The sequence below is a fragment of the Pseudomonas sp. XWY-1 genome (assembly GCF_002953115.1).
Classification (GTDB): domain Bacteria; phylum Pseudomonadota; class Gammaproteobacteria; order Pseudomonadales; family Pseudomonadaceae; genus Aquipseudomonas; species Aquipseudomonas alloputida.
In genome coordinates this window covers 1-56,342 of record NZ_CP026332.1, presented here as the reverse complement: position 1 = coordinate 56,342, position 56,342 = coordinate 1, and the positions used below count along the sequence as shown (strand labels likewise).

General features: G+C 61.8%; 55 protein-coding genes (1 of these 55 running past the window's edge). 25 read left to right on the top strand and 30 right to left on the bottom strand.

Annotation, left to right across the window (positions count from 1 at the left end):
* The 6 genes from PRJ_RS00285 to prlC form a co-directional block, all read right to left on the bottom strand.
* Window positions 1–1,183, bottom strand: partial view of a SulP family inorganic anion transporter gene (locus PRJ_RS00285; protein WP_104960541.1) — the 5' portion only. The gene continues 350 nt to the left of window position 1, outside the view; 1,183 of the gene's 1,533 nt are visible here — the first part of the coding sequence; it begins with the start codon at window positions 1,181–1,183; the stop codon falls past the left edge of the window.
* 192 nt (window positions 1,184–1,375) lie between these two features.
* Complete coding sequence (locus PRJ_RS00280) at window positions 1,376–2,095, bottom strand: carbonic anhydrase (RefSeq protein WP_003253046.1); 720 nt, start codon at window positions 2,093–2,095, stop codon at window positions 1,376–1,378.
* Between the two features lie 305 nt (window positions 2,096–2,400).
* Window positions 2,401–3,459 (bottom strand): PA0069 family radical SAM protein, encoded by a 1,059-nt coding sequence (locus PRJ_RS00275; protein WP_064492522.1) that lies wholly within the window; start codon window positions 3,457–3,459, stop codon window positions 2,401–2,403.
* Window positions 3,460–3,529: 70 nt separating this feature from the next.
* Entirely contained in the window at window positions 3,530–5,524 is a 1,995-nt protein-coding gene (locus PRJ_RS00270) for a M3 family metallopeptidase (RefSeq protein WP_104960540.1), read from the bottom strand.
* Between the two features lie 124 nt (window positions 5,525–5,648).
* Complete coding sequence (locus PRJ_RS00265) at window positions 5,649–5,930, bottom strand: YheV family putative zinc ribbon protein (RefSeq protein ID WP_104960539.1); 282 nt, start codon at window positions 5,928–5,930, stop codon at window positions 5,649–5,651.
* A complete protein-coding gene (gene prlC, locus PRJ_RS00260; RefSeq protein ID WP_104960538.1) occupies window positions 5,927–8,014 on the bottom strand; it encodes an oligopeptidase A in 2,088 nt (695 codons plus the stop codon). The genes PRJ_RS00265 and prlC overlap by 4 nt, the downstream gene beginning before the upstream one ends.
* Before the next feature lie 66 nt (window positions 8,015–8,080).
* Between prlC and PRJ_RS00255 the strand changes: the two genes are divergently transcribed.
* Window positions 8,081–8,629, top strand: coding sequence for a gamma carbonic anhydrase family protein (locus PRJ_RS00255; protein WP_004575263.1), 549 nt, complete (start codon window positions 8,081–8,083; stop codon window positions 8,627–8,629).
* A gap of 121 nt (window positions 8,630–8,750) precedes the next feature.
* Window positions 8,751–9,401, top strand: a complete 651-nt coding sequence (locus tag PRJ_RS00250) for an HAD family hydrolase (protein WP_104960537.1) — start codon at window positions 8,751–8,753, stop codon at window positions 9,399–9,401.
* Window positions 9,402–9,507: 106 nt separating this feature from the next.
* Here the strand turns inward: PRJ_RS00250 and PRJ_RS00245 are convergent, their stop codons facing one another.
* Window positions 9,508–10,584, bottom strand: coding sequence for an aminopeptidase (locus tag PRJ_RS00245; protein WP_104960536.1), 1,077 nt, complete (start codon window positions 10,582–10,584; stop codon window positions 9,508–9,510).
* A gap of 85 nt (window positions 10,585–10,669) precedes the next feature.
* Between PRJ_RS00245 and PRJ_RS00240 the strand changes: the two genes are divergently transcribed.
* Window positions 10,670–11,083 (top strand): hypothetical protein, encoded by a 414-nt coding sequence (locus PRJ_RS00240; RefSeq protein WP_003253063.1) that lies wholly within the window; start codon window positions 10,670–10,672, stop codon window positions 11,081–11,083.
* A 55-nt stretch (window positions 11,084–11,138) separates the two neighbouring features.
* Complete coding sequence (locus PRJ_RS00235; RefSeq protein ID WP_104960535.1) at window positions 11,139–11,552, top strand: hypothetical protein; 414 nt, start codon at window positions 11,139–11,141, stop codon at window positions 11,550–11,552.
* A gap of 35 nt (window positions 11,553–11,587) precedes the next feature.
* Here the strand turns inward: PRJ_RS00235 and PRJ_RS00230 are convergent, their stop codons facing one another.
* Both PRJ_RS00230 and PRJ_RS00225 read right to left on the bottom strand, forming a co-directional pair.
* Window positions 11,588–11,821 carry a DUF1161 domain-containing protein gene (locus PRJ_RS00230; RefSeq protein WP_104960534.1) on the bottom strand — a complete coding sequence of 78 codons (234 nt, stop codon included), beginning with the start codon at window positions 11,819–11,821 and terminating at the stop codon, window positions 11,588–11,590.
* 75 nt (window positions 11,822–11,896) lie between these two features.
* Window positions 11,897–12,322, bottom strand: a complete 426-nt coding sequence (locus PRJ_RS00225; RefSeq protein WP_003253070.1) for an OsmC family protein — start codon at window positions 12,320–12,322, stop codon at window positions 11,897–11,899.
* A 152-nt stretch (window positions 12,323–12,474) separates the two neighbouring features.
* On the opposite strand from PRJ_RS00225, the gene PRJ_RS00220 reads away from it, so the two are divergent.
* The gene (locus tag PRJ_RS00220; protein ID WP_104960533.1) at window positions 12,475–13,479 is read left to right on the top strand and encodes an LLM class flavin-dependent oxidoreductase; all 1,005 of its coding nucleotides are present in this window, start codon (window positions 12,475–12,477) and stop codon (window positions 13,477–13,479) included.
* A gap of 71 nt (window positions 13,480–13,550) precedes the next feature.
* Here the strand turns inward: PRJ_RS00220 and PRJ_RS00215 are convergent, their stop codons facing one another.
* Complete coding sequence (locus PRJ_RS00215; RefSeq protein ID WP_020191565.1) at window positions 13,551–13,772, bottom strand: DUF1161 domain-containing protein; 222 nt, start codon at window positions 13,770–13,772, stop codon at window positions 13,551–13,553.
* Between the two features lie 100 nt (window positions 13,773–13,872).
* The gene (locus PRJ_RS00210) at window positions 13,873–14,088 is read right to left on the bottom strand and encodes a dodecin (RefSeq protein WP_104960532.1); all 216 of its coding nucleotides are present in this window, start codon (window positions 14,086–14,088) and stop codon (window positions 13,873–13,875) included.
* 149 nt (window positions 14,089–14,237) lie between these two features.
* Between PRJ_RS00210 and PRJ_RS00205 the strand changes: the two genes are divergently transcribed.
* Window positions 14,238–14,561 (top strand): YqjD family protein, encoded by a 324-nt coding sequence (locus PRJ_RS00205; RefSeq protein ID WP_014589231.1) that lies wholly within the window; start codon window positions 14,238–14,240, stop codon window positions 14,559–14,561.
* Here the strand turns inward: PRJ_RS00205 and PRJ_RS00200 are convergent.
* Window positions 14,558–15,454, bottom strand: coding sequence for a LysR family transcriptional regulator (locus PRJ_RS00200; RefSeq protein WP_014589230.1), 897 nt, complete (start codon window positions 15,452–15,454; stop codon window positions 14,558–14,560). The two genes, PRJ_RS00205 and PRJ_RS00200, sit on opposite strands and share 4 nt — an antisense overlap.
* Before the next feature lie 110 nt (window positions 15,455–15,564).
* On the opposite strand from PRJ_RS00200, the gene trpB reads away from it, so the two are divergent.
* The gene (gene trpB, locus PRJ_RS00195) at window positions 15,565–16,782 is read left to right on the top strand and encodes a tryptophan synthase subunit beta (RefSeq protein ID WP_004575268.1); all 1,218 of its coding nucleotides are present in this window, start codon (window positions 15,565–15,567) and stop codon (window positions 16,780–16,782) included.
* Window positions 16,779–17,588, top strand: a complete 810-nt coding sequence (trpA, locus tag PRJ_RS00190; RefSeq protein WP_104960531.1) for a tryptophan synthase subunit alpha — start codon at window positions 16,779–16,781, stop codon at window positions 17,586–17,588. Before trpB ends, trpA begins: the two co-directional genes overlap by 4 nt.
* Window positions 17,589–17,708: 120 nt before the next feature.
* Here trpA and PRJ_RS00185 read toward each other — a convergent pair whose 3' ends face one another.
* The gene (locus PRJ_RS00185; RefSeq protein ID WP_020189868.1) at window positions 17,709–18,041 is read right to left on the bottom strand and encodes a DOPA 4,5-dioxygenase family protein; all 333 of its coding nucleotides are present in this window, start codon (window positions 18,039–18,041) and stop codon (window positions 17,709–17,711) included.
* A 52-nt stretch (window positions 18,042–18,093) separates the two neighbouring features.
* Here PRJ_RS00185 and PRJ_RS00180 point away from each other — a divergent pair, with 52 nt between their 5' ends.
* Entirely contained in the window at window positions 18,094–18,711 is a 618-nt protein-coding gene (locus PRJ_RS00180; RefSeq protein WP_104960530.1) for an NAD(P)H-binding protein, read from the top strand.
* Between the two features lie 111 nt (window positions 18,712–18,822).
* Here PRJ_RS00180 and PRJ_RS00175 read toward each other — a convergent pair whose 3' ends face one another.
* On the bottom strand, window positions 18,823–19,722 hold the full coding sequence (locus PRJ_RS00175; protein WP_104960529.1) for a LysR family transcriptional regulator: 900 nt from the start codon (window positions 19,720–19,722) through the stop codon (window positions 18,823–18,825).
* A gap of 108 nt (window positions 19,723–19,830) precedes the next feature.
* Between PRJ_RS00175 and betC the strand changes: the two genes are divergently transcribed.
* From betC to PRJ_RS00155, 3 genes are all read left to right on the top strand, one after another.
* The gene (gene betC, locus PRJ_RS00170) at window positions 19,831–21,348 is read left to right on the top strand and encodes a choline-sulfatase (RefSeq protein WP_104886841.1); all 1,518 of its coding nucleotides are present in this window, start codon (window positions 19,831–19,833) and stop codon (window positions 21,346–21,348) included.
* Between the two features lie 14 nt (window positions 21,349–21,362).
* Complete coding sequence (choX, locus tag PRJ_RS00165; protein ID WP_104960528.1) at window positions 21,363–22,286, top strand: choline ABC transporter substrate-binding protein; 924 nt, start codon at window positions 21,363–21,365, stop codon at window positions 22,284–22,286.
* Between the two features lie 144 nt (window positions 22,287–22,430).
* Window positions 22,431–23,996, top strand: coding sequence for a SulP family inorganic anion transporter (locus PRJ_RS00155; protein WP_064492534.1), 1,566 nt, complete (start codon window positions 22,431–22,433; stop codon window positions 23,994–23,996).
* A gap of 128 nt (window positions 23,997–24,124) precedes the next feature.
* Here PRJ_RS00155 and aroE read toward each other — a convergent pair whose 3' ends face one another.
* Both aroE and hemF read right to left on the bottom strand, forming a co-directional pair.
* Window positions 24,125–24,949, bottom strand: a complete 825-nt coding sequence (gene aroE, locus PRJ_RS00150) for a shikimate dehydrogenase (RefSeq protein ID WP_010951480.1) — start codon at window positions 24,947–24,949, stop codon at window positions 24,125–24,127.
* A 25-nt stretch (window positions 24,950–24,974) separates the two neighbouring features.
* Window positions 24,975–25,886 (bottom strand): oxygen-dependent coproporphyrinogen oxidase, encoded by a 912-nt coding sequence (gene hemF / locus PRJ_RS00145; protein ID WP_104960527.1) that lies wholly within the window; start codon window positions 25,884–25,886, stop codon window positions 24,975–24,977.
* 134 nt (window positions 25,887–26,020) lie between these two features.
* Between hemF and PRJ_RS00140 the strand changes: the two genes are divergently transcribed.
* Window positions 26,021–26,998 (top strand): NADPH:quinone reductase, encoded by a 978-nt coding sequence (locus PRJ_RS00140; protein WP_104960526.1) that lies wholly within the window; start codon window positions 26,021–26,023, stop codon window positions 26,996–26,998.
* Window positions 26,999–27,125: 127 nt separating this feature from the next.
* Here the strand turns inward: PRJ_RS00140 and PRJ_RS00135 are convergent, their stop codons facing one another.
* The 3 genes from PRJ_RS00135 to dprA all read right to left on the bottom strand — a co-directional run bounded on the left by PRJ_RS00135 (window position 27,126) and on the right by dprA (window position 29,588).
* On the bottom strand, window positions 27,126–27,443 hold the full coding sequence (locus PRJ_RS00135) for a hypothetical protein (RefSeq protein ID WP_104886844.1): 318 nt from the start codon (window positions 27,441–27,443) through the stop codon (window positions 27,126–27,128).
* A gap of 447 nt (window positions 27,444–27,890) precedes the next feature.
* On the bottom strand, window positions 27,891–28,448 hold the full coding sequence (locus PRJ_RS00125) for an L-threonylcarbamoyladenylate synthase (protein WP_014859478.1): 558 nt from the start codon (window positions 28,446–28,448) through the stop codon (window positions 27,891–27,893).
* Window positions 28,449–28,490: 42 nt separating this feature from the next.
* The gene (gene dprA / locus PRJ_RS00120; RefSeq protein WP_104960525.1) at window positions 28,491–29,588 is read right to left on the bottom strand and encodes a DNA-processing protein DprA; all 1,098 of its coding nucleotides are present in this window, start codon (window positions 29,586–29,588) and stop codon (window positions 28,491–28,493) included.
* A 206-nt stretch (window positions 29,589–29,794) separates the two neighbouring features.
* Here dprA and def point away from each other — a divergent pair, with 206 nt between their 5' ends.
* Genes def through PRJ_RS00095 form a run of 5 tightly spaced genes read left to right on the top strand, consistent with a single transcriptional unit; the run spans window position 29,795 to window position 34,324 of the window.
* Window positions 29,795–30,301 (top strand): peptide deformylase, encoded by a 507-nt coding sequence (gene def, locus PRJ_RS00115; protein WP_003253111.1) that lies wholly within the window; start codon window positions 29,795–29,797, stop codon window positions 30,299–30,301.
* A gap of 60 nt (window positions 30,302–30,361) precedes the next feature.
* Complete coding sequence (fmt, locus tag PRJ_RS00110; RefSeq protein WP_064492538.1) at window positions 30,362–31,294, top strand: methionyl-tRNA formyltransferase; 933 nt, start codon at window positions 30,362–30,364, stop codon at window positions 31,292–31,294.
* Entirely contained in the window at window positions 31,291–32,601 is a 1,311-nt protein-coding gene (gene rsmB / locus PRJ_RS00105; RefSeq protein WP_104960524.1) for a 16S rRNA (cytosine(967)-C(5))-methyltransferase RsmB, read from the top strand. Before fmt ends, rsmB begins: the two co-directional genes overlap by 4 nt.
* A 23-nt stretch (window positions 32,602–32,624) precedes the next feature.
* Entirely contained in the window at window positions 32,625–33,998 is a 1,374-nt protein-coding gene (gene trkA, locus PRJ_RS00100) for a Trk system potassium transporter TrkA (protein ID WP_010951472.1), read from the top strand.
* An 11-nt stretch (window positions 33,999–34,009) separates the two neighbouring features.
* Entirely contained in the window at window positions 34,010–34,324 is a 315-nt protein-coding gene (locus PRJ_RS00095; protein ID WP_047603763.1) for a tetratricopeptide repeat protein, read from the top strand.
* A gap of 96 nt (window positions 34,325–34,420) precedes the next feature.
* Here PRJ_RS00095 and PRJ_RS00090 read toward each other — a convergent pair whose 3' ends face one another.
* Window positions 34,421–35,308 carry a lysophospholipid acyltransferase gene (locus PRJ_RS00090; protein WP_003253121.1) on the bottom strand — a complete coding sequence of 296 codons (888 nt, stop codon included), beginning with the start codon at window positions 35,306–35,308 and terminating at the stop codon, window positions 34,421–34,423.
* A gap of 41 nt (window positions 35,309–35,349) precedes the next feature.
* On the bottom strand, window positions 35,350–35,901 hold the full coding sequence (locus PRJ_RS00085) for a DNA-3-methyladenine glycosylase I (RefSeq protein ID WP_104960523.1): 552 nt from the start codon (window positions 35,899–35,901) through the stop codon (window positions 35,350–35,352).
* A gap of 83 nt (window positions 35,902–35,984) precedes the next feature.
* Here PRJ_RS00085 and glyQ point away from each other — a divergent pair, with 83 nt between their 5' ends.
* From glyQ to PRJ_RS00065, 4 genes are read left to right on the top strand one after another with little or no spacing between them, the layout of a single operon-like run.
* Window positions 35,985–36,932 carry a glycine--tRNA ligase subunit alpha gene (gene glyQ, locus PRJ_RS00080; RefSeq protein WP_003253126.1) on the top strand — a complete coding sequence of 316 codons (948 nt, stop codon included), beginning with the start codon at window positions 35,985–35,987 and terminating at the stop codon, window positions 36,930–36,932.
* The gene (gene glyS / locus PRJ_RS00075; RefSeq protein ID WP_104960522.1) at window positions 36,929–38,983 is read left to right on the top strand and encodes a glycine--tRNA ligase subunit beta; all 2,055 of its coding nucleotides are present in this window, start codon (window positions 36,929–36,931) and stop codon (window positions 38,981–38,983) included. Before glyQ ends, glyS begins: the two co-directional genes overlap by 4 nt.
* A gap of 3 nt (window positions 38,984–38,986) precedes the next feature.
* On the top strand, window positions 38,987–39,514 hold the full coding sequence (gene gmhB, locus PRJ_RS00070; protein WP_003253129.1) for a D-glycero-beta-D-manno-heptose 1,7-bisphosphate 7-phosphatase: 528 nt from the start codon (window positions 38,987–38,989) through the stop codon (window positions 39,512–39,514).
* Window positions 39,515–39,560: 46 nt separating this feature from the next.
* Window positions 39,561–40,346, top strand: coding sequence for a 1-acyl-sn-glycerol-3-phosphate acyltransferase (locus PRJ_RS00065; RefSeq protein ID WP_010951467.1), 786 nt, complete (start codon window positions 39,561–39,563; stop codon window positions 40,344–40,346).
* 174 nt (window positions 40,347–40,520) lie between these two features.
* Here the strand turns inward: PRJ_RS00065 and PRJ_RS00060 are convergent, their stop codons facing one another.
* Window positions 40,521–42,140, bottom strand: coding sequence for an MFS transporter (locus tag PRJ_RS00060; protein WP_104960521.1), 1,620 nt, complete (start codon window positions 42,138–42,140; stop codon window positions 40,521–40,523).
* Window positions 42,141–42,237: 97 nt separating this feature from the next.
* Window positions 42,238–43,884, bottom strand: a complete 1,647-nt coding sequence (locus tag PRJ_RS00055) for a GMC family oxidoreductase (protein ID WP_104960520.1) — start codon at window positions 43,882–43,884, stop codon at window positions 42,238–42,240.
* 234 nt (window positions 43,885–44,118) lie between these two features.
* Here PRJ_RS00055 and PRJ_RS00050 point away from each other — a divergent pair, with 234 nt between their 5' ends.
* Entirely contained in the window at window positions 44,119–45,006 is an 888-nt protein-coding gene (locus PRJ_RS00050; RefSeq protein WP_014589207.1) for a LysR family transcriptional regulator, read from the top strand.
* Here the strand turns inward: PRJ_RS00050 and PRJ_RS00045 are convergent.
* From PRJ_RS00045 to PRJ_RS00035, 3 genes are read right to left on the bottom strand one after another with little or no spacing between them, the layout of a single operon-like run.
* Entirely contained in the window at window positions 44,995–45,813 is an 819-nt protein-coding gene (locus tag PRJ_RS00045) for a sulfite exporter TauE/SafE family protein (protein WP_104960519.1), read from the bottom strand. The genes PRJ_RS00050 and PRJ_RS00045 overlap by 12 nt on opposite strands.
* A complete protein-coding gene (locus PRJ_RS00040; RefSeq protein WP_010951462.1) occupies window positions 45,810–47,078 on the bottom strand; it encodes an FAD/NAD(P)-binding oxidoreductase in 1,269 nt (422 codons plus the stop codon). The genes PRJ_RS00045 and PRJ_RS00040 overlap by 4 nt, the downstream gene beginning before the upstream one ends.
* 40 nt (window positions 47,079–47,118) lie before the next feature.
* Window positions 47,119–48,003 carry an MBL fold metallo-hydrolase gene (locus tag PRJ_RS00035; RefSeq protein ID WP_010951461.1) on the bottom strand — a complete coding sequence of 295 codons (885 nt, stop codon included), beginning with the start codon at window positions 48,001–48,003 and terminating at the stop codon, window positions 47,119–47,121.
* A 222-nt stretch (window positions 48,004–48,225) separates the two neighbouring features.
* Between PRJ_RS00035 and PRJ_RS00030 the strand changes: the two genes are divergently transcribed.
* Together PRJ_RS00030 and PRJ_RS00025 are read left to right on the top strand one after the other, a co-directional pair.
* The gene (locus PRJ_RS00030) at window positions 48,226–49,518 is read left to right on the top strand and encodes a sigma-54-dependent Fis family transcriptional regulator (protein WP_003253147.1); all 1,293 of its coding nucleotides are present in this window, start codon (window positions 48,226–48,228) and stop codon (window positions 49,516–49,518) included.
* A 130-nt stretch (window positions 49,519–49,648) separates the two neighbouring features.
* On the top strand, window positions 49,649–50,056 hold the full coding sequence (locus tag PRJ_RS00025; protein WP_010951459.1) for an RcnB family protein: 408 nt from the start codon (window positions 49,649–49,651) through the stop codon (window positions 50,054–50,056).
* Between the two features lie 64 nt (window positions 50,057–50,120).
* On the opposite strand, the gene gyrB is transcribed toward PRJ_RS00025, so the two are convergent.
* Genes gyrB through dnaA form a run of 4 tightly spaced genes read right to left on the bottom strand, consistent with a single transcriptional unit; the run spans window position 50,121 to window position 56,329 of the window.
* A complete protein-coding gene (gyrB, locus tag PRJ_RS00020) occupies window positions 50,121–52,541 on the bottom strand; it encodes a DNA topoisomerase (ATP-hydrolyzing) subunit B (protein WP_003253152.1) in 2,421 nt (806 codons plus the stop codon).
* 4 nt (window positions 52,542–52,545) lie between these two features.
* Window positions 52,546–53,649 (bottom strand): DNA replication/repair protein RecF, encoded by a 1,104-nt coding sequence (recF, locus tag PRJ_RS00015; RefSeq protein ID WP_011953076.1) that lies wholly within the window; start codon window positions 53,647–53,649, stop codon window positions 52,546–52,548.
* 15 nt (window positions 53,650–53,664) lie between these two features.
* Window positions 53,665–54,768 carry a DNA polymerase III subunit beta gene (dnaN, locus tag PRJ_RS00010; RefSeq protein WP_020192712.1) on the bottom strand — a complete coding sequence of 368 codons (1,104 nt, stop codon included), beginning with the start codon at window positions 54,766–54,768 and terminating at the stop codon, window positions 53,665–53,667.
* A gap of 40 nt (window positions 54,769–54,808) precedes the next feature.
* Complete coding sequence (gene dnaA / locus PRJ_RS00005) at window positions 54,809–56,329, bottom strand: chromosomal replication initiator protein DnaA (RefSeq protein WP_010951427.1); 1,521 nt, start codon at window positions 56,327–56,329, stop codon at window positions 54,809–54,811.
* Window positions 56,330–56,342 lie beyond the last annotated feature (13 nt).

Here is a 56,342-nt window from a genome sequence, read left to right as displayed (position 1 = left end):
CACCGGTCAGCAGGTCGGTAAAGATAATCGCCAGCGCAGTCGCCGCGTAGGTGAACATCGGCATGCGCCCATAACGGCCCAGCCCGCGAAACGCCTTGAAGTCGACCAGTTTGACCCCGGTAAACACCAACACCCCCGCCAAACTCGCCACCGGGATCTGCTGCAGCACGCTGCTCAGCGCTACCACGAAGGCCAGCAACCACAAGCCATGGAAGATTGCCGACGCCCGGGTTTGCGCCCCCGCCTGGACGTTGGCCGAGCTGCGCACGATTACCCCGGTCATCGGCAGGGCACCCAGCACCCCGCACAGCATGTTGCCGATGCCCTGCGCCGACAGTTCGCGGTCGAAGTCCGAACGCTGGCCGCTGTGCATGCGGTCCACTGCTGCGGCCGACAGCAAGGTTTCGGCGCTGGCAATGAACGCCAAGGCAAAGGCGGCGACCAGCAGGGTAGGGTCGGCCAGTTGCAACAGGTCCTCCGGACGAAGCCAGTCGATGGCCTCGGACAGGTCGGCCGGTACCTGCACGCGGTTCACCGGCAAGGCCAGCCACATGCTGATAGCGGTCATGCTGGCCACGCCGAGTAATGCACCCGGCACGAAACGCAGCCGCTGCGGCCGCAAGCGCTCCCAGCCCCACATGATGGCGATAGTCCCCAGGCCCAGCGCACCGGCCATCCAGCCGGCGCCGGTGCTCTCCTGAGGCAGGGCTGCCGACAAAGTTGCCGGGAACGCCAGCAGGTTCTGCAGGCCCGACGGTTGCGGCGCGGTGTCGAACATCACATGCACCTGCGAAAGCACGATCAACACGCCAATCCCGGCGAGCATGCCGTAAACCACCGCCGGCGCGGTCACGCGGAACCAGCAGCCCAGGCGCAAGCGACCGGCAAGCAACTGCAACAGGCCGGCCAGCAACAGGATTGGCCCGAGCATGGCCATGCCGTGCTGGCGTACCAGCTCGAACACCAGTACCGCCAGACCGGCAGCAGGGCCGCTGACCTGTAGCGGCGATCCAGCAAGGAAACCGACGACAATGCCGCCGATAATCCCAGTAATCAGGCCTTTTGCCGGCGGCATGCCAGAAGCGATCGCAATGCCCATGCACAACGGCAAGGCCACCAGGAAGACCACCACCGACGCCAGCAACTCACGCGGCAGGGCCGCTTTCAACTGTGTAATGTTCACCGTGTTTCTCCTTTCTCTAGTCGTACGGCCATTCCCCTGGCCGTGGGCACGTTTGCCCCTGACAAGCGCGCAGGCGCGGGCCGCCAGCGAGCACGCCGGCAGGGCAGTCAGGGAATTCAAGGCAGCCGAAGGCCGCGCCACACCCCTGCAGGGTGCAGCCGGCTATCAAGGTTCTAGCGGCGGACGGGTCGCTTAGTAGCGGCCTCTCGGAGTGGCGCAGGGAACGGGTTCACCCGCGGCCAAGGGCAGGAAGCTGTCGCTGGCGGCGTCGTAGGCTTCGATCTTGCTGGTCTCGATGTCGTACACCCAACCATGAATGAACAGCTCACCGGCTGCCAGGCGCGAGGCCACCGAAGGATGGGTGCGCAAGTGATGCAGCTGGGCGATGACGTTCTCTTTGGTCAGCACTTGCATCGTCTCGTGTTCGCTGCCGCAGGAGCAGTTGTTCTCGACCACGGTGCGGGCCACTTCAGCGTGGCGCAACCAGGCGCCAACGGTAGGCATCTTGGTCAGCGACTGCGGGTTGAGTACCGCACGCATGGCGCCACAGTCGGAGTGGCCACAGATGATGATGTGGTGCACTTTAAGCGCCATTACGGCGTACTCGATGGCGCTGGAAACGCCCCCGTTCATCTGGCCATAAGGCGGTACCACGTTACCCACGTTACGGGTCACGAACAGGTCGCCTGGCGAGCTCTGGGTGATCAGCTCGGGAACGATGCGCGAGTCGGCACAGGTGATGAACATGGCGCGTGGTGTTTGCGCGGTGGCGAGCTTCTTGAACAGCTCTTGCTGATCAGGGAAAACATCATGGTGAAAGCGCAGGAAGCCGTCGACGATGTGCTTGAGGGCAGCATCGGCGCTTTCCGCGGGGACCTGCGGTACGACCTTGGATGGGTCCTTGACGGGCATGATTCATCCTCTTGACGGTGTGTAGGTAAATCCATTTTACCGGTGAAAGATTCAGGCTATGCAGGGTTTTAGATGACACGCACGGGCCATAGATCACAGTCGCTGTGAACTTGTTACCTACGCTAGCGGGGAAAACTTAACTGAAACTTAATTCGAAGGCTCTAGAACGGGCGTTCCAGATGAAAAAGGCGGGAACTGGATAATAGCAAAAAAACATCAACTGCCAATATGTATTAGTGCAATTATTGGTTGTTATTAGTTGCGTTGTGAGCAATGCGCAGCCCCCTGTGGGGGGTGGGTTCATGTCAGAACAGCGCCATCTGCCCACCCGGAGGGCAAAACGCCGAGCAATCCAGCGCCTGCGCCTCGCGCCCTTCGAAGTCCAGCCGTTTCATCGCCTTGGCAAAGCGCTGCGCCAGCAACTCGGCAAATACCCCTTCACCACGCATGCGCACGCCGAACCGGCTGTCATACAGCTCGCCACCGCGGCTCTGGCGGATCAGGCTCAACACATGCGCCGCCCGCTGCGGGTAATGGTCCTGTAACCACTGCTCGAACAACGGCGCCACTTCCAGCGGCAGGCGCAGCATCATGTAGGCCGCACTCTGGGCGCCAGCCTCCTTGGCCGCCTCCAGCAGGCGTTCCAGTTCACTGTCGTTGATCATCGGAATCATCGGCGAACACAAAACACCCACCGGTACGCCCGCTTCACGCAATACCCGGATGGCCCTCAACCTCGCACCGGGTGAGGCCGCTCGGGGTTCGAGCACCCGTTTGAGGCCGTCGTCCAGCGTGGTCAGGCTGATCATCACCCGTGCCAGGCGCTGGCGGGCCATCTCGGCCAGCAGGTCGAGGTCGCGCAGCACCAGTGAACCCTTGGTGACAATGGTCACCGGGTGACGAAAACGCAGTAACACTTCGAGCAAGCGCCGGGTCAGCAACTGTTCCCGCTCGATCGGCTGGTACGGGTCGGTGTTGGAGCCCAGATTGATCGGCGCGCACACGTAGCCCGGTTTGCTCAATTGCTGTGCCAGCACCTCGGCGGCGTTGGTCTTGGCAATCAGTTTGGTCTCGAAATCCAGGCCGGGAGAAAGGTCCCAGTAGGCGTGTGAGGGGCGGGCATAGCAGTAGATGCAGCCATGCTCGCAGCCACGGTAAGGGTTGATGGAACGATCGAAAGGGAGGTCGGGTGAAGTGTTGCGGCTGATCACCGACTTGGCTGTCTCGATTCGCACCTCGGTACCCTGGGTTTGCGGCACTTCCTGGTACCAGCCATCATCTTCCGCCACCGAACGACCAGGGGCAAAGCGGTTGTGTGGATTGTGCGCCGTGCCACGGCCCTTTTGCGGTGCTGGAGGAATCATGGCTCACCCGAGTACTGTATTCATATACAGTATCGTGCATGCCGGGATCTTTCCAGCACCTCTGGTCTGACTACTTCAGGCCATGCCAGCCGAGATACGCTGCCTGGCTCGATTGCCGCCCAAGAAACGCCTCGATGCCTTCACGCAATGGGCGCGATGCCCCTGGGGCGAACAGTGCTTCCTGCAGTGCCCGACCCGTAGCTCCGTTCAACAGGCCCTCGGCTTCGAAGCGGGTGAACACATCGAAGGCATGCACATCCGACCACAGGTAGGCGTAGTAACCTGCATCGTAGCCGTTCACAAGGTGGTCGAAGGCATGCGCCGGATGTTCGAAATCAGCGAGTGGCCAGTAACCGCAACGCGCGCGGGCATCACCCAGTCGCTGTTCAAAGGTCCTGCCATCGTTTGGTGTGCCATGCAGGTCCATGTCGAACAGCGCCAGGCATAGATCACCCGCGATCTCCTCCACGCTCTGCTGCCGTAGCTGCCGCAGGCACTCATCGGCTTGCTTGCGGGATAGTTGGTGGCCATCGTGGGTGCGCGCCGAGATCGCCACCAGGTAGTCCGCGTCCCAGACCCAACGTTCGAACAGCTTGCCGAACAACTCCACACCATCGGTGCCCAGCTCGGTCACATTGGACATGACGTGGTTCGTCGTACGTACCAGCAGGTGGTGCAGGGCATGGCCGAATTCATGGAACAGCTTGCGCAGTGACAAATGATCGAGCAACGGCTGTGAGCCTGATAGCGCTTGCGGCACATCACTGAACACCACCACCGAGGCTGCCTGGTAGATACCCTCTGCATCGACCCGGCGATTCCTTGCATAGGTGGTGAACACCGCGTCTGGCTGCTTGCCTGCGTGTTGCACGGCATCCAGATACAGAAAGCCAATGAAAGCGCTGTCCTGCCAAACCTCGAACGGCTGCACGCTGTCATCCCAGACAGGCAGCGCTTTGGGCTGCAGCACTGCACCAAACAACGTCTGCGCCAATTGCTGCAACGCACTGACAACAGTATTCAGCGGGAAGTAATCGCGCAGCGCTTCGGCAGGAAACTCGCTGCGCGAAGCACACCGCAGGTACTCGAAATCCCAGGGTTGGGGTTTGCCCAGGCCCTGCTCGGCAGCCCAACACTCCACCTGCGAACGCCACCGCAACATGGCAGGTCGCACATGATCGGCCAGATCGTGGAGAAAGCTGCACACCTGGGCTACCGAACCCGCACTCTTCACCTGCAGGCTCTGCTCCAGATGGCCGGAATAACCGAGCAGGAGGGCCTTCTCCTCAAGTAATTGCGCCAGTTGCTGCAAATACGTGCGGTTGTCCTGTTGCCGATCATGGCTGACGCCACGGGCGTGAAAAGCCCGGTACACGCGCTCACGGAGCTGGCGGTTGTCAGCATGTTTGAGCACCTCACGCGTAGTCACCGTGTCACACGCAATCAACCACCCCTGCTTACCTGCTTGCTGTGCGCTTGCAGCCAATTCGTCACGTACCCGCTGCGGGATGCCGCTCAGCTCCGCTTCATCGGTGATATTCAACCCAGGCCGGTCGATGTTGCTGCGGAACGCCTCGCGTGCAGTGCCAATCTGCGCTTGAAGGTCTGCCAGATGCGCTTTGCCTGCGGTGTCGAGTAAAGCCCCGCTAGCGGCGAACTTGCCCAGGTGCCAACGCAAAGTGGCACGCTTCCCGACATCCAGTTGCTTGCCGATGTCACTACCGGCCAAGCGTGCATACAGGTCATGCAAAGCCGTGTTGGCGAATTTTTGCTCGAAGCGCGCCGTCACTTTCCCGTAGAAATGAATGATGGCGTTGGCCCACGCCGTATCCCGGCCGACCAGTGGTGAGGCGGCATACAACACTGCCAGCAGCCGGCTATCCAGCCCATCCACCGCCAGCACCATGTCATCCCAGGTGGGCATGGTTCGTTGATCACGGATGATGCGTTCGACACCGTTCTCGTGTGCCTGCAGCACGTGAGCGAATGCCGCCTGCATGTTTTCGAGGGTGATGGAAGAGTAATCGACGGGGATATGGCTATCTTGCAGAAGAGGGTTGGCCATGGTGCATCACCTTGCTGATAGAAATGAGCAAGAGAGCTTGCATGGCCAGCATGCGCCAGGTGGCCTGACTATCTAACACCTGTCCATGCCTGCCCGGGCATTGCACCCGGGCGGCATGACAGGATTACTCAGCCGGCTTTTTCAGCTTCGGATTTGGGAAGAACTGCACGGTCTGCACCTTGGCCGGCGCGGCTTTCGGCGCCAGGTGGTTGACCCGCGTGCCCAGTTCCTTCGGCACCGACAAGCCCTGCTCGTTGAGGGTGTCGGTAAAGCCGCAAGCCACACACTCGCGGTGCGGTACGCCGCCTTCGTTCCACATCATCAGCTTGTCGGGCTCGCTGCACGCCGGGCACACGGCACCGGCAATGAAGCGCTTCTTGGTCTTGTTCACAGCTACCTCACTCATGCTGCAGCGTCCTCGGTGAGACCACTGTGGCGCAGCAATGCATCGATGGAAGGCTCACGGCCACGGAAGTCGACGAACAGCTCCATCGGCTCGCGCGAACCACCACGGGCCAGGATCGCCTCGCGGAAGGCGCGGCCGGTCTCGGCGTTCAGCACGCCTTCTTCCTCGAAGCGCGAGAAGGCGTCAGCCGACAGCACTTCGGCCCACTTGTAGCTGTAGTAGCCCGCCGCGTAACCGCCCGCGAAAATGTGCGCAAAGCTGTTGGGGAAGCGGTTGTAAGCCGGCGGGCGCATGACCGACACCTCGTCACGCACACCTTCGAGCACCTGCAATACGCTGCGGCCGTCGCCATGGCTGGCGTGCAGCTCGAAATCGAACAGCGAGAACTCCAGCTGGCGCACCATCATCATGCCCGACTGGAAGTTTTTCGCGGCCAGCATCTTGTCCAGCAGGTCCTGGGGCAGGGCGGCGCCGGTTTCGTAGTGACCCGAAATCAGTGCCAGGCCTTCCGGCTCCCAGCACCAGTTTTCCATGAACTGGCTTGGCAGCTCGACCGCATCCCAGGCCACGCCGTTGATGCCGGACACGCCGGCATGCTCGATGCGGGTCAGCATGTGGTGCAGGCCGTGACCGAATTCGTGAAACAGGGTGGTGACTTCATCGTGGGTCAGCAGCGCGGGCTTGCCGGGCGCGGCCGGGGTGAAGTTGCACACCAGGTTGGCCACCGGGCTTTGCAGCTGGCCGCCGGCGGTGCGGCGACGGTCACGGGCGCCGTCCATCCAGGCGCCGCCACGCTTGTTGGCGCGGGCGTACAGGTCGAAGAAGAAACGGCCAACGTGCTGACCGTTTTCCTTGATCTCGAACAGGCGTACGTCCGGGTGCCAGCTGTCGAAGCCTTTGAGCTCGGCGATTTCGATGCCGTACAGGCGCTGCACGATGCTGAACAGGCCGCCCAGCACCTTGTCGATCGGGAAGTAGGCGCGCAGGGCTTCCTGCGACACGCTGTAGCGCTGCTCGCGCAGCTTCTCGCCAAAGTAGCCGGCGTCCCAGCTGGCCAGCTCGGGGCAGCCTTGTTCGGCAGCGTAGGCCTTGAGCTGTTTCAGGTCCTGGGCGGCGAACGGCTTGGAACGCTTGGCCAAGTCACGCAGGAAGCTCAGCACCTGGTCGCTGGACTCGGCCATCTTGGTGGCCAGGCTCAGCTCGGCGTAGTTCTTGTAGCCCAGCAGTTCGGCCAGTTCCTGGCGCAGGTCGAGGATTTCGCGCATCACCGGGCCATTGTCGAACTGGCCGGCATTCGGGCCCTGGTCGGAGGCGCGGGTGCAGTAGGCGGCGTAGAGCTCTTCGCGCAGGGCGCGGTCGCTGGCGTAGGTCATCACTGCGTAGTAGCTGGGGAACTCGAGGGTGATCAGCCAGCCGTCCAGGCCCTTGGCCTGGGCTGCAGCGGCCATCTGCGCCTTGGCCGAATCGGTCAGGCCGGCCAGCGCAGCTTCGTCGGTAACATGCTTGGTCCACGCCTGGGTGGCGTCAAGCAGCTGATTGGAGAAACGGCTGCCCAGCTCGCTGAGCTTGCTCTGCACTTCGGCGTAACGCTGCTGCTTGTCCGCCGGCAGGTCGATACCCGACAGGCGGAAGTCACGCAAGGCGTGCTCGAGGATAGTCTTTTGCGCCACGTCGAAGCCGGCAGCCTCAGGGCTGTCGATCAGCGCCTGGTAGGCTTCGAACAGCGCGCGGTTCTGGCCCAGTTCGGTAGAGTAGGCGCTCAACGCCGGCAGGCACGACTCGTAGGCCTCACGCAACTCGGCACTGTTGCACACCGCATTAAGGTGGCTGACCGGGCTCCAGGCGGCGCCCAGGCGGTCGTTCAGTTCGTCCATGGCCAGCACCAGGCCGGCCCATGTAGGGTTCTTGCCCTGCTTTTCAAGGATCTCGGCAATGGCTTTACGGTTGTCGGCCAGGATCGCTTCGATCGCCGGCAACACGTGTTCGGCACGAATTTGCGAGAAGGGCGGCAGATCGTGGGATTGCAGAAGCGGGTTGTTCGCAGTCACGGTTTGGATACCTTGGCAGAAGAAACACTGCCCCATCTTAATTACAATCGACGCCGACCGCAGCAGGCAGCCTGCCTATCGGCACAGATGAGAGACGCTATCATGGCCATTCGCAGCTTCCAGCAACACACTCCGAAAGTTGGGCCCAGGGCCTTCGTCGACCGTTCGGCGGTGGTGCTGGGCGACGTGGAGATCGGTGAAGACAGTTCGGTCTGGCCGTTGACCGTGGTGCGCGGCGACATGCACCGCATCCGCATTGGCGCGCGCACCAGCGTGCAGGACGGCAGCGTGCTGCACATTACCCACGCCGGGCCTTTCAACCCGGACGGTTTCCCGCTGATCATCGGCGACGAAGTGACCATCGGGCACAAGGTGATGCTGCATGGCTGCACCCTGGGCAACCGTATCCTGGTGGGTATGGGCAGCACCATCATGGATGGTGCCATCGTCGAGGACGAAGTGATCATTGGCGCTGGCAGCCTGGTGCCGCCGGGCAAACGCCTGGTCAGTGGCTACCTGTACATGGGCAGCCCGGTGAAACAGGCCCGGCTGCTGAACGACAAGGAGCGCGCATTTTTCTCCTACAGCGCCGGCAACTACGTGAAGCTCAAGGACCAGCACCTGGCCGAAGGCTACGATCAACCTGAATGACCGCATTCACGGGCACGCCCGCTCCCACAGGTTCAGTGGAGCCATCAAGGCCTGCGCTGTACCTGTGGGAGCGGGCATGCCCGCGAAGAAGGCCACGCAGCACTCAAGTGGAACCCTGTACATGCACCAGCAAAACATCCTCTTCGACCTCGACGGCACCCTGACCGACCCACGCCTGGGCATCACCCGCTCGATCCAGTACGCCCTGGCCAAGCTGGGCATCGACGAACCAGACCTGGCCCGCCTCGAACACTTCATCGGCCCACCCCTGCTGCAGGCTTTCATGCAGTTCTACCGCTTCGACGAAGCCAAGGCCTGGGATGCGGTGAACTTCTACCGGGAGCGTTTCCGCGTGACCGGTCTATACGAGAACCTCGTGTTCGAAGGTGTGCCGGAGTTGCTTGAGGCCCTGAACGGGCAGGGCCGCACGCTGTACATTGCCACGTCAAAACCGTGGGAGTTCGCCCGCGAAATCGCTCGGCATTTCGCCTTCGATCATCACTTCAAGGTGATCTACGGCAGTGAACTGGACGGCACGCGCACCAACAAGGTCGAGCTGATTCGCCATTTGCTGGATGAAGAAGGGCTGGACCCGACGCAAACCCTGATGATCGGGGACCGCAAGCATGACCTGATCGGCGCGCGCAGCAACGGGCTGCAAGCCGTCGCGGTGGGATACGGGTTTGGGAGCCGGGAAGAGCTGATGGCAGAAGAACCCGCTTTCCACTTCGCCACGGTAGCCGATTTGCATCAGGCTTTTATCAAGGCTTGAGCGCCAGCAGGGCTGCTTTGCAGCCGGCCCTCCCACCTCGATCGGCGTACGCAGGGCCTTTGTGGGGGCCTTGTGTCGCGATGGCCCGCAAAGCGGCCCCAAAATCTCAAAGGCTAACCATCAGACGCTGCAACGCCGCTTTCCTTTCTTCAATCGGCAACCGCCCCAAATGCTCGACCCGCGCGTAAAACCGAACCCAATCCCCACCCACCTCACGAAACAGCGCCGCAAACGCCGGCACCCACTGGTCATAGAGCCCGAACGGCAACAACTTGGCATTATTCATCGGCCCATACATCCACGCGTCATAGCGCTTGTCACCACCCCACTGGCCATCACGCACCTGCCGGTATTCACGCCTCAAACGCTCAAACTCGGCCTGCTTGGCCCGGCGCTTGTGCGCATCATCCAAAGGCCCGGCATAAATGGCCTGCAACCGCTCACGACAGGCCAGCACCAGGCGGATGAACTGGTCACGCTGCTGCTGCCTCTGCCCTGCGTCAACCGCCGCCAGCCCACGCGCCGCCCGCCATTGCCGCGTGCCTTCCTGCTCGACGAACGAGGCAAACGATTCATTGAACTCGGTATCGTCCTGCACATAGAAGCGCTGGTGGGCCAATTCATGAAAGATCAACGTAGCCAGGCGCTCATCGCCCCAGCCCACCATCGACGACAAAATCGGGTCATCGAACCAACCCAGGGTCGAATAAGCTTCCACGCCACCCACGTACACATCCAGGCCATCCTGACGCATCAACGCCGCCGCGCCTCGCGCCGCGCCTTGCTGGTAGTAGCCGCGGTACGCCACGCACCCGGCAATCGGAAAGCAGTGCGTTACCGGTTGCAACGACAACTCGGGCGTGGCGAACACGTTCCACACCACGTAGGGGCGTCCAAGGTCGGCGTATACCCGGTAGCTGCGGTTGTCTGGCAGTTTCAATTGCTGGCTGGCAAACAGCCGCGCCTGTTCGGCCTGTTGCAGGTGCGCGCGCAAGGGTGCAGGGGTAGCAGGGTCGGCCAATACCTGCTCTACAGGCTGCCGCGCCCGCAGCAACTGCCACTGGCCCTGCGCCAGCTGCCCGTAGTAGGCGGCATTGCTGCAACCGTTCAGCAGGAGCGCCGCAAGCAGCGGAACCAAACGGGTGAAAATGCGGTCGAGTGCCCCAAGGCCTGAGCGCTGCATAAGAAAAAGTCGAAGCATCCGGGACTGTCTGACTCGCTCAACACCATTTCGCTCCAAGACTATCTCGCCAAGGGGGAGTTTCGCCATGCGTGCATTGTTGGTCGCCGGCTCACTGTTATTGATCTCTGCCTGTTCAACCTTGCCAGACCCAGATCCGAACCAGGCCTGGATCGACCTCACCCGTTACGACAATACGTCGCTGGACGCCGTGCAGGTCGATGAGCGTGACTGGGCTGACAGCCGCTATTTCGAGGTTCAACCCGGCAGCCACGAACTGACCGTGCGCTATCAGTTTCCGGTTAACCCCAGCAATATCGGCCCCGTCGAGGAGCCATTGTGGCGCGATTGCCAGGTCAAGCTGACCTTCAAGGACTTCAGCGCCGGGCAGCGTTATCAGCTGCAAGCCGGCAGCATTGGCTTCCGCCCTTGGATCAAACTCTACGACCACCAGCAAAAACTGCTGGGTCAAGGGCTGCCGGCGGGTTGCCAGCGCACCTGAACCGCACAAACGGCGCTATGCTTGTTACTTGTAAATCGCAAGTGGGAGTTTTGCCATGCGCCAGCCCATGATGCTGATCGCCCTCAGTACACTGGGGGCTTGCGCCAGCCCCTTGCCGCCCGTCGACCCCAAGCAGGCCTGGGTCGATCTGTACACCATGACCCCCGGTCGGGTGATCATGGCCGACCGCCTCGACGGCAAGCGCCTGGACGATGGCCGTTACTTTCAGATGACACCGGGCAAGCATGAACTGGTGGTGCGCTTCGATTATGAAATCTACTCGGGCGGCCTCATGTCACAACCCAGGGACCGAACCTGCTACCTGACCGTCCGCTTTGACAACTTCAAGGCTGGCGAGCGCTATCGCCTGGAAGCGCGGGCGCCGGTGATGGAGCCGCAGGTGCTGCTATATGACGCCAACCGCAAGGTGGTGGTGAACGAGCCTAGCGAAGTGTTCTGCATCCCGTGAGTGTGGGGCTGCTTCGCAGCCCCGGGCCCTGATGCTTATCGATCGTTCTTCTGATAGATGATCTTCTTCGTCCCGCCATCGCAGGTCCCGACGACCATGTTCTGGTCCTTGACCTCGCTGTTGGGCACGATCTCCAGCGTGTAGGACGAAACCCCTTGGGCCTGGATCTTGGCCTCGATCTCGGCTTTCAGCTCCTCGCATGGCTTGACGGCCGCCAGCGCAGACGTGGCGACAAGGGAAGCCAACACAGCGATAGCTAAGCGAATCATGGAACGGCTCCTGGAAAGGGCAGTGGCGCTGCCGACGTTCTTTAGACTACAGCAAACCACCACCGTTGCACCGTTTCACCCCACCAATGCCGCATCCAGGCTGATCTTCGCATTCAAAACCTTGGACACCGGGCAGCCTTCCTTCGCCTTGTTGGCAATCTCCAGGAACTGAGCCTCGCTGGCCCCAGGTACCTTGGCCCTGAGCACCAGATGCACCGCGGTAATGGCAAAACCGTCAGCTTGCTTGTCGAGCGTCACCTCTGCAGCCGTGTCGATCCGCTCTGCGGTAAGCCCCGCCTCGCCGAGCATCATGGATAGCGCCATCGAGAAACAACCGGCATGGGCCGCGCCAATCAGCTCCTCCGGGTTGGTGCCGGGTGTGCCCTCGAAACGTGTGTTGAAGCCATAAGGGTTCTGCTTGAGTGCGCCGCTTTCGGTAGAAAGCAGGCCTTTTCCATCCTTCAGGCCACCTTGCCAGATCGCCGATGCTGTCTTTTTCATGATGCCTCCTGGTCACTGGGTTGCTTACCTAGGGTTCAGAGGCCTGCCGCCTGCCGCAAGTTCAGAGCAATATGCTTGCAGGCATTGAATCCAACGAACGCGCCCATACAGAGTCAAAAAGGCCTCTGGCCAATCACTTTTGCGGAGGCTCCATGACGCAGCTGCGTGACCTGAAGATTTCCACCCTGGACCTGGTGCCCGTACGCGCCGACGCTGGCCCCGCGCAATCGCTGCGCAACTCGCTGGACCTGGCGCAGCATGTCGAGCGCTTTGGCTATAACCGCTTCTGGGTGGCCGAGCACCACAACATGGACGGCATCGCCAGTTCGGCGACTGCGGTGCTGATCGGCTACCTGGCCGGGGGGACCTCACGTATTCGCGTGGGCTCTGGCGGGGTGATGCTGCCCAACCATGCGCCACTGGTGATCGCCGAGCAGTTCGGCACCTTGGCCAGCCTGTATCCGGGGCGTATCGACCTTGGCCTGGGCCGTGCACCGGGTTCGGACCAGATGACGGCCTATGCCCTGCGACGCGACCGCGCTGGCGGCCCGGACGACTTCCCGGACGATGTCGAGGAGCTTTCGCGCTACCTCGGGCCACGCACTGATGATCAAAAAGTGATCGCCGTACCGGGGTACGACACCGACGTGCCGATGTGGTTGCTGGGATCCAGCCTGTTCAGTGCCCAGCTGGCGGGCATGCGCGGCATGCCCTACGCCTTCGCCTCGCATTTCGCGCCACGCTACATGCACGAGGCCATTCGCGTGTACCGCAACCATTTCAAGCCCTCGACCACGCTGGACAAGCCGTATGTGATGCTGGGCATTCCCATGGTGGTGGCGCAAACCGACGAGAAGGCCGAATACCTGGCCACCTCGGTCTACCAGCGCATCCTGGCGCTGATTCGTGGACAGAGCCTGATGCAGAAGCCACCCGTGGAAAGCATGGATGGGCTGTGGTTGCCCCATGAGCGAGAGACGGTGGGCAGCTTCCTGGGGCTGGCCATGATCGGCAGCCCGCAGAAGGTAAAGGCCAAGGTAGAAGTGCTGCTGGAACAGACGGGTGCGGATGAGCTGATCTTTACCTGTGACCTGTATGAGCATGCGGACCGCATTCGGTCATATGAGCTGATGGCGCAGGCCCTCAAGACCGAGTGACCCTCGTCGCGGGCTCGCCCGCTCCCATAGGTTGACTTGGGAGCGAGCAAGCCCGCGAATGAGCAAAAACATTAGCCGCGGCGGTAAACAATCTCCTTGGTACCGGCCTCGCAGCTACCAATCACCTTGCCCGCCGGCTCGCCTTTCTTGACGATCTCCAGCTTGTAGCCAGTGACGCCCTTGGCATCCAGTTTGGCCGCAATTTCCGCCTTCAGTTCCTCGCACGGTTTGCCCGCTGCCAGCGCACCACCGGCCAGGGTCATCAGGCCCAGCGCCAGAATCAGTTTGTTCATCACTCGCGTTCCTTGTGCAGATGAAATCAGAAGGGGCCCCACCAAGGCGCCCCTTTTCTGAATACCTCATCACGCCGGGATCATACAACCCGACGTTGTTTCAGCTATTGGCGATACGGAAGCCGACCTTCAGCGTGACCTGGAAGTGCGCCGCTTTGTTGTCGCGGATATGGCCGCGGGTATCGACCACTTCGAACCATTCCAGGTGCTTGATGCTTTTAGCGGCTTCGGCCAAAGCATTGTTGATCGCCTCTTCGATACTGGTGGGCGAAGACCCGACCAGTTCGATTTTCTTGTAGGTGTGATGATCGGTCATGAGTGCTCTCCATGGGTGACAGTGAGATTCAGCCTAGCAGCGCAGGCCTGGTTTACCTGCGAGCGGTCACTGTCAGCGAAAGTTCGATCGCACTTTCACGCAGCCCAAGGGTCGCAATCTTACAGCCCATACTGCAAAGGAGAGTCAACATGCACCGCAACTCGCTGCGTAAAACGTCCCTGGAAAGCATGGAAGCGGAGATCGAGAGCCTTCTGAAAAGCTTGGAAAACCTCAAGCATGATGCGTCGGAAGAGTCCCAGAAGTCGGTGAAGGCAATCCGCAGCAACGCTGAAAGCGCACTGCGTCATTCGCGCAGCCTACTGAGCGATGCGTACGAGGAAGTGAAGCAGCGCACCCGCCAGACCGGCAAAGCCACCCGGGACTACGCCCAGGAACACCCCTACACCACCGCCGGTGTGGCCATTGGTGCGCTGGGCCTGCTGGCGGCCTACCTGATATGCAAGCGAAACTAAGCGCTCTGCCGCGCAAGTTCCGCCCTTAACCACTGCGCCAACTGCTCGGCGCGCCCGTCTGCGGCGCGCCGTGGCACCCACAATGCCAGCGCCGCCTGGGTAGGTGAAAAGCCCCAAGGCGCACTCAAACGGCCCGCCCGCAGGTCATCAGCGACCAGCGGCTGCGGTGCTATCGCCACGCCCAATCCGGCCACGGCAGCTTCCAGCAGGTAATACAGGTGCTCGAAAGCCTGGCCATAGTGAATGGCCGCCGGGTCCAGGCCCTGTTGCACCGCCCAGGTCGGCCAGGCTTGCGGGCGTGAAGTGGTGTGCAGCAAGGCTTCACCCAGCAGTGCCTTGGCGGGCGCGCCCTGCAAGCGCTGGAAGCCTGCGAAATGCGGGCTGAGCACCGGCCCGATGCATTCCTCGGCCAGCACATGCACCTGCATGTCCGCCGGCCACGGTGGCTCGGCATACACCAGCAACGCATCCAGCCCAGGCCGCCGCGGGTCAAGGTCGCCCTCACCCGCCGACAGGTGCAAGCGCAGCTCAGGCAAATCCGCCTGCAACCGCCCCAGCCGCGGAATAAACCACCGCGCCAGCAGGCTGCCCGAGCAGCCCAGCACGAATGGCGCCTCGCTCACATCACGGCTGAGCTCGGAACACACGCTGCGCAGCCGGTCGAAGGCCTCACCGCTGGCATCGCGCAGACGCATACCGGCATCTGTGAGTTTGATGCCACGCCCGTCCTTGACGAACAGGGCTACGCCCAGATGCTCCTCAAGCACCTTGATCTGCCGGCTGACAGCGCCGTGGGTGACGTGCAGCGCTTCCGCCGCCTGGCTGACACTGTTCAGCCTGGCGGCAGCCTCGAAGGCGCGCAGGGCATTGAGGGGAGGGAGGTCGTGGGCCATTTTACCTGTGAGTTTTTCTGACAAGTTTACGCAATCTTATCGGTTTTCAGCCGAGCTTGCCGTGGTTAGAGTAAAGCCCATCCCTCATTCACTACGCCTTGGAGCGCCCCATGACCCAGTCCCAATACCGCCCCGGCCCCGACGCCAATGGCCTGTTCGGCTCGTTCGGCGGCCGCTACGTGGCCGAAACCCTGATGCCACTGGTGCTGGACCTGGCCCGCGAATACGAAGCGGCCAAGGCAGACCCTAAGTTCCTTGAAGAGCTGGCTTACTTTCAGCGCGACTACATCGGTCGCCCCAACCCGCTGTACTTCGCCGAGCGCCTGACCGAGCATTGCGGCGGGGCGAAGATTTTCTTCAAGCGTGAAGAGCTCAACCATACCGGCGCGCACAAGGTGAACAACTGCATCGGCCAGGTGCTGCTGGCCAAGCGCATGGGCAAAAAGCGCCTGATCGCCGAAACCGGCGCCGGCATGCACGGTGTCGCCACCGCCACCGTCGCCGCGCGCTTCGGCCTGCCTTGCGTGATCTACATGGGCGCCACCGACATCGAGCGCCAGCAGGCCAACGTGTTCCGCATGAAGCTGCTGGGCGCCGAGATCGTGCCGGTTACCGCCGGCACCGGCACCCTGAAAGACGCCATGAACGAAGCCCTGCGTGACTGGGTTACCAACGTCGAAGACACCTTCTACCTGATCGGCACCGTGGCTGGCCCACACCCGTACCCCGCCATGGTCCGCGACTTCCAGTCGATCATCGGCAAAGAGACCCGTGCCCAGTTGCAAGAGAAGGAAGGCCGTCTGCCAGACAGCCTGGTTGCCTGCGTCGGCGGTGGCTCCAATGCCATGGGCCTGTTCCATGAGTTCCTCGAAGAGCCGAGCGTGCAGATCATCGGCGTTGAAGCCGGTGGCCACGGCGTACACACCGACAAGCACGCCGCCAGCCTGAACGGCGGCGTACCGGGCGTGTTGCACGGCAACCGCACCTACCTGCTGCAGGACCAAGACGGCCAGATCACCGATGCCCACTCGATTTCCGCGGGCCTGGACTACCCGGGCATCGGCCCGGAGCACGCCTATCTGCATGAGGTGAAGCGCGTCGAGTACGTCAGCATCACCGACGACGAAGCATTGGATGCGTTCCACGCAACCTGCCGTCTGGAAGGCATCATTCCAGCCCTGGAAAGCTCCCACGCCTTGGCCGAAGCGATCAAGCGCGCACCGAAGCTGCCCAAGGACCACCTGATGGTCGTGTGCCTGTCGGGCCGCGGCGACAAAGACATGCAAACCGTCATGAACCACATGGCCGCCCAGGAGAAACACGCATGAGCCGTCTTGAACAACGCTTCGCCGAGCTGAAGGCCGAAGGCCGCTCGGCACTGGTCACCTTCGTCACAGCTGGCGACCCGGGCTACGACGCCTCGCTGCAGATCCTCAAGGGCCTGCCGGCTGCTGGCGCCGACGTGATCGAGCTGGGCATGCCGTTCACCGACCCGATGGCCGATGGCGTGGCCATCCAGCTGGCCACCCTGCGCGCCCTTGAAGCTGGCCAGACCTTGGCCAAGACCCTGCAGATGGTTCGCGAATTCCGTGTGGATAACCAGACCATGCCGATCGTGCTGATGGGTTACTACAACCCTATCCACCGCTTTGGCGTGGACACGTTCGTGGCTCAAGCCAAGGAAGCGGGCGTCGATGGCCTGATCATCGTCGACCTTCCGCCAGAGCACGACGCCGAACTGGCTACCCCGGCCCAGGCCGCAGGCATCGACTTCATCCGCCTGACCACCCCGACCACCGACGACGCGCGCCTGCCGCGCGTGCTGGAGCGCAGCTCCGGGTTCGTCTACTACGTGTCGGTGGCTGGTGTGACCGGTGCCGGTTCGGCGACCACCGAGCATGTGACCGAAGCCATTGCCCGCCTGCGCCGGCATACCGATCTGCCGATCAGCGTTGGCTTCGGCATTCGCACGCCGGAACAGGCTGCGAACATTGCCCGCTTGGCGGATGGTGTGGTGGTGGGCTCGGCACTGGTCGACAAGATCGCCCAGGCCAAAAGCGCCGATCAGGCGGTGACCGATGTATTGAGCCTGTGCTCGGCATTGGCTGAAGGGGTGCGTGGCGCACGCCGCTAAACCGCGTCGTCTGCTTCGCGGGTAAACCCGCTCCTACGGGGCCAGTGCCACCCTCTGGCTCTGCGATATCGTTGTAGGAGCGGGTTCACCCGCGAAGAGGCCAGCACAGGCAACCCCCGCCTAGCCCCCAAAAACCGATAGATTCAATGGCCGCACGGCCCCCATCCAGATCGCATGATCCCGGTGATCCGCCAGTTCATCCCCGGTTTCCGGATGCATGAATACCACCAGGCCCTTGCGGTACAGCGCCAACCAAGGCAAAACCACTCCCACCACTTCCGGCCCGAACGCCAGCTGGCAACTCCAGTCCGGATGCGGCCCAACCGGTTTCTGATGCATGCGCCCCATGGTCACCGGGAACAGCCGCGCCGCCTCCTCGCACAGTTCGCGGGCCTGCTCCATGGTGGCTGCGTCGTAATAAACGTGGGCGTGATAACCCTTGATCCTCTGCACGATAACTCCTGATTGCGGTCCAACCATCACCACCTGCAACGGGAGTGATGCAGTGAAAAACGCCGAAACCCCAGTGTTCAAACTGGTCCTGTTCGGGCCTGAAAGCAGCCTGGGCAATGCCCTGATGGTCGAGCTGCTGTCGCGCCAGCACGAAGTCATCGCCGTGGTCGACGACCTCAACCGCCATTCGCCGCGCCCGGGCCTGCACTTCAAGATAGGGGGGCTGGGTGATGCCCACCAGGCGGAGCAGGGCGCAGCGGGCGGCTCGGCGGTGATCGCCCTGTTACCAGCGCTGGCGCCGGGTGACCTGCCGGGGCAGGCACGCTTGAGCGAGGCGCTGGTGGCGGGGCTTGCGCGTACGACTATACGCCGGCTGCTGCTTGTGGGCGATTTCGATGTGCTGGATAAACCGGGCAAGTACAGCGAGGTGGAGCGGGAATGCGTGGCCCAGGTGGTTGATGGGTTGCAGCGCAGTGCCTTGCACTGGACGCTGATCAATGCACCGCAGGAACTGGCCGGGTTGGGCATGGAGCATTTTCGCAGTACCGAAGGCACGCTGGAGCCTGGGCTGGCTGAGCCGTTGCGGCGCTTGTCCAGGATCGCAGCGGGGATGGTGGACATGCTGGAGCTGGACTTGCACCGGGGCGAGCACCTGAACTTCGTGGTCTAGATTGCCGGGGGCTGCTGCGCAGCCCATCGCGACGCAAGGCCGCACACACATGGGCCGGCGTGTGCAGTGTTTTTCTGGGAGCGGCCTTGTGTCGCGATGGCCCCCAAAATCTCAAAGGCTGCGCTCCTGCTCCAACCAATCCACGAACCGCTCGATCAACGCCCCACGCCGCTTGCGCGGCGGTAAGACTACGTAATAGCCGCGTTCCGAGCGCAAACTCCCCTCCAGCGGCCGGCACAGCAACCCTTGCTCCACCAACCTGTCCACCAGGTGCGCCCAGCCAATCGCCACCCCTTGCCCGGCAATCGCTGCCTGAATCAGCAAGGTATAGTTATCAAACCGCAGCTGCCCCGCCGGCGGTGAGCTTTCCACACCAAACCCACGAAATACCCCCGCCCAGTCAAACCAGCGGCTGGCCTGCTCGCCCTTCAAATGCAGCAGCGGCAATCGTTGCAAAGCCACAGCTGACAAGGCTTTGCCATGAGTCAGATGGGGGCTGCACACCGGGAACACTTCCTCATCGAATAGCCAGCGGCTTTCTCCTTGGTGAAAGCGTCCATCGCCAAACAGCACCGCCACATCAATGTCCGGGCGCAACATGCCCTGGCTGCGCTCACCCGTCACCAGACTCACATCCACCTGTGGATAAGCCTCATGAAAGCGCTGCAGCCTTGGCATCAGCCAGAACGCCGCAAAGGCAAAGTCGGTGGCGACCTGCAGCACTTCGCGCTGGCCGCGCCCGCCGGCCTGGGCAATACCGTCATCCATGGACTGCAGCCCCTGATGCACCTGTTCGAACAGCAACTGGCCAGCCTCGGTCAGCTCGATGCCCCGGTAAATGCGGTCAAACAGGCGCGTGCCCAACTGTGCCTCCAGGCGCTTCACCTGCTGGCTCACTGCCGGCTGCGTGGTACCCAACTCCAGCGCCGCAGCGGTAAAGCCACGCAGGCGCGCAGCAGCCTCGAATACGCGCAAGGTATCCAGCGACAACCCGGCAAGGTGCTCAAACATAAGCTTGGCTAATCCCAGTCATTGCCCGCCATGGGCTTTACCCATGTTATCCACAGTCGCATCTTGGTAGGCAAGCGGTTCGCATAACCCTCAACGATGGAAGCCACCATGACGCGTCCGAATATCCTGTTCATCATGGCCGACCAGATGGCCGCGCCCTTGCTGCCGATCTACGGCCCTTCGCCCATCAAGATGCCGCACCTCGGCCGTCTGGCCGAGCAAGCCGTGGTGTTCGACTCGGCCTACTGCAACAGCCCACTGTGCGCGCCATCACGCTTCACCCTGGTCAGCGGTCAGTTGCCCAGCCGCATTGGCGCCTACGACAACGCGGCCGACTTCCCTGCCGATGTGCCGACCTACGCCCATTACCTGCGTCGCCTGGGCTACCGCACCGCGCTGTCGGGCAAGATGCACTTCTGCGGCCCGGACCAGTTGCACGGCTATGAAGAACGCCTGACCAGCGACATCTACCCGGCCGACTACGGTTGGGCGGTGAACTGGGACGAACCCGATGTGCGTCCAAGCTGGTACCACAACATGTCCTCGGTGCTGCAGGCCGGTCCATGCGTGCGCACCAATCAGCTGGATTTCGACGAGGAGGTGGTGTTCAAGGCGCGCCAGTACCTGTACGACCATGTGCGCGAAAACGATGGCCGGCCATTTTGCCTGACCGTTTCGATGACGCACCCGCACGACCCCTACACCATTGCCAAACGCTACTGGGACCGCTACGAAGGTGTGGATATCCCCATGCCCCGTGCCGAGTTCAGCCAGGCAGCACTCGACCCGCATTCGCAGCGCCTGCTGAAAGTCTACGACCTGTGGAACAAGCCACTGCCTGTGGATAAGGTTCGCGACGCCCGCCGCGCCTACTTCGGCGCGTGCAGCTATATCGATGACAACATCGGCCAATTGCTGCAGACCCTGGAGGAATGCAACCTGGCCGATGACACAGTGATCGTGTTTTCCGGCGACCACGGCGACATGCTTGGCGAACGTGGCCTCTGGTACAAAATGCACTGGTTCGAAATGTCGGCGCGGGTGCCGCTGCTGATCCATGCGCCGAAGCGCTTCGCGGCGGGCCGGGTCACTGCCTCGGTGTCGACCTGCGACCTGTTGCCAACCTTGGTCGAACTGGCTGGCGGCGCTGTGGATAAAGACCTGCAGCTGGACGGCCGCTCACTGCTGGGCCATCTGCAAGGGCAGGGCGGTCACGACGAGGTGATCGGCGAGTATATGGCCGAAGGCACCGTCGGCCCGCTGATGATGATCCGCCGCGGGCCCTACAAGTTCGTGTACAGCGAAGACGACCCATGCCTACTCTATGACCTGAGCCGCGACCCGCACGAGCGGGAGAACCTCACCGGCAGCCCGGACCACCAGGTGCTGCTGCAGGCATTTGTCGATGAAGCACAACAGCGCTGGGACATCCCCAGCCTGCGCCAGCAGGTGCTGGCCAGCCAGCGCCGCCGCCGGCTGGTGGCCGAAGCGCTGGCCATCGGCAAGCTGAAAAGCTGGGATCACCAACCACTGGTGGATGCCAGCCAACAGTACATGCGCAACCACATCGATCTCGATGACCTCGAGCGCAAGGCACGTTATCCACAGCCCGCCCCCCTGGATTGAGAAGAGAGGCCGCCATGCACAAGTTCTCCGCCGCCGTGTTCGTCCTGGCCCTGAGCGCCACCACGGCCAACGCCGCAGACAGCGATGCGCAATGCAGTACCGTGAAAATGGCCGACCCCGGCTGGAGTGATATTGCCTCGACCAATGCCGTGGCACGCCTGTTACTGGAAAGCCTGGGTTACCAGGTGAAGATCGACAGCCTGGCCGTACCGATCATCTACGGCGGCCTCAAGGACGGCCAGGTCGACGCCTTCCTCGGCAACTGGATGCCGGCGCAGCAAGGCTTCCATGACAAGTTCATCGCCAACGGCGATGTGCAGCAGCTGTCGCGCAACCTGGAGGGAACCGAGTTCACCCTCGCAGTGCCCGACTATGTGTGGAATGCCGGGGTGAAGGACTTCGCTGACCTGCAGAAACACGCCGGGCAGTTCGACAGAAAGCTGTACGGAATCGGCTCCGGCGCCCCGGCCAACCTGTCGCTCAAGGCAATCATCGACAAGAATGAATTCAACCTCGGCCAGTGGAAGCTGGTGGAGTCCAGCGAGCAGGCGATGCTGGCCCAGGTCGACCGGGCGGTGAAGAAGCAGCAATTCATCACCTTCCTTGGCTGGACCCCGCACCCGATGAACGTGAAACTGAAAATGCATTACCTGACCGGTGGGGAAAAGTGGTTCGGCAGCAAGGGCGAGGTATACACGCTGACGCGCAAGGGTTATCCACAAGCCTGCCCGAATGCCGCGAAGCTGCTGGGTAACCTCAAGTTCACACTGGACATGGAAAACAGCATCATGGCCGAGGTGGTAGACAAGAAGATCAGCTTCGATGAAGCGGCCAAGGCCTGGGTGAAAGCGCATCCTGAACGGTTGGATGGGTGGTTGGCCGGAGTTACCACCAAGGCCGATGGGGATGCCCTGGAGGCCGTCAAAGCCAAACTGTAATCTCACAAAGCAACACACCAACCCTGTGGGAGCGGGCGCGCCCGCGAACACCGGCAAAGCCGGTGCCAAGCAACGCGTTGGCTTTTTCGCGGGCATGCCCGCTCCCACAGGGCTTGGCGACCCCTTAAGGATTGTGGATAACCCATGCATCGCCTCTCTTTACTGCTGCCCTTCCTCACCTGGCTTCCCCGCCAATCGGGCCGCAGCCTGCGCCAGGACCTGCTGGTAGGCCTGAGCGGCGCCATCCTCGCCCTGCCGCAATCCATCGCCTACGCCCTGATCGCCGGCCTGCCCGCCGAATACGGGCTTTACGCTGCCATCGTGCCGGTACTGATAGCCTGCCTGTGGGGCTCTTCCTGGTACCTGATCTGCGGCCCGACCGCCGCCATTTCCATCGTGCTCTACGCCAGCATCAGCCCGCTGGCCGTGGCCGGTAGCGCTGACTACATCACGCTGGTGTTGCTGCTGACCTTCCTCGGCGGCATTTTCCAGCTGCTGCTCGGGCTATTGCGCTTCGGCGCGCTGGTCAACTTCGTCTCCCATTCCGTGGTGCTCGGCTTCACGCTGGGTGCCGCCATCGTCATTGCCTTGGGCCAGCTACCCAACCTGCTGGGCATGGCCCTGCCCAGCCAGGCCACCGCGCTGATGACCGTACAGGACCTGGCCAGCCACGCAGGCGAGGTCGACCTGCCTTCCTTGCTGCTGGGCCTGGCCACCGTAGTGATCGGTGTGGCCTTCAAACTCTGGCGCCCACGCTGGCCGAGCCTGTTGATAAGCCTGATCCTGGTCAGCTTGCTGGCCTGGCTGATGCCGGGCTTCTTTGGCCATGTACCGCGGGTGGCAGCGTTCACCGGGCAACTCCCGCCTTTCAGCCCGCTGCCTTTGCTGGACGTGGAGCTCATGTTGCGTCTGCTGCCCAGCGCTGTGGCGGTAGGCATGCTGGGGTTGGTCACCAGTCTGTCGATTGCCCGTTCGTTGTCGGCACGTTCAGAACAACTAATCGACCCGGACCAGGAAATACGCGCACAGGGCCTGTCGAACATTGCCGGTGCATTTTTCTCTGGTTACCTGTCTGCCGGTTCCTTCACCCGCTCGGGCCTGAGCTACGAGGCGGGCGCCCGCTCGCCCATGGCCGGGGTGTTTTCAGCGCTGTGGGTGGCGTTGTTCGCGGTGACCGGCGCCGGCCTGATCGCGCACCTGCCGATACCGGCCATGGCCGGCAGCATTCTGCTGATCTGCTGGGGGTTGGTGGACCACCGAGGGATCCGTGCATTGTTCCGGGTCAGCCGCTCGGAGTTTCTGGTGATGGCGCTGACGGCTGCAGCGACATTGCTGCTGGAGCTGCAGACGGCCATCTATGCCGGCGTGCTGGCTTCGCTGTTCTTCTATTTGAAGCGCACCTCACGACCACGGATCCAACAAAGCCGTGAAGGGGACGCGGATGTATTGCGGGTAGGTGGGTCGATTTTCTTTGGTGCGGCGCATTACCTACAAGTGCGCTTGCAGCGCTGCCAAGGTCCGCATGTAGTGATCGATGCCCGGCAGGTGAATTTCATCGATTACTCGGGTGTGGACATGTTGCACCGCGAGGCGCGGCGGTTGCGGCGATTGGGGGGGAGTTTGACCTTGCACCGGGCCAGGCCGCAGGTGATCGAGGAGTTGCAGAAGCTGGAAGGGGTGGAGTTGTGCCCGATCCGGTTTGAGGAATGAGGTTGGGATTCTGGGGCTGCTTTGCAGCCCATCGCGACGCAAGGCCGCTCCCACAGAGGATCGGCGTACGACGTACTTTGTGGGAACGGCCTTGCGCGCGATAGGGCCGCCAAGCGGCCCCGGCCATCTCAGCCCCGAGCGAGTTGCCGGCGCAGTTCAGCCAACACCGGCGCCGTATCCGGCCTCACGCCACGCCAGATAAAGAAGGCTTCAGCCGCCTGCTCAGCCAGCATCCCCAACCCATCCAGTACCTTGGCAGCCCCCAGCTTGGTAGCCCACTGGCAAAACGGCGTCGGCTCCTTGCCATACATCATGTCGTAGCAAACCGTACGACCCGCCTCGACCAGGCTGTCGGCAATCGGTGGCAACTCCCCGGCCAGGCTCGCCGAGGTGGCGTTGATGATTACATCCACAGGCTCCTGCAACCAGGCAAATCCGCTGGCCACCACCGGCCCCAGTTCATCGAACTCGCGCGCCAGCTGCTCGGCCTTTTCCACGGTACGGTTGGCAATCACCAGCGACTGCGGCTTGTGCGCCAGAATAGGCTCCAGCACGCCGCGCACGGCGCCACCGGCACCGAGGATGAGAATGCGCTTGCCCGCCAGCTCGACCCCGGCATTCACCGTCAGGTCGCGCACCAGGCCAGCGCCGTCGGTGTTGTCGCCCTGCAGGGTGCCATCAGCCAGCTTGCTCAGCGTGTTCACTGCGCCTGCGCGCCGGGCACGTGGGGTCAGGCTGTCGCACAGGCGGAAGGCCTCTTCCTTGAACGGCACGGTGACATTGCCGCCACTGCCTTGCTTGAAGAAGCCGCGCGCGCAGTCGCTGAACTCGTCCAGTGGCGCCAGCAGCGTGGCATATTCCAGGTCCTGACCGGTCTGCTCGGCGAACAGGCGGTGGATCAGCGGCGACTTGCTGTGGCCGATGGGGTTACCAAAAACGACGTACTGGTCCATGACGGCTCCTTGTTTATCCACAGGCTTACTGGCCGAGCCAGTCGCGGTCTTGCAGGAAGTACTCTGTCAGGCGCGCTTCTTCACTGCCGGGCGCGGCCTTCCAGTCATAGCCCCAACGCACCTGCGGTGGCAGCGACATGAGGATGGATTCGGTGCGGCCACCGGACTGCAGGCCGAACAGGGTGCCGCGGTCATAGACCAGGTTGAACTCCACGTACCGGCCACGGCGGTATTCCTGGAACTCGCGCTGCTGCGGGGTGTAGGGCGTGTTCTTGCGGCGCTGGACGATTGGCAGGTAGGCGTCGACGAAGGCATCGCCGATGGCGCGGATGAAGGCGAAGCAAGTGTCGAAGTCCCACTCGTTCAGGTCATCGAAGAACAAGCCGCCGATACCGCGTGGCTCGCCACGGTGCTTGAGGTGGAAGTAGCGATCGCACCAGGCTTTGTAGCGCGGGTACACGTCGGCGCCAAACGGCGCGCAAGCCTGCTCGGCCACTCGGTGCCAGTGAATGCAGTCTTCTTCGTTGCCATAGTATGGCGTCAGGTCAAAGCCGCCGCCAAACCACCATACGGCCTCTTCACCTTCCTTTTCGGCGATGAAGAAGCGAACGTTGGCGTGGGAAGTGGGCACATGCGGGTTGTGCGGGTGTATCACCAGCGACACACCCAAGGCTTCGAAGCCACGGCCTGCCAGTTCGGGACGGTGGGCACTGGCCGACGGCGGCAGGCCGCTACCAAACACATGGGAGAAGTTGACCCCACCTTTTTCGATCACTTTGCCCTCACCGATAACCCGCGTGCGGCCCCCGCCACCGGCTTCGCGCACCCAGGCGTCCTCGACGAAGCGGGCACCGCCGTCTTCTGTTTCGAGGGCAGAGCAGATGCGGTCTTGCAGGTCGAGCAGGTAGGCTTTCACGGCCTCGGTGCGGCTAGTCATCGGGTCACCAGGAACGGGCAGGGAAGAATTCGCCGCGTAGCATACCACCGCCAGCGCGCGCGCCGCAGTTGACGACGACCAAGCAAAGGCGTCCGATAGAAGGCCTTTCCCGATCCCGACTACAGGAGTGCGAGATGGCCAAGCGTATCCAGTTCAGCCAGCATGGCGGCCCGGAAGTGCTGCAGTTTGTGGAATTCGAACCCACCCCGCCTGGGCCACAGCAGGTGCGTGTGCGTAACCATGCGATCGGCCTGAACTTCATCGATACCTACTTCCGAAGCGGGCTGTATGCGCCGCCGTCCCTGCCTTCTGGCCTGGGTACCGAAGCAGCAGGTGTGGTAGAGGCCGTGGGCGAAGGCGTGTCCCGGCTGAAGGTAGGAGACCGTGTGGCACATGCCGGCGGCCCGCTGGGCGCCTACAGCGAGGTGCATACGCTACCGGAAGCCAACCTGGTCAAGCTGCCGGACACCATCAGCTTCGAGCAGGCGGCGGCGGTTATGCTCAAGGGTTTGACCGTACAGTACCTGTTGAAGCAGACCTATGAGGTGAAGGCGGGTGATGTGATCCTGTTCCATGCCGCAGCCGGTGGTGTAGGGTCGCTGGCCTGCCAATGGGCCAAGGCCCTGGGCGCCAAGCTGATCGGCACCGTGAGCTCTGCCGAGAAGGCCGAACGGGCCAAAGCGCTGGGGGCTTGGGCGACCATCGACTACAGCCGTGAAGACCTGGCCAAGCGCGTACTGGAGCTGACCGACGGCAAGAAATGCCCGGTGGTGTATGACGGCGTGGGTGCCGACACCTGGCTGACCTCGCTGGACTGCCTGCGCCCGCGTGGGTTGATGGTGAGCTTTGGCAACGCTTCCGGTGCGGTGAGCGGGGTGAACCTGGGGATCCTGGCGCAGAAGGGTTCGCTGTATGTCACCCGGCCGACCTTGGCCACCTATGCCAACAATGCCGAGAACACCCAGGCCATGGCCGATGACCTGTTTGCGATGATTGCGAGCGGGAAGCTGGTTGTGGATATCCAGCAGCGGTATCCACTAAGCGAGGCGGCCAAGGCGCAGGCAGAGCTGTCGGCGCGGCGGACTGTAGGATCGACTGTACTAATCCCCTGAGCCACACACATCCCCTGTAGGAGCGGGTTTACCCGCGAAGAAGCCACCGCAATGGATGGCACCGGCTTTGCCGGTGTTCGCGGGCAAGCCCGCTCCCACAGGTACTGCGTCGGCTTCGATAGCTTCGCTATGCCTGTGAGGGTCGGTTTGTCGGCGGTGGAGACGACTCGATGCCATCGAGTATCGCCTCGATCACACCCTCTGCCATCTCAATCGCATGCAGGTTCGACCAGAACATGCCACGGCCTTCTTCACGCATGTAGTCCAAAGCTTTGTAGCCGGTTTCGTAAGCGCTGCGCAGGTAAAGGGCTACGTGGACCAGAGCGTCCTCGGCAGAAATGTTTGGGTTGACGGTGAAGAGTGGATCGTGGCCGGCATCGCAGTGGCCGAAGGGGCGGGTGGAGGTGCATGGGAGAGGTGGATCGGGGACTATTTTCTTCATCATTGGAAAATGCTCCTCAAGGCCGCCAACCCTCACTACCACGTGAATGGGTGGCGACTGTACGCGAGGTGGTAGACCTGGGCATTTTCCAATCCAGGCAGGCTCGAAAGCCTCCCACGCACAGCCACCATAGACTGTCATGGAAAAAATGCATCCGGGCTACCACACCCGATCGCCAAGTTATTCGGCGACGGATAGAGCCTAAAGACACTGGTTCCTACTGAACAGGTGATGGCAGGGGACGCGGGTCGTAGGATATTTCCCAATCCTCAAACCGGACAACCATTCGAGACAAAATCAGAAAAATCTCCGGTGGCTAGGCCCGAACCTGTGGGAGCGGGCATGCCCGCGAACACGGGCGAAGCCCGTGCCAGGCACCGAGTTGTATTCTTCGCGGGCGCGCCCGCTCCCACAGGGGCCCGAGTCCCGAGCCAGGCCTGTGGATAGGTATCAACCCGGGCGAACGACTTCGCCGGTTGCCAGGTTGCGAATCACACTCGGGTTCTTCCGCCCGCCCAGCGCCCCGCCAAGCACCAGGTCCAACTGGCCATGGAAGTACTGCTCAACCCGCAAGCGGGTCTTTGCCGCCGGGCGCCCGCCAGGGTTGCACGAGGTGGAAATCAGCGGCCCCACCAGCGCGCACAGCTCACGCACCACCGGGTGATCACTGACCCGCAGCGCCACCGTGTCATGCTGCCCGGTCACCCATTCGGGCAACAGGTCCTGGTGCGGCACCAGCCAGGTGTTCGGCCCCGGCCAGGTGCTGCTCATGCGGTCGATCCAGTCCTCGGGGAAATCCTCGAACAGGAAGTCGAACTGACGGATATTGTCAGCGATCAGAATCAGCCCTTTATCCACAGGACGCGACTTCAGCGCCAGCAGGCGATACACCGCGTCCTCGTTCCATGGGTCGCAGCCCAGGCCCCAGACCGCTTCCGTCGGGTAGGCGATCACCGCGCCCGCCCGGATCTCACGTGCGGCTTGTTGCACACGAAAACTGCTCACCATTGCTGTTTCTCCGCCTATATACCTTGCATGTGAGCAGTGTACTTAGCCCGCGCGGGCAAACCAACGCCCGGCTTCATTGCTGACCCGGCCTTCCAGCTCCAGCTCGGTCAACTGCGCCAGCACGTCGGCCAGCGGCTGCTCGCTGCAGTGGGCCAGGCTTTCACTGGTCTGGGGTGCGGCATGCAGCAGGGCGAGCAGGGGGTGGTCGAATCTGTCCACAACCGCAGGCGGCAGGTTCTGCCAACCCTGCAAGCTTTCCAGGATCTGTTCCACAGTTTCCACCAGCAGCGCCCCATCACGGATCAGCTGGTGACAGCCCTTGGCCCCCGGGTGATGAATGGAGCCCGGAATGGCGTACACCTCGCGGCCTTGTTCCGCCGCCAGACGCGCCGTGATCAGCGAGCCGCTGGCGAGGCTTGCCTCGACCACCAGCACACCGAGCGACAGCCCACTGATGATGCGGTTGCGCCGGGGGAAGTTGCCGGGCAGCGGCCCGGCATCCAGGGGATACTCGGAAACCAGCGCGCTGCCGTTGTCGATCATCGCCTGCGCAAGGTCCCGATGGCGCTGTGGATAAAGTTTTTGCAACCCCGTCCCGAGCACGGCAATCGTGCCGCCGCCAGCCTGCAACGCGGCCCGATGAGCGGCACCGTCGACACCTACCGCCAGCCCGCTGGTAATGGTGAAACCAGCCTGCGCGAGGTAGCGGGAAAATGCCCGGGCGGTGTCGAGCGCCGGGGGTGTGGCACGTCTGCTGCCCACGATGGCCAGCTGAGGACGATCGAGCAAGGCAGGTTCGCCAGCGACAAAAAGCAGCGGCGGGGCATCGTCGATTTCTGCCAGCAAGGCTGGGTAGTCTGGGCCGTCCCACATCAGCAAATGCTGGCCAGGGCGCTCCAGCCAAGCCATAGCAGCCAGTGCGCCATCGCGTACCTCGGCACTGCGCCGGGCATCGATGGTGGCTTGGGGAATGCCCAACGCTCGCCAGGCCGAAGCGGGAGCACTGAGCGCGGAGGAGGCACTGCCGAAGGCTTCGAGCAACGTTCGAAAGCGTCGCAGTCCAGCATCGGGGAGGCGATGCAGGCGTAAGCGTGCCTCCAGTTCGGCAGGCGGGCAGGGCGACGAATGGTGACTGGGCATTGAGATCATCCTTGATCGAAACGGGGCCAATTACGTGGCACAACCTGTGGATAACTCTGTGAGTAACACTTTGAAAAGCTGTCCATTGATTGGGGGCTATCAAGCCCATAGTCACCCTAGACGAGCTTGCCAGGTGCCGAAATCCCCGTTTCCCTTTATTATGTGTGCTCAGTTTTCAACCGAACGCACAGTGACTGCCTGACCTTATGGCCATCTTGAACATTCTCGAATTCCCGGACCCGCGCCTGCGCACCCTCGCCAAACCGGTGACGGAGTTCGACGACGCCCTGCGTCAGCTGATCGACGACATGTTTGAAACCATGTACGAAGCCCCTGGCATCGGCCTGGCCGCTACCCAGGTGAACGTGCACAAGCAGGTTGTGGTCATGGACCTCAGCGAAGACCGCAGCGAACCACGCGTCTTCATCAACCCGTCGGTCGAAGAGCTCACCCATGACATGGGCCAGTACCAGGAGGGCTGCCTGTCGGTACCGGGCTTCTACGAGAACGTCGACCGCCCGCTGCGTGTCCGGGTCAAGGCCCAGGACCGCGACGGCAAGCCGTTCGAACTGGAATGCGAAGGCCTGCTGGCGGTGTGCGTACAGCACGAATTCGATCACCTCAACGGCAAGCTGTTCGTCGACTACCTGTCGCAGCTCAAGCGCGACCGGATCAAGAAGAAGCTGGAAAAGCAGCATCGCCAGCAAGCCTGATCCCCACCTTCCTGAAGGCTTGCTCCGGCAAGCCTTTTTCTTTTTTGAAGCGAGAACTCCATGCGCATCGTCTTTGCAGGCACTCCAGAGTTTGCCGCCGAACACCTCAAGGCCCTGCTCGACAGCCCCTACGAGATCGTGGCCGTCTACACACAGCCCGACCGCCCGGCCGGCCGTGGCCAGAAGCTGATGCCAAGTGCGGTCAAGGCACTGGCCGTGGCCCATGACATCCCGGTGTTCCAGCCGCAGACCCTGCGCAATGCCGATGCGCAGGCCGAACTGGCCGCACTGAAACCAGACCTGATGGTAGTGGTCGCCTACGGCCTGATCCTGCCGCAGGTGGTGCTGGATATCCCGCGCCTGGGTTGCATCAACAGCCACGCGTCCCTGCTGCCACGCTGGCGCGGTGCCGCGCCGATCCAGCGTGCCGTGGAAGCCGGCGACGCCGAAAGCGGCGTGACCGTGATGCGCATGGAAGCCGGCCTGGACACCGGGCCGATGCTGCTCAAGGTAGTCACCCCGATCAGCGCCGAGGACACCGGCGGCACCTTGCACGATCGCCTGGCCGAAATGGGCCCGCCCGCAGTGGTTCAGGCCATCGCCGGCCTGGCTGACGGTTCGCTGCAAGGCGAAATACAGGACGATGCCCTGGCCACCTACGCGCACAAACTGAACAAGGACGAAGCGCGTATCGACTGGACCCGCCCGGCTGTCGAGCTGGAACGCCTGATCCGCGCCTTCAACCCATGGCCGGTGTGTCACAGCACTCTGGATGGTGAAAGCGTCAAGGTGCTGGCCGCCAACCTGTCCACAGGCCAAGGCGCCCCAGGCGAGATACTTTCCGCCAGCAAGGACGGCCTCGTAGTTGCGTGCGGTGACCAAGCCCTGAGCCTGACCCGCCTGCAACTGCCTGGCGGCAAGGCATTGAGCTTCAGTGACCTGTTCAACAGCCGCCGCGAGAAGTTCGCCGCCGGCAAGGTGCTGGGCCAATGAACCCACGCCTCGCCGCCGCCCGTGCGCTTGCCGCTGTGCTCAGCGGCAAGGCTTCGCTGAACAGCTCGCTGCCGGCGCAACTGGACAAGGTAGATGAACGCGACCGCGGCCTGACCCAGGACCTGGCGTTCGGCACCGCACGCTGGCAGCCACGCCTCGACCTGCTGGCCGCACAGCTGCTGCAAAAGCCCTTCAAGGCAGCCGATGCCGATGTTCAGGCGCTGCTGCTGGTCGGCCTGTACCAGCTGTTCTACACGCGCATTCCGGCCCATGCCGCCATCGGCGAGACCGTGGGCTGTGCCGACAAACTGAAGAAGCCGTGGGCCAAGGGCCTGCTCAATGCCGTGCTGCGCCGTGCCCAGCGCGAAGGCGAGGAACTGCTCGCCGGCATGGAGCGCGACCCGGTGGTGCGTACCGCGCACCCGCGCTGGCTGCAGAAGGCGCTGAAAGCCTTCTGGCCAGAGCAGTGGGAGGCCATCTGCGCCGCCAACAATGCCCACCCTCCGATGATTCTGCGGGTCAACCGCCGTCACCATAGCCGCGATGCCTACCTGGCACTGCTGGCCGAAGCAGGCATTGGCGCCAGCGCATGTCAGTACAGCCGGGATGGCATCGTGCTGGCTGAAGCCTGCGACGTGCGCGGCCTGCCAGGCTTCGCCGAAGGCTGGGTGAGCGTGCAGGACGAAGCCGCGCAGCTATCTGCCGACCTGCTGGAACTGGCCCCCGGCCAACGCGTGCTCGATGCTTGCTGCGCACCGGGCGGCAAGACCTGCCACCTGCTGGAGGCCGAGGCTGGCCTGGCGCACATGGTGGCCATCGACCTCGAAGCCAAGCGCCTGACCCGCGTGCGAGAAAACCTCGACCGCCTGCAGCTGGACGCCGAGCTGATCGCCTGCGATGCCCGCGACACTGCCAGCTGGTGGGACGGCAAGCCATTCCAGCGCATTCTGCTCGACGCGCCGTGCTCGGCCACCGGCGTGATTCGCCGCCACCCGGACATCAAGCTGACCCGCCAAGCCGACGACATCCCGGCTTTGGCCACACTGCAAGGCGAGCTGCTCGATGCCCTGTGGCCGACCTTGGAAGTGGGCGGCATGCTGCTATACGCCACCTGCTCCACATTGCCGACCGAGAACACTGAAGTGATCAAAGCCTTCCTCGCGCGCACCCCGGGCGCTCGTGAGCTGGACCTGGCGACCGAAGCCGGCCTGCGCCAGCCCCACGGCCGTCAGTTGCTGGCCCTGGAAGGCGGCCACGACGGTTTCTACTATGCCAAGCTGATCAAGATCGCCGCCTCGCGCGGATAAGAACAAAGGATAGGGAGTAGCGCATGAAGATCATCATCCTCGGCGCAGGGCAGGTAGGCGGTACGCTGGCTGAACACCTGGCCAGCGAAGCCAACGACATTACCGTGGTCGACACCGACGGCGACCGCCTGCGCGACCTCGGCGACCGCCTGGACATCCGCACCGTCCAGGGCCGTGGCTCACTGCCGACGGTACTGCGTCAGGCCGGTGCCGACGACGCCGACATGCTGGTGGCGGTAACCAACAGTGACGAGACCAACATGGTTGCCTGCCAGGTGGCCTATTCGCTGTTCCATACCCCGACCAAGATTGCACGGGTGCGCGAATCGTCCTACCTGACCCGCGAAGAGCTGTTCGACAACGACCATATCCCGGTCGACGTTCTGATCAGCCCCGAGCAGGTGGTGACCAATTACATCAAGCGCCTGATCGAACACCCAGGCTCGCTGCAGGTGATCGATTTCGCCGAGGGCAAGGCCCAGCTCGTGGCAGTGAAGGCCTACTATGGCGGCCCGCTGGTCGGCCAGCAATTGCGCCAGATCCGCGCGCACATGCCCAACGTAGATACCCGCGTGGCGGCCATCTTCCGCCGTGACCGGCCGATCACCCCGCGTGGCGACACGGTGATCGAAGCCGACGACGAGGTGTTCTTCATTGCCGCGAAGAAGGATATCCGTGCGGTGATGGGCGAACTGCGCCGCATCGACGAAACCAATAAACGCATTGTCATCGCCGGCGGCGGGCAGATCGGCGAGCGCCTGGCGGAGGCCATCGAAAGCCGATATCAGGTGAAGATCATCGAGATGAGCCCGGCGCGTTGCCGGCACCTCTCCGATACCCTGGAAAGCACTGTGGTGCTGCAGGGCAGCGCCTCGGACAAAGACCTGATGCTCGAAGAGAACATCGCCGACGCCGATATTTTCCTGGCCCTGACCAACGATGACGAAGCCAACATCATGTCGTCCTTGCTGGCCAAGCGCCTGGGCGCAGGCAAGGTGATGACCATCATCAACAACCCGGCTTATGTCGACCTGGTGCAGGGCGGCGATATCGACATTGCCATCAGCCCGCAGCTGGCCACCATCGGCACCCTGCTGGCGCACGTCCGTCGTGGCGACATCGTCAGTGTGCACTCGCTGCGCCGTGGTGCAGCCGAGGCTATCGAGGCGGTGGCACACGGTGACTCGAAGTCGAGCAAGGTGGTCGGCAAGGCAATCGAGGACATCACGCTGCCACCGGGCACCACTATTGGTGCGATCATCCGTGATGAAGAGGTGATGATTGCCCATGACGACACCATGATCGAATCAGGGGACCATGTGATCCTCTTCGTTGTGGATAAAAAGCATATTCGCGATGTGGAGAAGCTGTTCCACGTCGGCTTGAGTTTCTTCTAGGAGAAGAGGGCATGCGCGAATCGCTGGAGAAGATGCTGGCCAAAGGTGTGGATAACCCGCTGCTGAGGTTTGGCCTGGGCAAGGCCTGGCTGGATGAAGGCAACGGCGCTGAAGCAGCGGTGCACCTGGCGCGCTGTGTAGAGCAGGACCCGAAATACTCGGCAGCATGGAAGCTGCTGGGCAAGGCCTATCAGCTGCAGGGTGAGCTGGCGGCGGCGCGCAAGGCGTGGGAAGACGGGATCGTGGCGGCGCAGGCCCATGGTGACAAGCAGGCCGAAAAAGAAATGACCGTATTCCTGAAGAAGCTCAACAGAGCAGCGGGTTGACGCGGCCCCTGTAGGAGCGGGTTTACCCGCGAATGCGATGTTGGATTCACCGACGCATTCGCGGGTAAACCCGCTCCTACAGGGGCGGTGAATGGCTTAATACCAGCGCGGCTCGCCAGCCGGGCGCTTCTTGAAGCGCTTCATGCTCCACATGTACTGGCTGGGGTACTCGCGCACATAGCGTTCGACCACCTTGCTCATCGCCGCCGCCGACACATTCACATCGGTGCTGTACATCTCTTCCGGCGCAGCTTCGAGGAACACCTTGAAGCCCGAGCCATCCGGCAACCGCAGCGCATGCAGGAACACACCTACCGCCTTGCCACCGGCCAGCATGTTCGGCACGAACTTGCTGGTCAGCGCCTGGGTGCCGAGGAACGGTACGAACACGCCCGCCGATTCCGCCGGCTCCGGGTCGGCAGGAATACCCACCTGGCCACCACGGCGCACTTCCTTGATCACGCTGAGGATGCCTTCCTTGGTCGACGGTGCCACGCGGTTGCCCATCTGCACGCGCTGCTCGCGCAGCAGGTCATCCACCGCCTTCAGCTTCGGCGGGCGGTAGAAGATGATCGGTTTGCACTGGTTGCAGTAGAAGTGGTTCAACACTTCCCAGTTGCCCAGGTGGCTGGTGATGCCGACCACGCCTTTACCCGAGGCCAGGGCCTGCTCCAGCACTTCCAGGCCATGCACTTCCTTGACCAGCTCCAGCGAGCGTTGCGGCGGCCAGATCCAGGCACAGGCACTTTCGACAAAGGATTTACCGATATCCCGCAGCGCCTGGCCCACCAGTTGCTCACGGGCAACCGGGTCCATCTCCGGGAAGCATTTGGCCAGGTTGATCCGTACCACGTTGCGCGAACTGTTGGGGATTTTCCACATCAGCCAGCCAATACCGGCGCCGACACGCTGCACAGCGCCCCAGGGCAGCTTGGCAAACAGGCGCAGCACCCCGACCATCAGGGCGCCCTTGAACTTTTCCACAGGCGAATTCCTTATTTCAGCAAGGCGCGCATTGTAACCCCTCAGCGCAACAAGGCGGCGTAGCGATCGCAGTCGGTGGTGTGGTCCATGACCATGCCGGTGGCCTGCATGAAGGCGTAGCAGATGGTCGGACCGACGAACGTGAAGCCAGCTTTCTGCAAGGCCTTGCTCATTGCCTTGGCTTCATCGGTAACAGCTGGCACGTCGCCGCGCGCCTTGAAGTGGTTGATCTTCGGCGAGCCGCCGACGAACGACCACAGCCATTCGGCGGGGTTATCCACAGCCAGCCAGGCCTGGGCATTGCGCCGCGCAGCCTTGAGCTTGAGGCGATTGCGGATGATGCCTGCATCCTGCATCAATTCTTCGATGCGTTCGTCGCTCATGGCCGCCAGCTTTACCGGGTCGAAGCCGTACATCACCTCGCGATAACGCTCGCGTTTGCGCAAAACGGTAATCCACGAAAGCCCCGCCTGGAACCCTTCGAGCAAAAGCATCTCGAAGAGCAACGCCGGGTCGCGCTGTGGCATTCCCCATTCCTGGTCGTGGTAGGCCTGGTACAACGGATCGTCGGTACACCAAAAGCAGCGTGGCATAAGGCTCCAATGAGTAGAGGGCGAGGCGAATCAGGTTATACTCCCGCTCTTTACATCCGCATCCCCAGATACAGGTGAATTTCGTGAGCCAGCCTACGCCAGCCGTGCGTACCTTCCAAGACCTGATCCTCGCCCTGCAGAACTACTGGGCAGCTCAAGGTTGTGTGGTACTTCAGCCCTACGATATGGAAGTAGGCGCCGGCACTTTCCACACCGCTACATTCCTGCGCGCCGTGGGTCCAGAAACCTGGAACGCCGCCTATGTGCAGCCTAGCCGTCGTCCTGCCGACGGGCGGTATGGCGAAAACCCCAACCGCCTGCAGCACTACTACCAGTTCCAGGTGGTGCTCAAACCGAACCCGGCCAACTTCCAGGAGCTGTACCTCGGCTCGCTGAAAGCCATCGGTCTGGATCCGCTGGTGCACGACATTCGTTTCGTCGAAGACAACTGGGAATCGCCGACCCTCGGCGCCTGGGGTCTGGGCTGGGAAATCTGGCTCAACGGCATGGAAGTCACCCAGTTCACCTACTTCCAGCAGGTTGGCGGCATCGAGTGCTACCCGGTCACCGGTGAAATCACCTACGGCCTGGAGCGCCTGGCCATGTACATCCAGGGCGTCGATTCGGTGTACGACCTGGTGTGGGCCGACGGCCCGTTCGGCAAGGTCACCTATGGCGACGTGTTCCACCAGAACGAGGTGGAGCAGTCGACCTACAACTTTGAACATGCCAACGTCGACAAGCTGTTCGAACTGTTCGATTTCTACGAAAGCGAAGCCAACCGCCTGATCAAGCTGGAGCTGCCGCTGCCGACCTATGAAATGGTCCTGAAGGCCTCGCACACCTTCAACCTGCTGGACGCCCGCCGCGCCATCTCGGTAACCGAGCGCCAGCGTTACATCCTGCGTGTACGTACCCTGGCCCGGGACGTGGCGCAAAGCTATCTGCAAGCCCGCGCACGCCTGGGCTTCCCGATGGCCACCCCTGAACTGCGTGACGAAGTGTTGGCTAAGCTGGAGGCTGCACAATGAGTGCTCAAGATTTCCTGGTAGAACTGGGCACCGAAGAGCTGCCACCCAAGGCCCTCGCCAGCCTTGGCGACGCCTTCCTGGCCGGTATCGAAAAAGGCCTGCAGGCTGCTGGCCTGAACTACACCGGCAAGCAGGTGTACGCCGCGCCGCGTCGTCTGGCCGTGCTGATTCGCCAGCTGGACGTGCAGCAGCCTGACCGCAGCATCAACATCGACGGCCCGCCCCTGCAGGCTGCCTTCAACGCCGAAGGCGAGCCGACCCAGGCTGCGCTGGGCTTCGCCAAGAAGTGCGGTGTGGAACTGGCCGAGATCGACCAGAGCGGCCCCAAGCTGCGCTTCTCCCAGCACATCCCGGGCAAGGCTACCGTTGGGCTGCTGCCGACCATCGTCGAAGATTCGCTGAACGACCTGCCGATTCCCAAGCGCATGCGCTGGGCGGCCAGCCGTGAAGAGTTCGTGCGCCCGACCCAATGGCTGGTGATGCTGCTGGGCGATCAGGTGGTCGATTGCACCATCCTGTCGCAGAAGGCCGGGCGTGAATCCCGTGGCCACCGCTTCCACCATCCGGAAAACGTGCTCATCACCACCCCGGCCAACTACGTCGAAGACCTGCGCAAGGCCTACGTCCTTGCCGACTTCGCCGAGCGCCGCGAGCTGATCAGCAAGCGTACCGCAGAGCTGGCCATGCAGCAGGAAGGCACGGCCATCGTGCCACCGGCGCTGCTGGACGAAGTGACCGCTCTGGTCGAGTGGCCGGTGCCGCTGGTGTGCTCGTTCGAGGAGCGTTTCCTCGAGGTGCCGCAAGAAGCCCTGATCACCACCATGCAGGACAACCAGAAGTACTTCTGCCTGCTGGACAGCGAAGGCAAGCTGCTGCCGCGCTTCATTACCGTGGCCAACGTCGAAAGCCGCGACCCGAAGCAGATCGTGCAAGGCAACGAAAAAGTCGTGCGCCCGCGCCTGACCGACGCCGAGTTCTTCTTCAAGCAGGACAAGAAGCAGCCGCTGGAAACCTTCAACGAGCGCCTCAAGAACGTGGTGTTCCAGGCTCAGCTCGGCACCGTGTACGACAAGGCCGAACGTGTTTCCAGGCTGGCCGCCTTCATTGCTCCGCTGATCGGCGGCGACGCCCAGCGCGCTGGCCGTGCCGGCCTGCTGTCGAAGTGCGACCTGGCCACCGAGATGGTCGGCGAATTCCCTGAAATGCAGGGTGTTGCCGGTTACTACTACGCGCTCAACGACGGTGAGCCGGAAGACGTAGCCCTGGCCCTGAACGAGCAGTACATGCCGCGCGGTGCAGGCGCCGAGCTGCCGCAGACCCTGACCGGTGCTGCCGTGGCCATCGCCGACAAGCTCGACACCTTGGTGGGTATCTTTGGCATCGGCATGCTGCCTACCGGCAGCAAGGACCCGTACGCCCTGCGCCGAGCTGCTCTGGGCGTGCTGCGTATCCTGATCGAGAAGCAACTGGACCTGAACCTGACCGGTGCGGTCGAGTTTGCGGTCAAGCAGTTCGGCGCCAAGGTCAAGGCCCCCGGCCTGGCCGAGCAAGTACTGGAGTTCATTTTCGACCGCCTGCGCGCACGTTACGAAGACGAAGGCATCGACGTCGCCACGTACCTGTCGGTACGCGCACTGCAGCCAGGCTCCGCCCTGGACTTCGACCAGCGCGTACAAGCCGTGCAGGCGTTCCGCAAACTGCCGGAAGCCGAGGCCCTGGCCGCGGTGAACAAGCGCGTGTCGAACCTGCTGAGCAAGGCCGAAGGTGCCATCGCCGAGCAGGTCGAGCCGAAGTACTTCGACAATGCCAACGAGTTCTCCCTGTACTCGGCCATCCAGCAGGCTGACCAGGCCGTGCAACCGATGGCTGCAGCACGTCAGTACAGCGAATCGCTGGCCCGCCTGGCGGCCCTGCGTGACCCGGTCGATGCCTTCTTCGAGGCGGTCATGGTCAACGCCGAAGACGCCAAGGTACGTGCCAACCGTTATGCCCTGCTCAGCCGCCTGCGCGGCCTGTTCCTGGGCGTGGCTGACATTTCGCTGCTGGGGTAAGCCTTGAAACTGCTGATTCTCGACCGTGACGGGGTGATCAACTACGACTCCGATGCGTACATCAAGACGCTGGAAGAATGGGTGCCGATCCCCGGTTCGGTCGATGCGATCGCGCAGTTGAGCAAGGCGGGCTGGACGGTGGCCGTGGCCACCAACCAGTCCGGCATTGCCCGTGGCTACTACCCGCTTGCAACCCTTGAGGCCATGCACGCGCGCCTGCGCGCGCTGGTGGCCGAGCAGGGCGGCGAGGTGGGCCACATCGTGTATTGCCCGCATGGGCCGGACGAAGGGTGCGATTGCCGCAAGCCCAAGCCCGGCATGCTGCGGGCGATCGCCGAGCATTACCAGATTGGCCTTGAAGGCGTCTGGTTCGTCGGCGACAGCAAAGGTGACCTGGAGGCCGCCCTGGCCGTCGGTGCACAACCCGTGCTGGTGAAGACCGGCAAGGGCGAGCGGACCCTGGAAAAAGGCGTCCCGGAAACTACACTGATTTTCGACGATCTGGCAGCTATCGCCAGAGAACTAATTTAAACAGTGCGCCTTCTGGCGCATTTTTCTCAGGCGGGCATGCCCCGCAATGGTACAAGCCACTATGTCGATCCTGCAGGCGATCAGAATCTTTCTTTTTTACCTGCTGCTGGGCACCAGTTCGCTGCTGTGGTGCTCGCTGAGCTTCTTCGTCGCGCCGTTCCTGTCGTTCCCCAAGCGCTACAAGTTCATCAACGTGTACTGGTGCCGCTGCGCGCTGTTTCTGGTGCGCACCATCCTGGGCATCGACTACAAGATCACTGGCGCCGAGAACGTGCCAGCTGAGCCTTGCGTGATTTTGTCCAATCACCAGAGCACCTGGGAAACCTTCTTCCTTTCCCAGTACTTCTCGCCGCTTAGCCAGGTGCTCAAGCGCGAGCTGCTGTATGTACCGTTCTTCGGCTGGGCCATGGCCATGCTGCGGCCCATCGCGATCAACCGCGACAACCCCAAGGAAGCGTTGCGCCAAGTGGCGAGCAAGGGTGACGAACTGCTCAAGCAGAAGACGTGGGTGCTGATTTTCCCAGAAGGCACCCGTGTGCCGTTCGGCACCATCGGCAAGTTTTCCCGCGGCGGTACGGCACTGGCCGTGAATGCCGGGCTGCCAGTGCTGCCGATTGCCCACAACGCCGGCAAGTTCTGGCCCAAGACCGGTTGGGGCAAGCGCGCCGGTACAATCGAAGTGGTAATTGGTGAGCCGATGTACGCCAACGGCACAGGGCCACGTGCCATCGCCGAACTCAACGACCGCGCTGCAGCTTGGAACGAAGCGACCCAGCGGGCCATGGGATCGCTGCCGCCAGCGGCGGAAAAACCTCAGGAGCAGATGGCTTGACCTTCTGTGGATAACTTGTGTGCAGTTTTTGGATTAAATGCTTGAATTGATATCTAAGTGTATGAATTTGCTAGTTATTTCTTTGTATGAATTTTTTCTGAAAATCGTGCATAAGTTTTTTTGAGGCATAAAAAAACCGGCTTTTACAGCCGGTTTTTTTATGGCATGTGGACATCAGACTTTGTCGATATCTACATCCTTGGTTTCTCTCAGACAGAAGATCCCAACCACCAGGCTGATCCCGGTCACCAGCACCGGGTACCACAGCCCGTAGAAGATATCCCCGGTATAGACCACCAGCGCAAACGATACGGTAGGCAGGAAACCACCAAACCAGCCATTACCAATGTGATAGGGCAGCGACATCGAGGTGTAGCGGATGCGGGTCGGGAACAGCTCGACCATCACCGCCGCCAACGGGCCATAGGTCATGGTCGCGATCAGGATCATCGCCACGATCAGTACCACCACCATTACCTGGTTGACCTGCGCAGGGTCCGCCTTGGCCGGGTAACCAGCCTGCTCGATTGCAGTACGCATGGCGGTTTCGTCAAAGCCGTTGATGGTCTTGTCACCGATGTTGACCACCACCTCACTGCCGGCCACGCTTACCGAGCTGTACGGCAGGCCCTGCTTGACCAGGAAGGTCTTGACCTTGTCGCACGGGCTGTCAAAACGAGCCTTGCCCACTGGGTCGAACTGGAATGTGCAGCCTTGCGGGTCGGCGGTGACCACGATCGGCGCCTGACGGCTGGCAGCGTCGATCTGCGGGTTGGCGTAGTGGCTCAGCGCCTTGAACAGTGGGAAGTACAGTACCGTGGCCAGCAACAGGCCGAGCATCAGGATCGGCTTGCGGCCGATACGGTCGGACAACCAGCCGAAGAACACGAAGAACGGCGCGCCAATCACAACGCTGATGATGAGCAGGGTGTTGGCCTGAGCCGAGTCCATTTTCAGCATCTGGGTCATGAAGAACAGAACGTAGAACTGCGCCGTGTAGAAGGTCACAGCCTGCCCCGCGTTGATGCTGAACAGGGCGGTAAGCACCACTTTCAGGTTTGGCCAGGAGGTGAATGACTCACGGATGGGCGACTTGCTGACCTTGCCCTGAGCCTTCATTTTCACAAAGGCCGGCGACTCGTGCATGCTCATGCGAATCCAGGTGGAGATCGCCAGCAGCACGATCGACAGCAGGAACGGCAAGCGCCAGCCCCAGGTTTCGAACTGATCGCCACTGATATACCGGCTACCCAGCACCACCAAGAGCGACAACAACAGGCCCAGCGTTGCGGTGGACTGGATGAAACCAGTGTGCAAGCCCCGCTTGCCGGGCGGCGCATGCTCGGCCACGTAAGTGGCTGCACCGCCATACTCGCCGCCCAGCGCCAGCCCCTGCAGCATGCGCAGGATCACCAGGATGATCGGTGCGGCGATGCCGATGCTGGCGTAGGTGGGCAACAACCCCACAGCGAAAGTGGACAGGCCCATCAGCACGATGGTGACCAGGAAGGTGTACTTGCGCCCGATCATGTCACCCAGGCGGCCGAACACCAGCGCGCCAAACGGCCGCACCAGAAAGCCCGCAGCGAAGGCCATCAGGGCGAAGATGAAAGCGGTGGTATCGTTCACGCCAGCGAAGAACTGCTTGCTGATGACCGCTGCCAGCGCACCATAGAGAAAAAAGTCATACCACTCGAAAACCGTCCCGAGGGATGACGCGAAAATGATCTTGCGTTCTTCACGGCGGCTGGAGCTGCTGGCCGCCGCCCCCTGCTCTTGGATGTAATCCGACATCGTTGCTGTCCTCGGCCCTTAGGCCACAGTGATTATTCTTGTTGTTCCACTGTCGGCGACTTCTGACCGCAAGCCGCCGGTACTGCACGCACCCGGGTCAGGGCGTCGGTAACGCGTCTTGGTTCAGGTAGGTCTGGGTAGCAGCTCCTTTGAGGATCAGTTGCGCCGCCTTTTCGGCGATCATCAGGGTGGGGGAACACGTATTGCCGGAAGTTATCTGCGGCATGATCGAAGCATCGGCTACACGTAGACCGGGGATGCCATGCACGCGCAGCTGGTTATCCACAACGTCCATGGCACCGTTGCCCATGCGACAGGTACCGACCGGGTGGAAGATGGTGGTGCCGATCTTGCCAGCGGCCTCGAACAGTTCTTCCTCGCTTTGCAGCGCCGGGCCCGGCAAATATTCCTTGGGCTCGAAAGCGGCGAGGGCAGGGGCCTGGACGATGCGCCGGGTAAGGCGAATGGCATCGGCAGCAACCCGCAAGTCCTGCGGAGCACTGAGGTAATTGGGGTCGATCCGCGGCGTGCTGTTCATGTCGGTGCTGCAGATGTCGATGCGCCCGCGGCTGGCCGGGCGCAGGTTGCACACCGAGGCAGTAAAGGCCGGGAACTGATGCAACGGCTCACCGAAGCGTTCCAGTGACAGCGGCTGCACGTGATACTGAAGGTTGGCGGTGGCCTGTTCAGGGCTTGAACGCACGAACGCGCCTAACTGGCTCGGCGCCATGGCCAGCGGCCCGCTACGGTCGTAGAGGTAACGCAGGCCCATGCCCATCTTGCCCCACAGGCTGTTGGCCATCTGGTTCAAGGTACGGGCGTTGCGGATCTGGTAGATCAGGCGCAGTTGCAGGTGGTCCTGCAAGTTGCCACCAACGCCTGGCATGTCGTGGCGAACACCAATACCCAAGCTTTCCAGCAACTGACGTGGGCCGATGCCGGAGCGCTGGAGGATGCCCGGTGAACCAACTGCCCCAGCACAGAGAATGATCTCGCGGCGCGCCGCAAACTCATGCCAGGCCCCTTGCCAGAGTGCCTTCACTGCCCTTGCGCGGGTGTTGTCGAGCAGTACCTGATCAACCTCCACGCCGGTCAGCACAGTGAGGTTGGCGCGATCCTTGATCGGCCGCAGGAAAGCTTTGGAAGCGTTCCAGCGCACACCACTGCGCTGGTTGACCTGAAAATATCCACAACCCTGGTTGTCGCCGGTGTTGAAATCGTCGACCTTGCCAATACCACTCTGCTCGGCGGCATCACGGAAAGCATCAAGGATCGGCCAGCTGTAGCGTTGCCGCTCGACCCGCCATTCGCCCTCCGCGCCGTGGTGCTCGCTGGCGCCTGCAAAGTGGTTTTCGCTGGCCTTGAACAGCGGTAACACATCTTTCCACGCCCAGCCGTCGTTGCCTTGCGCGGCCCAATGGTCGTAGTCGGCGGCTTGGCCCCGCATGTAGATCATGCCGTTGATCGACGAACATCCACCTAGCACCTTGCCCCTTGGATAACCCAAAGCGCGACCGCCGAGGCCAGGTTGTGCCTCGGTCTTGAAGCACCAGTCTGTGCGCGGGTTGCCGATGCAGTAGAGGTAACCAACGGGGATGTGGATCCAGGGATAATTGTCACGGCCACCCGCCTCCAGCAGCAGCACGCGGCAGGAAGGGTCGGCGGACAAACGATTGGCCAGCAGGCATCCGGCGGGGCCGGCCCCTACGACCACGTAGTCGAAGACAGAATCGGCTGATGGCATGTGCAACCTCGCGCCTGTTTTTTATTCTTGTCCCGATCCATCTTAGTGAGTAATTTCGTGGATGAAACACGAGATTTCGCGCAGCCGCTGTGCGTTTTAGCACAGTGGCAAGCCTGTACCGACCTCTTCGCGGGCTCGCCCGCACCTCAGGGATCACGTTACCTTCAGGGTGTTCACCGCACCTGTGGGGCATGCCCGTGAAGAGGCCGGAACGAACTGCCATAAGGGACAAGCATGTTCGACTGGAATGATCTGCGTTTTTTCCTCGAATTGCAGCGCAGCGGCCGCCTGCTGACCGCCGCCAAGCGCCTGAACACTACCCACAGCACCGTGGCCCGGCATATCGAGAGCATCGAGCAGAGCCTGGGGACCGCGCTGTTCGTGCAACATGCCCAGGGGTACGAGCTGACCCCCTCGGGTCAAGCCCTGCTCAAGCATGCCGAAGCCATGGAGAACGTCGCCCTGCTGGCACAGGAGGAAATCACCCAGGCCATCACCCCGCTGGGCAAGATTCGCCTGGGGGTAACCGAAGGCATCGGCATCATGTTCTTCACCCCACGCATGAACGCGTTGTTCGAGCGCTACCCCGGCCTGGAGGTGGAACTGGTAGCGGTGCCGCGCTTCGTCAGCATCCTCAACCGCGAGGCAGAAATCAGCATCCATCTGGAGCGGCCCAACGCCGATCTGCTGATCACCCGCAAACTCACCGACTACCGCTTGGCGCTGTACGCCAGCCAGGACTACCTGGACCGCGCGCCGCCACTGCGCCACCGCGAAGACCTGGCCCGGCACAGCTGGATCGGCTACGTTGACGATTTGCTGTTCAGCCAGGAACTGCTGTTTCTCAACAGTTTCTGCCGAGCACCCAACGTGGTGTTTCGCAGCACCAGCGTGATCGCCCAGCAAGCCGCCGCCCGCGCCGGGCTGGGCATCGCCGTGCTGCCCAACTACATGGCCCGCCACGACCCGACACTGGTGCGCGTGCTGCCGGGTGAAACCATCCAGCGCAGCTACTGGATCTGCACCCGCCGTGAGCTGCACAAGTCTGTGCGCCTGCGGGTGGTGTGGGACTACCTGCTGGCGTTGTGCGCGGCCGAACAAAGCGAGTTGCTAGCCGAGTAGAGCCTTGCCGGCCAACAACAGGGCAGCGGCCCAACCTGCCACGGCAAACATCTGCTGCAGACGCGGCCCGGCCAACCTGGCTGCCAAAGGCCGCGCCAGCAGCAGACCGAGCACTGCACCGACGGCAAACGGGGCGCCAACCTGCCAGTGCATGACGCCCGCAAAGCTGGCGCTGACCACACTGCCGGTAGAGACCAAGGCAATCACCGCCAGCGAAGTGGAAACGATGCTGGCCATGCGCAGGTTGGTGTAGCGGTTCAGGGCAGGGATGATGACGAACCCCCCACCCACGCCCAGCAAGCCGGACAACAACCCGGACAAGGCACCCGTGAATGCCAGTGCGCGCGCGCAGGGCAGGGTCCAGCGCAAACGACCCTGCAGCGGGTTCAGCACACACGGCTCGATAAAGCGATGAGCGTCATTGGCTTCGCCACGCAGCTCTTTGGCCGCCTTGCGCCAGATGCGCAGGCAGGCATAAACCAGCACGCCGGCGAATACCACCTGCAACGGTGCATTCGGCAGGCGGTGCGCCAGCATCAGCCCGAACGGCGCTGCTGCCACACCAACCAACGCAATGAACAGCGCAGCCCGATAACGCACCAGCCCTTGGCGCAAGCCCAGCACCGCACCAACCGCTGCAGCCATACCTACAGCCAACAGGCCCACCGGTGCCGCTTCGACCATCGATAGCCCCAGGCCGAACACCAGCAAGGGTACTGCGAGAATGCCACCGCCTGCGCCGGTCAGCGCCAGCACCGCGCCGATGATTGCGCCCAGGCCCGCCCCTAACAGTTGATGCTCGATCACTGCCCACCCTCGGCTACCAGCTGCGGGCGTGCCAACCACTCGCGCCCCTTGAGCATGCCTTGCCAGTACAGCGGTGGCAGCGCCTGTGCCTTGAGCAGCCAGGCCAGACGTGTCGGCTTGCGGCCATCCAGTAACCAGTTAGGGAAGCTCGGTGCCAGCTTGCCGCCATAGGTGAACTCGGCCAGGACGATCTTGCCGCGCTCGACGGTAAGCGGGCACGAGCCATAGCCGTCGTACTGGGCCAGGGTCGCCAGCCTGCCCAGCGCCACCAGCACATTGTTGGCGACCACCGGTGCCTGCTTGCGCGCCGCAGCGGCGGTCTTGGCATTGCTGGTGTTAGCCACGTCACCTAGGGCATGAACGTTGGTGTATTTGCGATGACGCAGGGTATGCGGATCGACGTCAACCCAGCCGGAGCTATCAGCCAAGGGGCTTTCGCGAATGAAGTCTGGCGCCACCTGTGGCGGTACCACGTGCAGCATGTCGAAGGCCTCGATGCGCGTTTCGCTGCTGCCATCGGGCAGGGTACGCAAGAATGTAGCGCGCTTTCCCGGGCCGTCTACTGCAACCAACCTGTGGGAGAAGTTGAGGTCGACGGCGTATTTCTCGATGTACTTCATCAGCGCGGGCACATAGTCGGCGACACCGAACAGTACGGCACCCGCATTGTAGAAGCTGGCTTTCACCGCCCCCAAATGGCCATGGCGCAGCCAGTGGTCGCAAGACAGATACAGCGCCTTCTGTGGTGCACCGGCGCACTTGATCGGCATGGGCGGCTGGCTGAACAACGCGCGTCCTTGCTTGAGCTTTTGCACCAGTTCCCAGGTATAGGGTGCCAGGTCGTAGCGATAGTTGGAGGTGACACCGTTGCGGCCCAGGGTCTCGCTGAGCCCATCAATGGCCGCCCAGTCCAGCTTGAGGCCGGGGCAGACGATCAGCTGTTCATAGCTGATGGCGCGACCATCATCGAGGATGACCAACTGGGCCAATGGGTCGAATCCCTTTACCCGCGCCTTGACCCAGCGCACACCGCGAGGAATGGTCGACGCCATGGTGCGGGCAGTGCTGGGTGCCTTGAACACACCGGCACCGACCATGGTCCAGCCGGGTTGGTAGTAGTGCACTTCGGCAGGGTCGATCAAGGCGACGTCCAACGATGGGTCGCGGCTGATCAGGCTGGAAGCAGTGGCGATCCCGGCGGCACCGGCACCGACGATGACCACCTTGTGGTGGTCGGTATTGGCAGGGGACAACAAGGCAGGCATGGCGGTAAATCCTGGAAATCTGATTATGGGGGCAGGGCGCTTACAGCTTGTTCAGCGGGATCTTCAGATAGCTCACACCGTTCGCCTCCGGTGGGGGCAGTTGGCCGCTACGCATGTTCACCTGCACTGAAGGCAGGATCAGCACAGGCATTTCGAGCGTCTTGTCGCGGGCTTCGCGCATGGCAACGAAGCTGTCCTCATCGATACCCTGATGGATGTGAATGTTGTGGGCGCGCTGCTCGGCGACAGTTGTGACGTACTGCATGTCGCGGCCACCTGGCAGGTAGTCGTGGCACATGAACAACCGCGTCTGATCGGGGAAAGCCAGCAGGCGACGGATTGAGCGGTACAAGGTGCGGGCATCGGCCCCGGGGAAGTCGCAGCGGGCGGTGCCATAGTCGGGCATGAACAAGGTGTCTCCAACGAACACCGCGATCTCGCCGGCATCTTCGATCATGAAACTCATGCACGCGGGTGTGTGCCCAGGCGTGTGCAACGCACGGGCCTGCAGGTTGCCAATCCGGAAACCTTCCTCGTCTTCGAGCAGCACATCGAACTGGCTGCCATCACGGGCGAAGCCGGGCTCTGCGTTGAACAAGGCGCCAAACACTTTCTGCACCTGGGTAATGTGCGCGCCAATTGCGGTATGGCCGCCCAGCTTTTCCTTCAGGTAGGCAGCGGCTGAAAGGTGGTCGGCGTGTACATGGGTTTCCAGCACCCACCGCACACTGGCATTCAGCTCGTTCACACGCTCGATCAGGCGATCAGCCGAAGCGCTGCAGGTGCGCCCGGACTTGGGGTCGTAATCCAGCACGCTGTCGATCAATGCGCATTGTCGGGTTTCACGGTCCATGACCAGGTAGCTGATGGTCGAGGTCGCCTCGTCGTAGAAGGCGTCCACGTGAAGGTTGTTGCCGATGATCATCACGTTCTCCAATTTATCCGCCCCGCCTTGTACAGGCGTAGGCAGTGACAGGAGCTTTATCAAGATGCATGCCAGGCTTTTTGCCACTCACTGGCCAATAAAACCGGCCAGTTGCAGACTGCTGCCGGCAAAACTGGCAGCCCAGGTGGCAGTCGACTGACAGCCAATGGCAGTGTTTGGCAGTCCTTGTTACCCTGCGTCGGTCATCCATACGGTGCCGTCATGCCTGAAGCCCATCCCCTCATCCTAGCTCTGGTTTCCTACCTCGAGCACGATGCCCTCCCGACCATCGTGTTGGACACCGACTACAACATCCTCGCGGCCAATGCGGCCTATCGCCGTCAGTTTGGGCGGCATGATCAGGCCCCACTGGGCGAGAAGTGCCACAGGGTTTCGCATCACTACGCTGTGCCGTGCGACCAGGCTGGCGAACATTGCCCGATGCGCAAGGCGTGGGACAGCAAGGTACCGGAGCGGGTATTGCACATTCATCACACACCACGCGGCCCGGAGCATGTGGATGTCGAGTTGCGGCCGATCCTGGATGAACAGGGCAAGGTAGTGGCCTTTGTCGAACGCCTCACCACCATCACCCTCGCCTCGGCGCAGCCTCAGGAGCAAGGGTTGGTCGGCCGCGCGCCAACCTTCAAGGCCGCGCTGGCCAGCCTGCAGCGTGCGGCACCGGCGCAGATCCCGGTGTTGTTGCAGGGGGAGTCGGGGACCGGTAAGGAGCTGTTCGCCCGTGCAGTGCACATGGGCAGCCCCAGGGCCAATGGCCCACTGGTGGTGGTCGACTGCACCGGTCTGACCGAGTCGTTGTTCGAGAGTGAACTGTTCGGCTATGAGAAGGGTGCGTTCACCGGGGCGAATCAGCGCAAGATCGGCTTGGCCGAGGCAGCCCATGGCGGCACCTTGTTCCTCGATGAAATCGGTGAAGTGCCGCTGGCGATGCAGGTGAAGCTGCTGCGCCTGATAGAGTCCGGCAGTTTCCGTCCTGTGGGTAGCCTGCGCACTGTCCATTCGGATTTCCGCCTGATATCGGCCACCCATAAACCACTTAAACAAATGGTCGCGGATGGCTCCTTCCGGGAAGACCTGTATTACCGCATCAGCGGCTTCCCGATTCGTCTGCCTGCATTGCGCGAACGGGTGGAAGATCTGCCGCTGCTCGCACAGAGCCTGCTGCAGCGCATGGCCGGCCAGCCGACGCCCAGGCTGAGTGAAGACGCCTTGCAGCAACTTGCGTTGCATCCGTTTCCGGGCAATATCCGCGAGCTGCGCAACATTCTGGAACGCGCGCGTTTGTTTGCCGATGACGGAGTAATCAGACCGGAGCATTTACCGGAAGACACTGGGCTGACTGGCGCGGCTAAAGGAAGCGGCCGTCGCAATGACTTGGGTGAGCTGGCGCAGGCGCTGGAGCAGTTCAAAGGCTCGCGCAGTGAACTGGCCAGTCATCTTGGCATGAGTGAACGCACGCTGTATCGCCGCTTGAAAGCGCTCGGGCTGAACTGAAAGAACGCCAGACTTTACCGGACCTTTACCTGCGCCCTGACATTGAAAGGGAAAAATCGTGGTCTGATCAGTTAACCGAACCTGGCACTCAATACCTGCCAGGCGATTAACAGGCAGAGGACCGCATCAAATGAAGAAAGCCCTAACCGTGATCTGCGCCGCGCTCATGCTCAGCACACCGCTGGCAAGCTTCGCGCAACCGGGCCCGCCTGATCGGCATGATGGCGGCCCATCGCACCAAGGCAACCCGCCACATGGTCAACCACAGCACCAGGGCCGACATGACAATGGCCGCGGACCTGCTTACCGTGATCCAAACTTCCGCCCACAACAAGGCATGCCGATACCTCATAAGCAGTGGCAGCGTGGTCATGCCGTTGATCCACATTACCGTGGGGACCGTTACTGGGTAACTGACTGGAAAGCGCGCCACCTGTATGCGCCACCTCGTGATCATCGTTGGCTGTATGTGAATGGCGACTATGTGCTGGTGGCCATTGCCAGCGGTGTGATCGTGAACATTCTCACCGGCTACTGATTGTTTGCAGGCACTAAAAAGCCCGCATCAGCGGGCTTCTTATTGTCTGGCGAATTACACCTGATCAGAAGTCCAGGTTCGACACCGACAGCGCGTTACTTTCGATGAAGTCACGACGCGGCTCGACCGCATCACCCATCAGGGTGTTGAAGATCTGGTCAGCGGCGATGGCATCTTCGATAGTGACCTTGAGCATACGGCGAACGGTCGGGTCCATGGTGGTTTCCCACAGCTGGTCCGGGTTCATCTCACCCAGCCCTTTGTATCGCTGAATCGTATGGCGCTTGGTGGTCTCGTTCATCAGCCAATCCAGGCCCTCTTTGAACTCGACGATTGCCTTGCGGCGTTCACCGCGCTGCACGTACGCACCTTCACCCAACAGGCTCGAAAGCTTGGCACCAATGTTGACTACGGTACGGTAGTCATTGCTGCCGAAGAAATCGCGGTTGAAGGTGATATAGCTGGCCAGACCGTGAGAGGTAATTTCCACTTCAGGCAGCCATACGTTGCGCTCTTTGTCTTCACGCAGGCTGGCGTTGTAAGCCAGGCCAGACTTCTGGCTGGAGTTCAGACGCGCCTGGAACTGGGCCAGCCAGGCCTGCATCACTGCGTGGTCACCCAACTGCTCCAGGGTCACCTCAGGCAGGTAGACGAAGTGCTCAGTCAGCTCTTCGGGGTACAAGCGCGACAGGCGCTTGAGAGTCTTCATGACACTACGGAACTCATTCACCAGCGCTTCCAGCTGCACACCGGAAACTGCTGGCGCCGATTCGTCCAGGTGCAGGCTGGCATCTTCCAGAGCCGACTGGGTCATGTACTCTTCCATGGCCTCATCGTCCTTGATGTACTGCTCCTGCTTGCCTCGTTTCACCTTGTACAGCGGCGGCTGGGCAATATAGATGTAGCCACGCTCGACCAGCTCCGGCAGCTGACGGAAGAAGAAGGTCAGCAGCAGCGTACGGATGTGCGAACCGTCAACGTCAGCATCGGTCATGATGATGATGTTGTGATAACGCAGTTTGTCGATGTTGTACTCTTCGCGGCCGATGCCACAGCCCAGCGCAGTGATCAGCGTGCCCACTTCCTGGGACGAAATCATCTTGTCGAAGCGCGCTTTCTCGACGTTGAGGATTTTACCCTTCAGCGGCAAGATCGCCTGGGTACGACGGTTGCGGCCTTGCTTGGCCGAGCCACCCGCAGAGTCACCCTCCACCAGGTACAGTTCGGAGAGAGCAGGATCTTTCTCTTGGCAGTCGGCCAGTTTGCCCGGCAGACCCGCGATATCCAGCGCACCTTTACGGCGGGTCATTTCACGGGCTTTACGGGCGGCTTCACGGGCGCGAGCCGCGTCGATCATCTTGCCAACGACGGCCTTCGCCTCGTTCGGGTTTTCCAAGAGGAAATCGGCGAAGTACTTGTTCATCTCCTGTTCCACGGCGGTTTTCACCTCCGAGGAGACCAGCTTGTCCTTGGTCTGCGAGCTGAACTTCGGGTCCGGTACCTTCACCGAGATGATTGCGGTCAGGCCTTCACGGGCGTCGTCGCCAGTGGTTGCCACCTTGTTCTTCTTGGCCAGGCCTTCCTGCTCGATGTAGCTGTTAAGGCTACGGGTCAGCGAGGAACGGAAACCCACCAGGTGGGTACCGCCATCACGCTGCGGAATATTGTTGGTAAAGCACAGCAGGTTTTCGTTGAAGCTGTCGTTCCATTGCAGGGCGACTTCAACACCCACGCCATCGTCACGCTGAACGTTGAAGTGGAAAACCTGAGAGTTCACCGGCGTCTTGTTGGTGTTCAAGTACTCGACAAACGCACGCAGACCGCCTTCGTACTTGAAGAACTCTTCCTTACCGCTGCGCTCATCCTTCAGCAGAATGCCAACGCCCGAGTTAAGGAACGACAGCTCGCGGATGCGCTTGGCCAGGATGTCCCAGCTGAAGTGAATGTTCTTGAAGGTTTCAGCCGATGGCTTGAAGTGGATGTGGGTACCCGTGGTTTCACTGTCACCGACAACCGCCATGGGCGCTTGTGGAACACCGTGAACGTAAGTCTGTTCCCAGATCTTGCCGCTACGGCGAACGGTCAGAACCAGCTTCTCGGACAGGGCGTTCACAACCGACACACCTACACCGTGCAGACCGCCGGATACTTTGTAAGAGTTGTCGTCGAACTTACCGCCGGCGTGCAGCACAGTCATGATGACCTCGGCTGCGGAAACGCCTTCTTCCTTATGCACATCGACCGGAATGCCGCGACCGTTGTCGCGCACACTGATAGATTCGTCCGGGTGGATGATGACAGTGATGTCATCGCAGTGACCGGCGAGGGCTTCGTCGATCGAGTTGTCGACCACCTCGAAGACCATGTGGTGCAGGCCACTACCATCATCGGTGTCGCCAATGTACATGCCGGGACGCTTGCGTACGGCATCCAAACCTTTCAGCACCTTGATGCTGGAGGAGTCGTACGTTTGATTTTCGCTCATGCCTTCACTCCCGATGGTCGTGGGTCTGGGTGATACGGCCTTGTTCCACGTGGAACAAAGCAACTGGCGTTTCCGTCTGCCAGCCTTCCCTCAGTAATTCGTGATCTACACAGGTGATGAACACCTGGCAGCGTAATTCTTCAAGCAAGCGGCACAGTGCGCGGCGATGCTGGTCATCCAGTTCGGACGGCAAGTCATCCACGAGATAAATACAGTGACCGCGGCGAGCCTGACTAACGAGGTGGCCTTGGGCAATGCGCAATGCGCATACCACCAACTTTTGCTGACCACGCGACAGGATGTCGGCTGCATTGTTGCCAGCCAACCGCAAACGCAGATCAGCACGCTGCGGACCGGCTTGGGTATGGCCCATCTGCTGATCGCGAAGGAGGGAGGAGGCGAGCACTTCTTGCAGTTCCCGGTCCTTGTCCCAGCCTCGGTAGTAGCTCAGGGTCAACCCGTCCAGCTCGACCAGTTCGCTCAGGGTTCGCTCGAAGACGGGCTTCAAGGCCTTGATGTAGTTGCGACGGTATTCATCTATTTCCGCGCTAGCCAGGCACAATTCCCGGTCCCAGGCGGCTTGCGAAGCTGGGTCAAGTGTACCATGACGCAACCATGAGTTCCGCTGCCGCAGCGCCTTCTGAAGGCGTTGCCAGGCTGGCAGAAAACGAGGTTCCACGTGGAACACCCCCCAGTCCAGAAACTGGCGGCGTATTTTTGGGGCACCTTCCAGCAGCCGGAAACTGTCTGGGTTGATAAGCTGAAGCGGCAGTAACTCAGCCAATTGCGCGGCGCTGCGCGCATTCTGCCCATCAATGCGAATAGTAAACTCCCCTTGTCGCTCACGGGACACACCCAGGTTGCTCGTACCACCCTCCGTCAGCTGAACCTCGCCGAACACAGTACAGGCAGCCTGTTCGTACTGAATAACCGGATTCAGGCGGGTGCTGCGAAATGAACGGGCCAGGCCGAGCAAATGCACGGCTTCGAGCACGCTGGTCTTGCCGCTGCCGTTGGAGCCGTAAAGGATGTTGATGCGGGGGGAGGGTAAGAGTGTCACCGGGTGCAAGTTGCGCACCGCGGTGACCATGATACGTCGAAGGGACATTTCGCCTGCTACAGGTTACAGGCGCATCGGCATGACAACGTAGGAAGAATCGTCATTGCCAGCTTCCTGCAGCAGCGCACTGCTGTTTGAATCGGACAAGATCAGACGAACTTGCTCAGTAGTCATCACGCCCAGCACGTCCAGCAAGTAGCTGACGTTGAAACCGATCTCCAGCGAGCTACCGTCGTAGTCCACGCTGATTTCTTCTTCAGCTTCTTCCTGCTCGGGGTTGTTAGCCTGGATCTTCAGTTGACCGGCAGCCAGCTGCAGGCGAATACCGCGGTACTTTTCGTTGGAAAGAATCGCTGTACGGCTGAAGGCTTCACGCAGCGCCTGGCGGTCTCCGACGACCAGCTTGTCACCGCCTTTGGGCAGTACGCGCTCGTAGTCCGGGAATTTGCCGTCCACCAGCTTGGAGGTAAAGGTGAACTCGCCAGTAGTGGCGCGGATGTGATGCTGACCAAGCACGATGCTGACCATGCCTTCAGGATCGGTCAGCAGGCGCGCCAACTCCAGAATACCTTTACGCGGCACGATGACCTGGTGTCGATCTTCCTGCTCGATCGGCGCGCTCATCGAGCAAAGCGCCAGGCGGTGACCGTCGGTGGATACAGCGCGCAACGTGTTGCGGGAAACCTCAAGCAGCATGCCGTTGAGGTAATAGCGCACATCCTGCTGGGCCATGGCGAAGCTGGTTCGCTCGATCAGGCGGCGCAGCTTGCTCTGCTCCAGGTTGCAGGTCAGCGAACCCGGGCCTTCTTCCACAGTCGGGAAGTCATTGGCAGGCAGGGTCGACAGGGTGAAGCGGCTGCGGCCGGCCTTTACCAACAATTTCTGCTCATCGACCTTGATATCGATCAGGGCGTCGTTAGGCAGGCTTTTGCAGATGTCCATCAGCTTGCGCGCAGGAACAGTGATCTCGCCAGGCTCGGCCGGCTCTTCCAGTTGCACGCGGCCTACCAGCTCGACTTCCAGGTCGGTACCGGTCAACGACAGTTGCTGGCCTTGTACGACCAGCAATACGTTGGACAGGACCGGCAAGGTCTGACGGCGCTCGACGACACCGGCGACCAGTTGCAGGGGTTTCAACAGGGCTTCGCGTTGAATGGTGAAATGCATGGTCTAGTCCCTTGCCTTCAATTAGCTGCGCAGACGGCCATCAGGTCGTCAGCGTCCGCAGCAGGTTCTTGTAGTCCTCGCGGATGTCCGCGTCGGATTCCTTCAGTTCATTGATTTTGCGGCAGGCGTGCAGCACGGTCGTATGGTCGCGACCACCGAACATGTCGCCGATTTCCGGCAGACTGTGGTTGGTCAACTCCTTGGACAGGGCCATGGCTACCTGACGCGGGCGCGCGACAGAACGCGAACGACGCTTGGACAACAGATCGGAGATCTTGATCTTGTAGTACTCAGCGACGGTACGCTGAATGTTATCCACACTGACCAGTTTGTCTTGCAGCGCCAACAGATCCTTGAGCGATTCACGAATCAGCTCGATGGTGATGTCACGCCCCATGAAGTGCGAGTGAGCGATAACCCGCTTCAGTGCACCTTCCAGCTCACGGACGTTGGACCGGATGCGCTGAGCGATGAAAAAGGCTGCGTCATGCGGGAGCTCGACTTTGGCCTGGTCGGCCTTCTTCATCAGAATCGCTACGCGGGTCTCCAGCTCTGGTGGCTCGACAGCCACCGTCAGGCCCCAACCAAAGCGCGACTTCAGACGCTCTTCCAGGCCTTCGATTTCCTTGGGATAGCGGTCAGAGGTAAGGATTACCTGCTGGCCGCCCTCAAGCAAGGCGTTGAAGGTGTGGAAAAACTCTTCCTGCGAGCGCTCTTTGCGAGCGAAGAACTGGATATCGTCGATCAACAACGCGTCCACCGAGCGGTAGAAGCGCTTGAATTCGTTGATGGCATTGAGTTGCAGCGCTTTAACCATGTCCGCGACGAAACGCTCCGAATGCAGGTACACCACCTTGGCGTTCGGATTTTTCTTCAGCAGATGGTTACCCACAGCATGCATAAGGTGGGTTTTACCCAAACCCACACCGCCATAAAGGAACAGTGGGTTGTAGCCATGCTTAGGGTTGTCCGCAACCTGCCAGGCAGCCGCGCGGGCGAGCTGGTTCGACTTACCTTCGACGAAGGTGTCAAAGGTAAAGGTCCGGTTCAGGTAACTGGTGTGCTTGAGCGCACCTTCAACCTGCACGGTGCGTTGTTCAGCCCGGCCACCACCACTGGGCGGCGCCGCAGCGGGCTCGGCCATGGCATCAAAGCTGTCACGCGAAGACGTCTCGACCAGTACAGGCTCGGCTGCAGCCACGGCAACGGGTTCAACCGCTGCGGCCGGGGCCGTCTTGTGTGCCTGAGTCTGCGCCAGCGAAGCCGCAACGGCAGCGCTGACCGGCGCGTTGGGCGCAGCCCTTGGGGCCGAGCTGCGACGGCTACCTATTAATAAGGAAAGGGCTGGTGCAATGCCGCTACCGTTCTCACCCAACAGCTCGAGCAAGCGACCCAGGTACTTTTCATTGACCCAATCGAGAACGAAACGGTTAGGCGCATAGACGCGCAACTCGTCGCCTTCGGCTTCGACCTGTAGCGGACGGATCCAGGTGTTGAATTGCTGGGCAGGCAGTTCATCGCGCAGAAGCTCCACGCACTGCTGCCAAAGTTCCACTGACACGGATATCCCCTGA

Coding starts and splice junctions, on each gene's coding strand:
- trpB (WP_004575268.1), top strand. CDS start 15,565: ATGACCCAGTCCCAATACCGCCCCGGCCCCGACGCCAATGGCCTGTTC.
- recF (WP_011953076.1), bottom strand. CDS start 53,649: ATGTCCCTTCGACGTATCATGGTCACCGCGGTGCGCAACTTGCACCCG.
- gyrB (WP_003253152.1), bottom strand. CDS start 52,541: ATGAGCGAAAATCAAACGTACGACTCCTCCAGCATCAAGGTGCTGAAA.
- trpA (WP_104960531.1), top strand. CDS start 16,779: ATGAGCCGTCTTGAACAACGCTTCGCCGAGCTGAAGGCCGAAGGCCGC.
- PRJ_RS00210 (WP_104960532.1), bottom strand. CDS start 14,088: ATGACCGATCATCACACCTACAAGAAAATCGAACTGGTCGGGTCTTCG.
- dnaN (WP_020192712.1), bottom strand. CDS start 54,768: ATGCATTTCACCATTCAACGCGAAGCCCTGTTGAAACCCCTGCAACTG.
- PRJ_RS00265 (WP_104960539.1), bottom strand. CDS start 5,930: ATGAGTGAGGTAGCTGTGAACAAGACCAAGAAGCGCTTCATTGCCGGT.
- trkA (WP_010951472.1), top strand. CDS start 32,625: ATGAAGATCATCATCCTCGGCGCAGGGCAGGTAGGCGGTACGCTGGCT.
- PRJ_RS00055 (WP_104960520.1), bottom strand. CDS start 43,884: ATGCCATCAGCCGATTCTGTCTTCGACTACGTGGTCGTAGGGGCCGGC.
- PRJ_RS00250 (WP_104960537.1), top strand. CDS start 8,751: ATGCACCAGCAAAACATCCTCTTCGACCTCGACGGCACCCTGACCGAC.
- fmt (WP_064492538.1), top strand. CDS start 30,362: ATGCGCATCGTCTTTGCAGGCACTCCAGAGTTTGCCGCCGAACACCTC.
- PRJ_RS00235 (WP_104960535.1), top strand. CDS start 11,139: ATGCGCCAGCCCATGATGCTGATCGCCCTCAGTACACTGGGGGCTTGC.
- PRJ_RS00125 (WP_014859478.1), bottom strand. CDS start 28,448: ATGGTGAGCAGTTTTCGTGTGCAACAAGCCGCACGTGAGATCCGGGCG.
- PRJ_RS00230 (WP_104960534.1), bottom strand. CDS start 11,821: ATGATTCGCTTAGCTATCGCTGTGTTGGCTTCCCTTGTCGCCACGTCT.
- PRJ_RS00140 (WP_104960526.1), top strand. CDS start 26,021: ATGGCCAAGCGTATCCAGTTCAGCCAGCATGGCGGCCCGGAAGTGCTG.
- PRJ_RS00270 (WP_104960540.1), bottom strand. CDS start 5,524: ATGGCCAACCCTCTTCTGCAAGATAGCCATATCCCCGTCGATTACTCT.
- PRJ_RS00085 (WP_104960523.1), bottom strand. CDS start 35,901: ATGCCACGCTGCTTTTGGTGTACCGACGATCCGTTGTACCAGGCCTAC.
- PRJ_RS00050 (WP_014589207.1), top strand. CDS start 44,119: ATGTTCGACTGGAATGATCTGCGTTTTTTCCTCGAATTGCAGCGCAGC.
- PRJ_RS00095 (WP_047603763.1), top strand. CDS start 34,010: ATGCGCGAATCGCTGGAGAAGATGCTGGCCAAAGGTGTGGATAACCCG.
- PRJ_RS00215 (WP_020191565.1), bottom strand. CDS start 13,772: ATGAACAAACTGATTCTGGCGCTGGGCCTGATGACCCTGGCCGGTGGT.
- PRJ_RS00225 (WP_003253070.1), bottom strand. CDS start 12,322: ATGAAAAAGACAGCATCGGCGATCTGGCAAGGTGGCCTGAAGGATGGA.
- PRJ_RS00245 (WP_104960536.1), bottom strand. CDS start 10,584: ATGCAGCGCTCAGGCCTTGGGGCACTCGACCGCATTTTCACCCGTTTG.
- prlC (WP_104960538.1), bottom strand. CDS start 8,014: ATGGGGCAGTGTTTCTTCTGCCAAGGTATCCAAACCGTGACTGCGAAC.
- PRJ_RS00220 (WP_104960533.1), top strand. CDS start 12,475: ATGACGCAGCTGCGTGACCTGAAGATTTCCACCCTGGACCTGGTGCCC.
- PRJ_RS00280 (WP_003253046.1), bottom strand. CDS start 2,095: ATGCCCGTCAAGGACCCATCCAAGGTCGTACCGCAGGTCCCCGCGGAA.
- PRJ_RS00025 (WP_010951459.1), top strand. CDS start 49,649: ATGAAGAAAGCCCTAACCGTGATCTGCGCCGCGCTCATGCTCAGCACA.
- PRJ_RS00065 (WP_010951467.1), top strand. CDS start 39,561: ATGGTACAAGCCACTATGTCGATCCTGCAGGCGATCAGAATCTTTCTT.
- PRJ_RS00240 (WP_003253063.1), top strand. CDS start 10,670: ATGCGTGCATTGTTGGTCGCCGGCTCACTGTTATTGATCTCTGCCTGT.
- PRJ_RS00035 (WP_010951461.1), bottom strand. CDS start 48,003: ATGATCATCGGCAACAACCTTCACGTGGACGCCTTCTACGACGAGGCG.
- rsmB (WP_104960524.1), top strand. CDS start 31,291: ATGAACCCACGCCTCGCCGCCGCCCGTGCGCTTGCCGCTGTGCTCAGC.
- hemF (WP_104960527.1), bottom strand. CDS start 25,886: ATGACTAGCCGCACCGAGGCCGTGAAAGCCTACCTGCTCGACCTGCAA.
- PRJ_RS00135 (WP_104886844.1), bottom strand. CDS start 27,443: ATGATGAAGAAAATAGTCCCCGATCCACCTCTCCCATGCACCTCCACC.
- betC (WP_104886841.1), top strand. CDS start 19,831: ATGACGCGTCCGAATATCCTGTTCATCATGGCCGACCAGATGGCCGCG.
- aroE (WP_010951480.1), bottom strand. CDS start 24,949: ATGGACCAGTACGTCGTTTTTGGTAACCCCATCGGCCACAGCAAGTCG.
- def (WP_003253111.1), top strand. CDS start 29,795: ATGGCCATCTTGAACATTCTCGAATTCCCGGACCCGCGCCTGCGCACC.
- PRJ_RS00205 (WP_014589231.1), top strand. CDS start 14,238: ATGCACCGCAACTCGCTGCGTAAAACGTCCCTGGAAAGCATGGAAGCG.
- PRJ_RS00275 (WP_064492522.1), bottom strand. CDS start 3,459: ATGATTCCTCCAGCACCGCAAAAGGGCCGTGGCACGGCGCACAATCCA.
- PRJ_RS00175 (WP_104960529.1), bottom strand. CDS start 19,722: ATGTTTGAGCACCTTGCCGGGTTGTCGCTGGATACCTTGCGCGTATTC.
- PRJ_RS00040 (WP_010951462.1), bottom strand. CDS start 47,078: ATGCCTGCCTTGTTGTCCCCTGCCAATACCGACCACCACAAGGTGGTC.
- choX (WP_104960528.1), top strand. CDS start 21,363: ATGCACAAGTTCTCCGCCGCCGTGTTCGTCCTGGCCCTGAGCGCCACC.
- dprA (WP_104960525.1), bottom strand. CDS start 29,588: ATGCCCAGTCACCATTCGTCGCCCTGCCCGCCTGCCGAACTGGAGGCA.
- PRJ_RS00155 (WP_064492534.1), top strand. CDS start 22,431: ATGCATCGCCTCTCTTTACTGCTGCCCTTCCTCACCTGGCTTCCCCGC.
- PRJ_RS00030 (WP_003253147.1), top strand. CDS start 48,226: ATGCCTGAAGCCCATCCCCTCATCCTAGCTCTGGTTTCCTACCTCGAG.
- glyS (WP_104960522.1), top strand. CDS start 36,929: ATGAGTGCTCAAGATTTCCTGGTAGAACTGGGCACCGAAGAGCTGCCA.
- PRJ_RS00060 (WP_104960521.1), bottom strand. CDS start 42,140: ATGTCGGATTACATCCAAGAGCAGGGGGCGGCGGCCAGCAGCTCCAGC.
- PRJ_RS00255 (WP_004575263.1), top strand. CDS start 8,081: ATGGCCATTCGCAGCTTCCAGCAACACACTCCGAAAGTTGGGCCCAGG.
- PRJ_RS00200 (WP_014589230.1), bottom strand. CDS start 15,454: ATGGCCCACGACCTCCCTCCCCTCAATGCCCTGCGCGCCTTCGAGGCT.